This window comes from Lewinella sp. JB7 (assembly GCF_024297185.1).
Lineage (GTDB): Bacteria > Bacteroidota > Bacteroidia > Chitinophagales > Saprospiraceae > Neolewinella.
Genome location: NZ_JANCTD010000012.1, coordinates 1 through 56,875, shown reverse-complemented (window position 1 = coordinate 56,875; position 56,875 = coordinate 1). Strand labels below are relative to the sequence as shown.

Sequence of the window (56,875 nt, the reverse complement as noted above, 5' to 3'; positions counted from 1 at the left end):
GATTACTTCCGGTACCTGCGGTCGACTCCCCGGTTCTTGCCCGACCACCTGGCCCGGCTGCGGCGCAGTGCGGCGGAACTGAATCTGGAAGTCCCGCTCGCGGACGAAGCGATCACGGAAATCGTGGCAGGTCTCATCGAGCGAAACGGCGGTGGAGAGGGCGGTATCCGGCTCATCGTCACCGGTGGCTACGCGGCGGACGGCTACACGCCCCGCAACCCCAACTTTCTCGCGTTGCCGAATGCCCATACGGCTCCGCCCGCGGATAAGTACGTACACGGCTGCGCGGTAATGCTGCATTCTTTCGAACGGCAACTGCCCCGCGCTAAGACCATTGACTATCTTGAAGGCATCCGGATACTGCCCCTGCTGCGGCAGGCCGGTGCCGACTATCCGGTTTACGTGGACCGGGAGGATAACGTGCGGGAGAGCGACCGGTCCAACGTCATGATCGTCCGCGGGGGAACGCTGATCACTCCGGTAGACAACATTTTGCTCGGGATTACCCGTAAGCACTTACTGGCGCTAGCGGGAGAAATCGGTATCCCGTGCGAGGAACGCCCCGTCGCGGCGGAGGAATTCCGCGCGGCGGAGGAAGCGCTGATCTGCAGCACCGTTAAGGGACCGATGCCCATCGGGCGGATTGATGGGTTGGCGAAGCCCGTAGGCCCGGTCACGCGTCGGCTCATCGAAGCCTGGCGAACCTACGAATAAAACGTAAAGCGCCCCGATCGTAGTTACGACCGGGGCGCCCAGGGGAAGAATTGATCGTCGGGGGGTCCTAGACCTCCTTATCGATGTTGCCGGTAGCGGCCTCGTCTTCTCCTTCGTTAGCGGACTGGAGGGCATCTCCGGCGGCTTCCGCGGCATCGGCTTCAGCAACGGCCTCACCGACTACCTCGGCGGCAGCTTCGGGATTAGTCTCGGCGCGGGCGGCGTCAAGTTCCGCGGTAGCGGAGGGCTCGGCCTGGGGTTCCTCGGCGGCGACTTCCGGCTCGGGCTCGGGTTCCGGCTCGGGGGGCGGCGGGGGCGTACCGGAGACGGCAGCCCGGAATTCAGCTTCCTTCTTTTCCTGAGCAGCACGACGCTCGGCGGTGGTACCTTCCTTTTCGGTGATCCACTCCTCGAACTTCTGGTCGGCTTCCTCCTGGCTGAGGGCGCCCTTGGCTACACCGCGCATCAGGTGCTTGCGGTAGAGTACGCCCTTGAAGCGCAGGATGGCCCGCACCGTATCGGTGGGCTGGGCACCCTTCATGAGCCATTCGTAGGCGGAGGTACGGTCCAGCTCGATCGTCGCGGGGACGGTCATGGGGTTGTAGGTACCGATTTTTTCGATGAACTTACCGTCGCGGGGCGCGCGGGCGTCCGCGATGACGATGTGGTAGAACGGGCGCTTACGGCGACCCTTACGCTGAAGGCGAATTTTAACTGGCATGGTGACAACTTGTCGTTTGTTATTGAAGACCGACCTACTCCCGCCAGGGGGCAGCCGGTTTTGCCGGGGCGCAAAGGTAAATAAAAAGCTAAATATAGGCACGCGATCTCCGGCAATTATTAACAGTGGTCTACTATGAACCATGAGTAGCAGGATCGGTGGGGGCTATCCGTCAACACTGCTGTAACTTGGGGGGAGAAATTATTGTGAATTTATGCCAAGCTTACTGCTCACGGATTTTGCCCTGTTTTTCGGGAGGTTTCACCCGCTCATCGTTCACCTTCCCATCGGATTTCTGTTGCTCGCGGTGTTGCTGGAGATGTGGCCGGGGGATCGGGTACGCCCGGCTATCCGGGTGGCCTGGGTACTCGGAGCAGCCTCCGCGGTCGGTGCGGCCGTGGCGGGATGGCTGCTTGCTTCCGGCGGTGGCTACGGGGGCGACGTACTGTTCTGGCACCGCTGGGCCGGGGTGGCCGTAGCCGCGCTGGCCGTCGGCGGTTGCTTCGTACAGCAGCGCGGCGGTCGCACGGCCAAGGTGTACGGCATACTCACCGCCGGCGCGCTGACGCTGGCCGGCCACCAGGGGGGAAATCTGACCCACGGAGAGACCTACCTCTTCGAACACGCCCCCCCCGTAGTGCAGCGCCTGGCGGGGCACGCCGTGGACACCTCGGCGCGCTACGATTGGTCAACCGTCGACATCGACAGTCTCAACCTATACCGTACGTTCATCCAACCCATCGTCAAGGACAAATGTGTTCGCTGCCACAACGCGGATAAGCAGAACGGCGGCCTGCGCATGGATTCGGCGCACCACCTCTACGCGGGAGGAGACTCCGGCCCCCTCTTCGTGGCCGGCAAGGCCATTGACAGCCGGTGGGTCAACCGCATCACCCTGCCCGCCGGCAACGCCAAGGCCATGCCCCCCCAGGGGCAGCGGCTGACGCACGCCGAAATTCTCCTGATTGAGCACTGGATCGATCAGGGAGCCGATACGCTGAGCCGCCTCGTGACGGACGATCTCGGCGACAACCTAAAGGCATTGCTTTTGCGGGATTACGCGCTGGACCTGCGGCCCCGCCTGTTCGTGGAAACCGTAAGGGGAAAGGTGCTGGACGAGCAAACCCGGAAAGGACTGCAGTCGCGCAACTGGCTCCTCGCGGACCTGATGCCGGGTGGACCGGCCCTAGAAGCGAAACCCCAACCGGGGAAGACGATTGACGGCGAGGCACTTCGGGAACTGTCGGCGGCGGCCAGCGGGCAAATCGCCTATCTCTCGCTCGACGATCAGCAGCTCACGGACGAAGAACTGTCTGTGATCGCCAACTTCCCCAACCTCAACCGACTCCGGCTGAACGGTACGGGGGTGGGCAACCGCACGCTGGCCGCCCTCCGGGAACTGCGGCACCTCGAGTCGGTCAATCTTTACGGTACGAAGGTGGACGATTCGGCCTTTCCGTTCTTATCTTCCTTCCCCGCCCTGCGGCGACTTTACCTGTGGCAGTCTTCGGTCAGTGCGCGGGGGGCCTCCGACTTTGCGGAAAATCATCCCCATATTGTCGTCGATACCGGGTACCACCTTACTCCGACCGAACGCACTAAATGACATAGCCTTGCAGAAACGTAGAAGCTTCTTACGCCAGTCCGCCGCGCTGGGCCTTGCGGCCCTCGGTCCGGCGGCATCCGCTATGCCCTCCGCTACGGCGACGGGCGAAACGGTGGGCCACGGTGACTTTCGCTACCGGGTCGATCAAAAGTGGGGAGACCTCGATCCCCGTCGGCACAACGTACAGCACTGCCACGAAATGGTCATGGACAGCCGCGGTCGTCTGATTTGTTCCTCCGTCTCCCTGGGCCACGACGTGCTCGTATACAGTAAGGATGGAAAACTGCTGGATGCCTGGAAGCACGACCTCCCCGAACCCCACGGAATGACGCTGGCGGGCGAGGGCGAGGATCAGACCTTCTGGATCACCGACACCATCACCGGAGCGGTAGTAAATCTGGATCTCGCCGGGCGCGTAATCCGTCAACTCGACCCTCCGCCCAAGGACCTGCTAGCGGGCAAACCGTATAAACCCACGGAAACGACGGTCACTACCGACGGGGATATCTACGTGGCGGACGGGTACGGCAGCAACCTGATCTTTCGCTACGATAGTAAGGGTAGACTGCGCGACTCCTTCGGGGGCAGCGACCACTTCGACTGTTGCCACGGCATCGCGGTCGATTACCGGACCGACCAGCCTACCCTGCTCATCACCAGTCGCGCGGCGAACGCCTTTCAGCGCTGGACCCTCGACGGCCGCCACCTGATGACCTACAACCTGCCGGGGCTTTCCATCTGCCGGCCGGTGATCGACGGAGACCATACGTACTTCGCGGTGATCGTCACAAAAAGCTGGTACAACTACGACGGCATGCTGGCGGTTCTCGATAAGGATATGCGCGTGGTTTCCCTTCCGGGTGGTAGTGAGCCGCCGGCAAGTCAGCGGGACTTCCATACGGTAGAGTACGACAACCAGACCTTCCTCAACCCCCACGACGTGTGCCTGGACGAGGACAAGAATCTTTACGTACCCCAGTGGTTCAGCGGGCGCACGTATCCCATCCGATTGAAGCGCGTGTAGCAACTACCGGTCACCATACTTCGCAGAACCGACGAAACAACGGGTAGGTAGGTGCAGCAAAACAGGGACCGAATACAGAATCCCGGGACGTAATTAATCGACCATCAGCAAAAAACCGGGGAAACATCCCGGGGGGTGGTATGTTAGCGCCATAAACACAGTAAATAACCGACCATGAAGTTCTTTATCGATACCGCCAATCTAGACGACATTCGCGAAGCTGAATCCCTCGGCATCCTCGATGGGGTAACCACGAACCCCAGCCTCATGGCCAAGGAGAGCATCAGTGGTGACGACAACGTACGCGAGCACTACAAAAAAATCTGCGAGATCACCGACGGAGACGTCAGCGCCGAGGTCATCAGCACCGACCTGGAAGGCATGAAGCGCGAGGCCGGCGAGCTGGTCAAGATCGCCGACAATATCGTCGTCAAGATCCCCATGATCCGGGAGGGCGTCAAGGCCCTGGCCTGGTGCCGGGACAACGGCATCCGCACCAACTGCACCCTGGTATTCAGCGCCGGTCAGGCCATTCTCGCCGCGAAGGCCGGAGCTACCTACGTAAGCCCCTTCATCGGCCGCATCGACGACATCGGCTGGGAGGGCATGTCCCTGATCTCGGACATTGCCGAGATCTACGCTATTCAGGGATTCGAAACCGAAATCCTGGCGGCTTCCATCCGGAACGGTAAGCATATCGTCGAAGCCGCTAAGGCGGGCGCCGACGTCGTGACCTGCCCGCTCAGCAGTTTTGACAGCTTGTTCAAGCACCCCCTGACCGACATCGGTCTGGAGAAGTTCCTGGCCGATCACAAAAAGGCCCTGAGCGTCGTTTCTTAGCCAGCTAAGCCGGGTTCCACTCGCGGAACCCGGCTTATTTTCTTCCGATTATCCGAAAACACGCATTCCTACCCGCTTATGAGTAAGCCCCGCGTAATCAAGAATTATGATAAGCTCGACGATGAGCTGCTCGAACAGATCAAACTGAACTACCCGAACGGTTTCGAGCGTCATCTGATCCGCTTCACGGACGTGAACGGTAAGATCGCCAGTGCCCTCCCCTTCGAAACGACCGAGAAGTACTACCTGATCCGGATGACCAAGTCGGAAGCGCAGTTGATCATCGAGGACGACGACGACTACGATGACGACGGTATCCTGACCGATGAGGCCCGGGAGGAATACGGCGACAAGTACGATGACGAAATCGAAGAAGCAGACATCGATCTCGATGAACTGAGCGACGAGGACGTATCGGACGATGACGACTAGGGAAAACAGCGCAGCGCGTCCTATCCTTACCGTCTCCGGTTCTCCTCACCCCCGAAGTTCCAATTCCCGGCTGCTGGCCGGCTTATCCTTCCTTACCGATCATCCGGTAGTGGCGGCTACCGTCATTGCCGACCTACCCGTATTTCAACCGGAGCGCGACCGGGCGCCCTGGCCACATCCCGTGGTAGAATGGCGAACCGCCTGGCGGGAAGCTTCGGCCGTCGTAGTATCTACCCCGGCTTACCTGCACTCGGTTCCCGCCGTCCTGAAGAATGGTCTCGAATGGTTGACCACCTCGGGCGAAGCAGCGGGCAAACCCGTACTGACCCTCACCTTCACCCCCCATCCACCCCGCGGGGAGCGAGCCATGCAGTCCCTCATCTGGAGCCTGCAGGCCCTGGAAGCCCGCATCGTCGCGTCCCTTCCTCTGTACCAGAATGCCGTGGAATTCACCGCGACGGGCGATATTGCGGACGGCCCCGACCGTGAAATGCTCGTTGAAGCGCTATCCCTGCTGGCCTAAGCCTACCCCCCCTACGTGAATCACCGTCTGATCGCCATCCTGTTTTTCGTGGCCTACTTCATCGGGGGCTACGCAATCGTGGACGACTACGGCATCACCTACGACGAAGCGGTGCAACGGCGACACGGACACGTCACCGTAGCCTACGTCGCCGATCGACTCGGCTGGGAGCATCCGCCGCTCGATACCGAGGGAAAATCATTCAGCCAGTACGGCATGATCTACCAGATCGTGGCCACCCTGCTGGAAATTAAGCTTGACGCGCTCGACGACCCCTACCGGTACTACCGCATACGGCACGTCATGAACTACCTGCTTTTCGGCGTGGCCTTACTGTTTTTCTACCGCACGCTCCGCCTCCGCTGGCCCGACCGTAGGTGGTATCCCCTGATCGGGACGGCCGTCCTGTTACTTAGCCCCCGCATTTTCGCCCACGCCTTCTTTAATCCCAAGGACCATATTCTCCTGGTCTTTTACCTGATCGCCACGTACACTCTCCTGAGGTTTCTCCGTACACGTACCAACGGTGCCCTGGCGCTGCACATTCTCGCCTCGGCCCTGGCGCTGAACACCCGACTGCCGGCCATGATCATTCCGGCGGCCACTATGCTGTTGTTGTTGTGGGAACAGTTGGTTGAGCGCCCCCGGGGATACCGGCGACTGGTGCAGGCGGCGGTCTACCTTCCGGCCACCGTACTCCTGATGCTCCCCTTTTTTCCCTACCTCTGGGTAGATACGGGTAGCCGACTCACCGGGGCGATTTCCAGCATGTCGGACTACAGCTGGGACAGCTACGTGTTACTGTTCGGCAATTCACTGCACGCGATGGAACTGCCGGCTTACTACATTCCGGCCTGGATTGCCATCACCACGCCATTAACTTACTTGTTCTTCATGCTAGTTGGGATCGGCTACACTCTACGGTCGACGTTCAGCGGCCTGTGGCGGGGCAAGCCATGGTCGGATTACTACGATCAAATGGACGTTGTACAACTGGGCTTGTCCATCGGTCCCATTCTCGTCGTGATCGTTCTACACTCCACGCTCTACAACGGGTGGCGTCACTTGCATTTCGTGTATCCGGGCCTGGTCTTCCTCTTGTTGGTCGGTTTTGCGAGATTCGAGCGCCGCTACCGCCACTGGCCGCGAATCGTGCTGGCGCTCGGTATGCTGGTCACGGCCGTCAATATGGTGCGCATGCATCCCCAGCAGCAGGTGTACTTCAACTACCTGATCAGCGGTAATCCGGTATTGAAAAGGTTCGACATGGACTACTGGGGCGCCGGCTACCGGGAAGCCCTGCTGCAACTCGCCGACCAAATTCCCGCGGGGGAAACCCGTCGGGTCAAGTGCCAAAACTGGCCGTGCATAGATAACATCCGCGCCCTTCCCCCGGCGGCCCGGGCGAAGATCATCAACGAACCGCGGTGGCACCTGGCCGACTACGTAGCCACCAATTTCCTCTATCCCGAAGAGCGGGAGCAGATTGGCAAGCGGGCCGTTCATTTTTCGCGGCCCGTGGTTGAAATCGCCCCCCGTGGGGACATCAGCATCGGCATTTACGAAATAAACTATGAGTAAGCGTATCGGGCTTCTGTCGGACACCCACTCCTACCTCGACCCTTCCGTATTTAAACACTTTCGGAACTGCGACGAGATCTGGCACGCGGGCGACGTGGGTGACCCCGCCGTGCTGGACGCGCTGGAAGAATTCAGACCGCTCCGGGGCGTTTACGGAAACATCGACGACGCGACGGTACGTCAACGGCTTCCCCTCAATGATTTCTTTACCATCGAGGACGTACCCGTGCTCATCACCCACATCGGCGGTTATCCGGGGCGGTACACGACACGGGTGCGTAATCTCATCGAGGAGCTGCAACCCACGTTGTACATCTGCGGGCACAGCCACATCCTAAAGGTCATGATGGATAAACCCCGGGGCGTACTGCACATGAATCCCGGCGCCTGCGGGCGGCACGGCTTTCACCGCATGCGCACCCTGCTGCGTTTTGAAGTAGCCGGGGGGCGGGTAGAAAATCTGGAAGTGATCGAGCTTGGCCTGCGGGGCAGCCTCGACTAGTCCTGCATCGTTTCGGGCAGTTCGAGGCCCATCGATTTGGCCCGGGTGCGCCAGCGTTCGCGGGCAAGGCGCTGCATATCCTGGGTACTGTCCATCTCATCCATGATCTCTAGACCCAACAGGGTCTCCATCGCGTCCTCCATCGTGACCAGGCCTTCCATGCCGCCGAATTCGTCGACGACCATCGCGATGGGTTCCCGACGCTCGAGCATCAGATCGATGAGTTTGTGCAGGGAAGTATCCTGTACTACGGCGAGCATATCGCGCGCCAGTACCTTCACCGGCTCGTCGTCCCGCTTTTCGATGATGGCTTTGTACACCATGTCCTTGAGCACGTAGCCCAGCACCTGATCACGGGTTTCCCCGAAGATCGGGTAGCGGCTGAAGGGACTGTTGTCGAACTTCTCGTAGAACTCCCGGATGGTGAGCGTGGCCCAGGCGCCGACCACCACCGTGCGGGGGGTCATCACGTCGTGAACGGTAAGCGATTCGAAGTTGAGCAGGTTGCGTAAGATTCGCCCTTCTTCTTCCTTAAGCTGCCCTTCCTCCGTCTGGGCCTCCGCCATCATGGCGAATTCCACCCGGGTAAGCGCCGTCGAGTGGGCCTCTCCCCCACCCGTCATTCTATTGATGAGGTTCGAGAACTGTACGATGCCCAGCAGTTTGAAGATCTTGACCAGTACGTTGAGCGACTTTACCGTGAAGGGAGCAAGTTGTTTCCAGTAGGTTGCTCCCAGGTTCTTAGGGATGATCTCCGAAAAAATGAGGATGGCGAGCGTCATGACTACACTCACCACCACTTCGTACGAGAGTTCGTAGTCCACGAAGGGAAGCTCGAACCCACCCTCCCCGAAGGCCGCCCCGGTACTGGCTCCCACCAGAATGGCACCTACGGTGTGAGCGATGGTATTCAGCGAGAGGATTGCCGTCAGGGGCTCGTTCAGTTCCTGCTTGAAGCGTTGCAGCAGCATACCGGTCGTCCCGCCTTCCTTGACCTTGATCTGGACGTAGCTGGGGGTGATCGACAACAGTACCGCCTCGAAGATCGAGCACAGGAAGCTGAAGGCAATGGAAAAGAGGGCGAATAATAATAAGGGGACCATGTAAGCGGACTAGTTACCGCCTCTAGAAGGCGGGGTAAGGCCCATTAGTTTACGTACAGCTTCTGAAAGGGCACAATCACGTCCGCGGGGTCCAGGCCGTTGAGACGTCGGAGTTCCTCTACGCTGACGCTGTACTGCCGGGAGATCGAGTACAGGCTGTCCCCTTCCCGCACCTGGTGGGTGATCCGCATGTCCGGCTGGGAAGGAGACGATCCGTAGGTAGTGGGAGGGGTATCCGAACCGATGTTGATCCCCGCGCCGTAGGCGGGGGGCGTGTAGGCGGGGGAGGGTTCCGACACCGGATGCGCGGGGGGGACCACGACGTGAACGTTAGGCTGGGCGACCGGAACGGGCTGGGCGTAGCTTTCCGTATAGGGCTGCGGGGGGGCCGCGTAATCGTCGGCGGGGCGCGCGGGAGCCGGCGTCACGTAAGAGCTGGGCTGCGGGATTTCCTCTTCCACGACGGGCGCGGGGGTGGTGGGTGCGGCCGGCGGACAGTTACAATCGCTCGTACGGAGCCGTTGTCCTACCTGCGCAACCGTCTGATCCCCCAACTGATTGAACTCGCGAAAACGGGCCGTCGTGTAGCCAAACCGCAGGGCCAGACTGGCCAGGGTTTCCCCTGGCTGGACAATGTGAAACTTGCCGGAGGTGACGGATGCGGTCTCGGTATACGGCCGTTCGTACGGGACGGGGGCGGCCTGTTCTTCGGCGTATTCGTAACTGTTGTACACAGGCTCGGAGGGGGCGTCGGCAGCGTCGATCGTAAGCTGCTGGCCGACGTAGATCGTGTTGTCGCGCAGACCGTTACGCTGCCGGATAGCGTCAACTCCTACACCGTAGCGACGAGAAATTGCGTAGAGGGTTTCCCCACGTACCACCTGGTGAACCGTGACGGGGGCCGATGTTGGCTGGGCAGGTGGCATGGTCGCTTCCGGGACTTCGACGTAGGGTACGTCTTTTGCCTGTGCGGCGGCGGTTATGCGGGGAGTCTCGGGTTCCACGTACAGCGGGCGAAAGTTGCGCTGAGCGAACGAATAACTCGATTCGGTTGCGGAAGGCGCGCACAGGTCGGTCAGGTATTGTTCCAGCGATACTCCATTCACTTCACGCGCCGAAATTTCGGATTCCTTGCCGAATTTTCCGTCGCTGGACATATGTCGCTCGACGATGCCGAGCCGGGGGACGAGCTTGTACCGGATGACCGGATAAGCGCTGTGGGGATTTTGCTGGCGGAACAGGAAGGCGCCCGAACAGTCGTCGCCTTCCTTACCCTCGAAATACACCCGGGCCCCCTCGTTTCCGTTGTCGATATCGACGCCGATGACGGCATCCTCCCGGTTGAAACTGAAGGCGGCGAAGGGAGATCGATAGCGCAGATCGTCATCGCGCGATTCCAGGGTAGCCGCCATGACCACGGGCTGAACCTGGTACTGTTCTTCTCCAGCTCGCAGTACAACGAACAGGTGGGTTTGTCCCTGATTAATGCGATCGGCCAGTTCCGCCGTAAGGGTGTTGCTGGAACACTGTAGGTAGTCCGCCGGGGGGAGGGCCTGGTAAGTAGCTCCTTCTGCGTCCGTCTCGAAAATCAGCGTGGTGCCGTTGGACGCCGTCAGTCCGTAGGAATAGTAGTCCATGCGCGGCTGCCCGTCGATCATTCGCTCGTACCGGATGCGGTTCATGCAGTCTTCATCGAACAGCAGATATATTCGATCCGCCTTTACCCCGCCGGCCCAGGTGAGCAGGGCAACAATTACCAAAAGTGGTTTCATCTTCTAAGTGGTTTGGCAGCGTAAGTGGAACGGGGCAATAAACACGAGAACGGAACGATCCTCCCGACCTTGCCAACAATCGCAATTTTAAGGCACCCGCGACACGTACGTGACACGTTCGGCGGGATCCAACCGGCATTTACGGGCGAAGGTAAGGTAGGCAGAAAAGTCAATTTGGTATCCACAGTTAGGAAGCGTTAAAAATATTATTTGTTTACAAACATCTGCCCCCCCGGGAGCCTCTTAGGGTAAACCAACGCGCATGAAATTCCCGGCTACCCTGATTCTGTTATTCTGTTGTCTGGCGTGCGGACCCGGCGGTGAACGGCAGGAAATCGACCTGAGTGACTCGGTGGTTGAAAATCCGGTCGACGGGGTCGGTCATTACGTCTATGCCCTCAACCTGCCCGAGGTAATCTCGGCCGGTGAAAAATTCGAGGTGCAGATGGAATGGCGCACGGTCGGTAGCGTGGACCCCAATGCCCGCTATACCATGGACATCATCCTCGACGGACCCTCCACGAAAGTGTACTCCATCCCCGCGGGCGCCAATACCGTAGGCGAGTTGCACCTAGCCAATTGGCTAAGCTACACCTTTGACGTGCCGGAGGCATTTCCGGTCGGTAACTACACCGTCGGGGTCCGACTGCGCGATGCCAACCGCGACCTCCGTGAGGTGCCCCTGGGGTACAAGGAGTCCCTGGCCATGGACGACGGCTTTTACCGCCTCGGAGAAGTGGAATTGGTCCCCTAAACCTCTACGTAATAATCGTCCAGCTTGCGCTCCTTGGGATCGCCGAGTTTATCGACGGACTTCGCGACAAGCATGGCTACGGTGGCGTCGCCCGTGACGTTAGCCACCGTCCGGCACATGTCCAGCGGCCGGTCCACCGCAAAGATCAGGGCCAGTCCTACTTCGGGGATGCCCACCTGTCCGAGTACGATCACCAGCATAACCATGCCCGCGCCCGGCACCGCCGCCGAGCCGATACTGGCCGCCAGGGCCGTGGTAATAATGGTGAGCTGATCGCCCAGATCCAGCCCGATCCCGTATGCCTGAGCAATGAAGACCGCCGCGACGGCCTGATACAGGCTCGTACCGTCCATATTGATGGTGGCCCCGATGGGCAGTACGAAACTCGTCACTTCCTCGTCCACGCCCAGGTGCTCTTCCACCCGTTCCATCGTAACGGGCAGCGTGGCGGCGCTCGAACTGGTACTGAAGGCCAGCAGTTGCGCCGGACTGATGCCGCTCATGAAGTTCGCGTAGCTGGTCCCGGTGAACACCCGCACGAGGAGTGGGTAAATGATGAGGACCATGATCGCCAGTCCGCCCAGTACGCATGCGCTGTACTTTACCAGGGCGAAGAACAGGTCCTTGCTCGGGGCTTCCACCACCAGCGCCGCCAGCAGGGCGAAGACGCCGAAGGGCGCCGCCAGCATGATGAGATCGATCAGCTTCAGCACGACTTCGTTCACCCCGTCGAAAAAGTCCTTGACCGGCTGGGCCCGTTTCGGATCGATGAGGATGAGCCCGACGGCGAAGAAAATGACGAAAAAGATGACCTGCAGCATGTTGCCGTTGTTGCTCGCCGCTCCCACGATATTGTCCGGGACGAGGTCGACCAGCGCCTGAAGCGGACCGGTGTCCGCCTGTTCACTCGCGGCCGTAATCCTGGCTCCTGCGTCCTCCGCAAAATCATTAAGCAGATTATCCCGCGTGGTCTGGTCTAGTCCCCGACCGGGGCCGACCACATTGACGATGACGAGGCCGATCACGATGGCCACCACCGTGGTGGAAATGTACAACAGGATGGTACGTACGCCCATCGTGCTCAGTTTGCTGATGTCCTTCAGATCCGTGATCCCCTTGATGAGGGAAGCAACGATCAGCGGGATGGCGATCAGTTTGAGGCTGTTGATGAAGATGGTACCGAAGGGCTTGATCCAGTCACCGACAAAGTCACCCCAGTCCATGGCGGAGGCGAGTACGCCAAAGGCTACGCCCAGGGCCATACCGAGTAATATCTGCCAGTGCAGTGCAAGCTTCTTCATAATTTGGTCTGTTGGGGCCGAAAATAGGCCGCGGGATACCAGACCGCAAAACGACGGCGGGGGGCATAGGGCGCTCCGGTCCGGGTGGTGACCCTACCGCAACGGACCGAAGATCGTGCCGCGGGAAGTCTACCGCGTACTACTAGATCAGGTTGGGATACTCGTCTTCGGGCGGCTTCGGTACCGGCTTGATCATGGGCAGGTCGACCACCTTAGCTTCCTTCGGACCGATGGTAATGAAGCGCAGAAAGCCGCCGTGACATTCGGCAATGTGGCGGGCGAACGTCCGGAAGTTGTGGTAGTACAGATAGCCGTAGGGCTCGCGCAGTTTGGGTAGTATGTCGTTGAGTTTACTCAGCTCCGCGACGATATACCTTTCCCGTTCCTCGACGCCGTTTTGCATGCCGTTGTAGAGTTGTTGAATCCGCTCCGATAGTCCTTCGTCGATGATCTCGTAGTAGGCATTGAGTCGACCGCGATTATTGTAGCTGCGGATGTCGGCGAGCCGCTGTGCTTCGGAGAGTTCCACCTCATCGAGGACATTGTCCGCGGCCCCCACCAGGATCGTGATCAGCGGAATGGCGTCAAACATGAGCTGTTGCTCTTCCGGGGTCAGGGTGTTGAACTCTCTCAGCATTAGTTTCTACTTTGGGCCAACAAACATACAATGCACACCCGAAGCCCATGCAGCAATTTCTCCTTTTTTTGATGGCGGTGGTCGCGGGTGCCATGCTTGCCGTGCAGGCCGGGCTCAACAGCGGAATCGGAAAAGCGGTGAAGAGTCCGGTGTACGGCGCCCTCATTTCCTTCGTTACCGGAGGCATCGCCCTGCTCGCCTACTGCCTCGTAACCCGGGTGCCGCTGGGCAACGTGCGCCGGGCCTTCGAGCTTCCGTGGTACTACTGGATGGGGGGCGTGCTGGGCGGATTTTACGTCTTTGCCATCATCGTGCTGGCACCCCGGCTGGGCGTAGCCCTCACCATCGGACTCACCGTGGCCGGACAAATGATTTTCAGCCTGGTAATCGACCACTACGGACTGATGGGCATCCCCCAGCAGTCCGTGAACTGGCTGCGGGTGGCGGGAATCGCCCTCATCATCGGGGGCGTGGTAATGCTGCGAACGAACTGAACTTGTTTACCTTTACCGCCTCTAATCGCTTTACATGGGATGGTTTAAACGACTTAAGGACGGGATTCAGACGGCTACGCGCAACAAGAAGGAGGCACCCGAAGGGCTCTGGTACAAATGCCCCCGGTGTAGTGAGACCGTAACCCGGAAGGAGTTGCGGGAAAACGTTTACAAGTGCCCCAGTTGCAATTACCACGAGCGCATCGGTTCCCAGGAGTACTTCAATCTGCTCTTCGACGGCAACTTCGAGGAATACGAAGCGGACATGGAAGCCGTCGACGTGCTGCAATTCAAGGACCTGAAGTCCTATAAGGATCGCCTACGCTCGGCCAAGAAGAAGACCGGTCTTTCCGACGCGATCCGCGTAGCCCGCGGGAAGCTCAACCGGCGCCCCCTCATTGTCGCCGCCATGGACTTCAGCTTCATCGGCGGCAGTATGGGTAGTGTCGTCGGCGAGAAGATCGCCTTCGCCATCGACGAAGCCCGCAAGACCCGCACTCCCCTGCTCATCATCTCCAAGACCGGAGGCGCGCGGATGATGGAGGCCGCCTTCAGCCTGATGCAGATGGCGAAGACCAGCGTAAAACTGAGCCAGCTTGCCAAGGATGGTGTCCCCTACTTCAGCCTCATGACCGACCCCACGACCGGGGGGGTAACCGCCAGCTACGCGATGCTCGGCGACATCAACCTGGCCGAACCCGAGGCACTAATCGCCTTCGCCGGCCCGCGGGTCGTGAAGGAAACGATCAAGAAGGAACTTCCGGAAGGATTCCAGACTTCGGAGTTTCTGTTGGAGCACGGCTTTCTGGACTTTATTGTCGATCGCGCCGACCTGACGGAACGCCTCTCCGACCTACTCCACCTCTTCGAGTCGGCCCAGAAGCCCGCCTAGACGATTGCCCGGCCCCGGAACAGGACATCGGTCAACTGATCACGTACCCACCGGGCGATCAGTACCCCGAGCTGCACCCAGCCCACGGGTGCGGACAGGCTTCCCACCAGTCGCACGATACCGACCACGGAATCCAGAAAAAAGTCGACGCTCTCCCCCATCCGCTTGAGGTAAGCTACGTGGGTGCGTCGATCCTGTCCGGAAGAGGATTCGTCCAGGAAAGTCACCGCGTCCATATCGACCGCAAAGCGGGTCAGCAGTACGGGATGCTTTCCGTCGACCGCCTCGCCGAGGGTCACGAAAGGTCGGCCCAGTAAATAGTGGGCCAGGTATCTGAAGCCCTCCAGGAACATGCCGATGCCTTCCTGTATGCGTTTGACGACTGCCTTCACGAAATCGAACACCGCCCCCAGCACGGCCCGTACCGCCCCCGCGATCCAGCCGATGACCCGGCCGATGGCACGGAAAGCGCCCCGGATCAGCCCGCGGATGCCGTAGTAGACCCGCCGGTGGGGATGTTTGCGCAGGTCACCGTAGGGCAGCCGCAACTCATCCCGCCGCCGGTCGAGCTGATCGTCCAGCCGTTCGTCCAGCCCCTCCCGCCGGATACGTTCCCAGATCAGATCTTCCTCCCGCCGGGCCTCCGCTTCGGGGGGCGGCACGTACGCATCCAGGAGTATACCGGCCAACCGCAGATCCACGATCCACAACTGCTCCTCCTCCGCGCCGGCCGGCAGGCACACCCGGTCCAATTGTCGGGCCGTTAACCCTCCGCCGGCTTCCCGTTCTTGCTGAACAAGCGCCGTAAGGGCGTCATGACTCAGCTTTCCGAAAATGCCGTCGAGGGTGCCCGGGTAAACTCCGGCCCGCCATAATCCTATTTGCAGCAGCCGTACGCCCAGACGGTTGGTTCCGGTGTCCTGGTGAAGTTCCTCGCGTTCCAGTCGCCGCCCGGCCCGTTTGGAAAGTCGCTCCAGTCGCTTCGCATCGCGGTCGTCAAGTAGGGGTATGCCTGCCGGATCGTCCAGGTCGTACACCAGGAAGTACGGCCGGGGACTCTGGGGGAGGAAGCGATGCGTCTCCCTGAATTTGTCGAAGATCAGCTGGGCATCCAGCAGCAGGGCCTGGACGGTAAGGTGGATCAGACGATCTTCCTTCTGGGGAAGTACGGCGGATAATTCTCCCCCCAGGGAGTTGTCTAAACTGTGCAGGTAGGGTACGAGGTCGTCATCGAAGTACGTCTTCCGGGCGGTCGATTTACGGTCCAGGTAGTCGTGAAACAACACCCGCACCCGGTAGGCCAGACTCCTCCCGTACGCCGAATGCTCCCCGATGCGGTAATCCGCGCGGGGAGACATTTCCGCATCGAAGGACGTATAGGCCCCCGCCCGAAGCACGAGTACGGACAACATTTGCTCGGTCCAGTCAAGTTGGTCGCTCCTGGACGTGGAAGGGAAACCGCCCACCGCCCGGAACGGCGGGTAATCGTCCTCCGCCACGAATTTTCCGACCGCCGACAGGACGGCACCCAGGAGCAGCGGCGGGGGTTGCGGCGTCTTGGATTCCCGCCAGGCGTGCCACTCCCCGAATTGTCCGGGCGTGAGGTAGGCCAGATCCGTGAGGTGCTGCACCGCTTCGTGCCACTGCCCGCGCCGGTTCCGGCCGTCCGTGTGCATGTGCGGCGAGGGGTGACGCAGGCCGGCGTGCGTCGGCATGGCGTAGCGGTCGGGAAGGACGACCTCGGTAAGGGTTAAAGCCCGGTCGGCGACACCGGAGGAGAAGTCGAGCGCCGTGAGTTCGCGGCAGGTGGCGATGAAGGATTCGGCACCCACTTCCCGCTATTTTTTACTGCCCAGCAGTAACTTCGAGATGCCGTCGGCCATGGCCGCCCGGGCGATTCCGGCGGCCTTTACCGTATCGTTGTGGAAGGTGAGGTAAATGGCCTCATCGGCCGTCAGGTTCTCCTTCACGAAGGATATGGTGTCCTTGTCGAGGCTTACGTGGGTCGCGGCCAGGGCCGTGATTTTCGAATCCCGCTTCATGATGTTTCCCTCCAGTTCCCGCATTATGCGGCCGAAACGAAGGGGGCGACTGTCCGAATCCTTGCCGTTGGTGCCGGTAGCAACGTCCTTGACCAGCACGGTCAGATTGCCGGTCACGGTGACCACGTCAAGGGTGGTCATGTCCTGAATAAAGTCGCCGAAAGATTTGTTGTCTGCCATAAAAAGAAGGTGGTATTTAAGTTATCGTGGCGCGCAGGCGGCGTAGTCGTTCCTGCAGTTCGTCGTAAGGTATGCCGGGGACGCGGGAGCAAGCGTCTTCGGGAAGCAAGGTGTACCGGAAGATAGGCTTTATTCCGGGTTCTTGTTGCTTGGTATACACCAGCAGCAGGTCGCTGAGCAGCGTGTAAGCCCCCATGGTCAGGCGGGGTCCGCCGGCTACCCGACGACCTCCACGCTCGCGATCGTTACGGGCGGTAAAGGGGCCGCAGTCAATGAACTCGTCCCGGTCATTGAGATAAGAACTTCCGCTGATGACCTGGCATCCGGCGCTCCAGTTGCTGATCCCCAGACCACTCCAGTGCACGTTAAAGGTGGGATTTGGCACGGGATCGAATCCGTCCCTCCGGTTGCGGCTGGTGAGCGCGTTGTCGTCGTGGACATCCCGGATCACCATGACGCCGGCACCGGCCGGGCGCGCGGCCTTGTATATGCGCGTCCGCCGATTGGGGCTGATGTTATGCCAGTCGAAGCGATATAGATGCTGACCCTCCGTGAGGTAGCCCTCCCGACCCTGGCGGGGGTTGGCATCCACGGAACCCCAGAAGTAGAACGTTTTGCCCCGTAACAGCAGCACGAATAGGTCATCCACCGGTCGTGTTCTTCCCGCCGGAAGACCGGAGGTTGCACCGAACCGGAGTCCGACCAGATGAGGCTCGTCCGGGTCGAATTCCCAGGCGTCCGGAACCAGGGAATCCCCCCGTCGTGCCGCGCCGATCAGGTGCCGCATCGTTTCCGTGGGCGCTTGTCGGTAGTGGGCCTTACAGTCCTGCAACCAGCGAATCCACCGGTCGTGATCCGGGGAGCGTTCTTCGTCCGACCACCGGGTACGGCGATCCTCGCGCTCCCACCGCTTGAGGTGAAAAGTGGTATCGGCCCCTACGACGCCATCCGGCCAACTGGGAGGAAACTGACCGTCCGTGACCGCCGGCAGATCGGTCGTCCGGACATACTCCTGAAACAAGCGTACGGCTGCCTGGGTCACGTAGCCGAAGATGCCGTCGTGGGCGGCATGGGGCATAAAACCTGATTTTTGCAGGGATTGGGTCAGCATCCGGATGCGGTTTCCGGGTACCGCTTCCCAGTCGCGCCACTCGTTGCGGCTATCGTCCCGGAACCGGTGCTCGCCCTCCGGGAAACCGACGGGATGATGGTAGAGTGACAGGAACGACCGTTTCTCCGCATCGGTCAGCGACACCGGATCGTCCGTACGTCCGAGGCGGAGGAGTTTCATTTCTTTCCCTTTATGTTGGTGACGAGGGCCGGCCACTGCATGTTCAGCCGCTCCAGGGCATCGACGATGATTTCGGTCATGACGTAGTCCCGAAACCAGCGTTGGTCCACGCCTACGACGTGCCAGGGGATTTCGCTGCGGTTCAGGGCGTCTTCGTAGGCGGCCCGGTACTCGTCCCAGTGCTCGCGCTCCTTCCAGTCGCCATCGTTGTGTTTGTAAAATTTGTCGGGCTGCTCGAGGCGTTCCATCAGCTCCTCCCGTTGCTGCTCCTTGCTGATGTGCAGGTAGAATTTCAGGATCAGCGTATTATTGTCGTAGGCCAGCAGCCGCTCGAAGGCGTTGATGCTCTCCATGCGACGGTTGACTTGCTCCTCGGTGATCCAACCGTGCACGCGTTGAATGAGCACGTCTTCGTAGTGACTGCGGTTGAAGATCACCATTTCCCCCTTCGCCGGTACTTCCTTATGGATGCGCCAGAGGAAATCGTGGTCAAACTCCAGCTCCGTGGGTTTCTTCCAGGGTACCGCGCGTAGCCCGAAGGGCGAACACGCCCCGAATACGTTGCGCATGGCCCCGTCCTTCCCACTGGCATCCATTCCCTGCAGAATGATGAGGACGGCGTGCTGCCGCTCGGCCACCAGGAGTCGGTGCAGTTCGGCGATCCGCTCGGCCCGACGGCGGGTAATCTCCTTGGCCTCGTTCTTGTCGAGATCTTCCGGAGCGCGGGTGGGTATTTTACTTAGATCGATCGTATTCATGGAATGGATTGTAGGCGGTCACCGGTCCTCGCTACCAGAAGTAGCCAACCAGGATAAAGGTGAGGATTAGTAAGATCAAAGCCTGGTAGCGATAGTTCTTATACCATATCACGTCCGCAAGTTCACGGGTTTCCGCGGCGATAATACCGCTGTTCCAGGTGTAGTTGGCGACCTTTTCCGCGGGCGGGGGCTCCGTCAGAAGGCTCACCGCGATGTTGGTGAGCGCACAGGCCACGAACAGGTAAAAAGTCCGGTGCAAAAAGTGGATCTCCAGAAAGGCGTTCGATTCCATCGCGCCGCGGGCTACCATGACACTCATTATTACGTACACCACCGACACGATCGCTCCGAAGATCAGGCTGTAAAACGCTCCGTGACCGTTCGCGCGCCGGTAGAACATGCCCACGATGAAGGCCGCCGCTACCGGTGGGGCGATGAAGCTCAGCACGATCTGAAGGTACTCCCAGAGGGATTTCGCCTTCTCGATCTGGGGAGCCCATAGGCAGGCGAGAATCACGAGGGCCAGCGTCGAGATCTGTCCGATGCGGACCAGCTGCTTGCTCGTCAGGTCCGGCTTGAGCTTAACCGCGAAGTCCATCGTGATCAGTGTCGAGGCCGAGTTGAAGGTAGCGCTTACCGAAGACATCATGGCCGCCAGCAGGCCGGCCAGCACCAGGCCCAGTATCCCCTTGGGCAGCAGCGTAAAGAGCAACAGGGGATAGGTCGCATTGGGACAGTCCACCAGATTCTGACAGGTCCCTCCGTCGGGAAGCTCGTAGGCGAGACTGGCAATGTCGAAATCCTTGAACAGAATGATGGCCAGGGTACCCGGCAGCACCATAATGAACAGTACCGGGAGTTTGAGCAGGCCGGCGAAGAGGGCTCCCCAGCGACCGTGATCGAGGTTTTTGGCCCCGAGTACCCGCTGTACCATGAACTGGTTATTAGCCCAGAAGTAGAAGCCCAGGATGGGGGCTCCGAGCAGCAGACCCGTCCAGGGCATGAAGCGATCGTCGGCCGGTCGCACCAGGCTCAGTATTTCCTCCGCATTGCCGGGGGTATAGTAGGTCGTTTCGTACACCCGTTCGGACGGCGGAATCGTGGTGGTCGCTACCCCCTCGATGACCCCGGAAGCTTCCGGATTGATGTCGTTGATGTTGGGAAGTTCACCGGCGGCGCCCAGGGCGTTTAGCTGCGCGATCATTTCATTCCAGCCCCCTACCTCGTCGAAGGCGTAGTAGGTGATGAAACAACTGCCGATGATGAGCAAAATGGCCTGGATAACCTCCGTTTGAATCACCGAGTTCAACCCTCCCGGAACCGTATAGGCCGCCGCGGCAATAGCCAGGATAGATACGATGGTGAAGGTATTCAGTCCCGGAAATAACAGCTTGAGCACCACGGTACCCACGTATAGGCCGGCCGCCGTGTCGATCAAGACATTACCCACGATGGTCACGAAACTAAAGTAATAGCGGGAGCGCACGTCGTAGCGCCGTTCCAGGAACTCCGGCATCGTATACACCTTTGACCGTAGATAGAACGGGAGAAAAAAGATGGCGAAGAATACGAGCACTACCGAGGCCAGCCATTCGTAGTTAAATACTTGAGTATTGGTCTTTGCCGCATCTCCGGCCAGGCCCACCAGCGTCGAGCTCGATATATTCGCCGCGAACAGGGAAATACCGACGATCGGCCAGGTCATGTTGCGGCCGGCCAGAAAGTATTCTTCCGAAGACTGCGCCCGGGCGGAATACAGTCCGTACCCAATGATAAATATGGCATACACCCCCATGACCGTCAGATCGAGGGCGGTGAGTTCAAATGTTTCCATGCAAGGATCGCACTAGTAAAGATTGCCACGCGTGAGGTCACGTAAGTATAAGCAAAACCTAATTGGCCGGCTCCCGCGCCGCCCGCCCCCACTGCCCGTCCGTACGCATGGCTTTCCCAATTACTTCGGCTCCCGCGTTCCCGCCCGAAATTTTCCCTAATTTTGCGGCATGAGCAGACTCCTGCCCCTTCTGGTGTTAGTACTGAGTGTTGGCTGCCGGACGAAGGCGCTCCCGGAAACCCTTGAGCCCGCCCCCGCTTCCCTGCGTATCGAAGCCTTTGATGCCGCCGCCACCCGGGCTCTGTTCGGGGACGAACCCGTGATTGAGGTCCTCTTCGGGGGCATGGACTGGTCCGAAGGCCCGCTGGTACTACCGAACGGTGAGGTTATTTGCTCCGACGTACCGCGTAACCATATTGTACAGTGGACCGGCGATACCAGCCGCGTGTGGCTATCCGCCTCGGGAACCACCGATAACGCCTACAGCCGGGAACCCGGCAGCAACGGACTGGCCCTGAACGCCGCCGGTCAATTGCTCCTCTGTCAGCACGGAAACCGGCGCGTGGCCCTGATGGAAGCGCCCCTGGACGATCCCCGGCCCCGTTTCCGTAGCCTGGCCGACCGCTACGAGGGCAAGCGCTTTAATTCCCCCAACGATCTGGTAGTAGCCGCCGACGGCAGCATCCTCTTCACCGATCCCCCCTACGGACTGCCCGACGATGCCGAACGCGAACTGGATTACTGCGGCGTATTTCGCATCGATCCCCGCGGGCGGGTGACCCTGCTCACCAAAGCGTACAGCCGGCCGAACGGTATCGGACTGAGCCCGGACGGTAATACACTTTACATCGGCAATTCCGACGGTCAGCGGGCAGTGGTGACGGCTACGCCCATCCTGGACGCTGACTTCACGCTCGGGGAAGCCCGTACGCTCATCGACGCGACCGAACTGGCGGGTACGGTCCCCGGATCCCCGGATGGCCTGGCCGTTGCGCGGGATGGCCGTATCTATGCCACCAGTCCGGGTGGTGTATGGGTGATTCGCCCGGACGGCACGTTGCTCAGTAAGGTGCGCAGCGACCGGCCCGTTTCGAACGTCGAACTCTCCCCGGGGGAGGATTGGCTTTACCTCACCAACGATGACCGGCTCGTACGTGTAAAATTGAATAATTTATGATCCAACTGAACGATCACGATATTAACGAAGCGGCTACCGCCATACGCCGGGGCATGGAAGTGTACGTCCACCGCGAACACGGCCGGATGCTCATCGCCGACGACCCGGAACGCAACGTCCGGGCCGATCCCGAAGTCTTCGAAGCGGTGATGCAGGACGTCAGTATCGACCCCGACGCCTACATCCACATCGAGCGTATGACGGCTCCGGAAGCCATTAAGGTCATGGCCGCCTTCACCGACCGGGTACGCAACCAAGAACTGTGGCAGGCACTCAGTTACGCCCTCAAGCGGCCGAATCCCTTCCAGAATTTTAAGGCGGAACTCGGGCGCTTCCCTAAAAACTACGAGCGGTGGCGGCAGTTCCGTCAGCAACGGTACTCCGAGTACGTACGCGGCAGGTTGCAGGAGGAAGCCCAGTAAGCCTTGCCGCCGCCCGTACGCCTTCTGCGGCGCGACCGCATAGACAACCTCCGCTGGGACCACACCGTCACCAACGACGCCCGCCCCCTACCTTACGCGCTGAGCTGGTGGCTCGACACGGTAACCGACGGGTGCTGGGACGGCCTGGTCTATGGTGATTACCTCGCCGTGCTTCCCCTGCCCCGTCTGCACCGGTTTGGATTCCTGCCGGCCATCCTGCGCCCTGCCTACACTCAGCAGCTTGGTCCCTTCGGCTCCGGGGATCCGGATATCGTCCGTGCCCTACTGGATGCCATTCCCCGCTCCTTTCAACTAGCGCTCCCGCTGCGGCCCGACCTGCCCGAACGTGCCATCCCGGAGCGATTCTCCCGACGGCGGCGGGTCAACTACGTACTCGGACTCGAGCGGCCGTTCACCGAATTGGCAAATGCTTTTCCCAGAAAGCTCCAGGCGTACTTGCGGAAGTGCGAAAGCGACAGACTCGTACCCATTACTCCGGCAGACTTGGTCGCGGTGTCCCGCCGGGAACTGGCCGGCCGGGATGGCCTACGGTCCGCTCACTTTACCGTGTTGGAGAAGTTGATCGCTACCGCAACGGACCGGGGATATGGTTCCTCCTACGCGCTTTACGAGAATCAAGAGTTGCTCGCCGTAGGTTTTTATCCGGAACTCGGGGGGCGTACCATCAATTTGGCGGCCGCCTCTACTCCTCTGGGGCGCAAGCGGCGGGGTATGAGTCGTCTGCTGGCTCTCGTGATGCGGGAGCGGGCGGGGACCGCGGGAGCCGTATTTGACTTCGAAGGATCCGAGCTTCCCGGAGTAGGCGCTTTTTTCGCCAAGTTCGGTGCCTACAACGAGGGTTACTGGATCATCGAAGAGCGGTTGTTTGGTCTGCGCTAAGTCGCAACCCGCCGGCCTTCCCGCCGTTGTGCCCCCTAAAGCGCTGGAAGAATGCCCGAGTTACCGGAAGTCCACAATTTCAAACTTTACTTCGACGCCGCGGCGACGGGACAGACGATCGCGGACGTGCGCGTGCACGACGACTACATCATCCGCAACCTGTCCGGCCCCGCCTTCACCGATGCACTTACCGGACGGCGGATCACGGGCAGCCTACGCAGGGGAAAGTACCTCTTCGCCGATCTTGACAACGGCCATGCGCTGCTCCTTCACTTCGGCATGACGGGCGACCTTCACCTGTACCAGGACGCCGTGGATCGTCATAAGTACGAACGGTTCGCCCTGCACTTTGCCGACGGAAATATTCTGGGATTCGACGATCCGCGTAAGTTTGCCCGCATTCTCTACCTCCATGATCGGGACGCCTACATCCGGGAGATAAAACTCGGCCCCGATGCGCTCGACATCACCCGGGAAACCTGGCTTGACTCCGTAAGGGGACGAAAAACCAGCGTCAAGGGGGTCTTGCTCAACCAATCAATCCTTGCCGGCGTCGGCAATCTCTACGCGGATGAAATTTGCTACCGCACGCGCATTCACCCCGCATCCCGCATCAGCGCCCTATCGGACGATCAACTGTTAACCCTGCACGCCGAAACCGTGGCGGTAATGACCTACGGGACGGAGAACGCGCCGTACTACAAGAACTATCCCGAAAACTGGTTCTGGCACGTGTGGCGGGAGGAAGGAAAACCGGGACCGGAGGGCGTCGGAGTGGTCAAGATCACCAAAGTGGCCGGGCGGACGACGTACTACGTGGAGGGGTGGCAGGAGGAGGTGGGTTAGTCTGTTAGTCTATTAGTCTGTTAGTCCGCTCGCGGGGCTCGCTGGTAGGTGGTTTAGCTTGTTTTTGGTAGTGTGGTAGTGTGGTAGTGTGGTAGTGTGGTAGTGTGGTAGTTTGGTTACCGGCTATCGGACTAGCTGCTGTCCCGGTCCGATTCACGTTGACCGACTCGCCGTTGCCAGGTTCGAAGTACTGCTCGGAGACGAGGGAAAATTCCGCACGGGTTGATCTGCTTCTCAATTTTTTCGGTCAGCGTACCCAAAGTGCCTCTTTCCTTTAGGGCTTCGCTCGCCACATTTATCACTTAGGCAGAAGTGACTACAGCAAGCAGCAGGACAGCTAATCTTCTGCTTGATCGCTGCATAGTGCAAGTGAAAGTTGTCGACTCAGCTCGGGGTCTAATCTTGCCAAAGAACTAGCTAGCACACTACCCGGCTCGGAGAACGTTCCAATTCAGCACCTTCTTCCAGCCTAAATGACTATCCGCCAGATACTACCAGCCCTCGCCCTACTTACTACCAGCTACCGACTACTACATTACTGACTGGCTACCCGCAACCTGCTATGAATCCGCGCCCGCTCAGGACCAAGTACCACATTACCGACTACCACATCACCTGCTCACAGCCAATACGACTATCCACCAAATACTACCAGCCCTCGCTCTACTTACTACCAGCTACCGACTACCATATTACTGACTGGCTACCCGCAACCTGCTATGAATCCGCGCCCGCTCAGGACCAAGTACCACATTACCAACTACCCCCTAAATGACTAACAGCCTAAACGACTACCCCCACATTCTACCAGCCCCCGCCCTGCTTACTACCACGTACCAAACTACCAACTACCACACTACCAACTACCCCCTAAATGACTAACAGCCAAACGACTACCCCCCACATTCTACCAGCCCCCGCCCGCTAACTACCATGTACCAAATTACCGACTACCACACTACCAACTACCCTCTAAACGACTAACAGCCTAAACAACTACCCCCCACATTCTACCAGCCCCCGCCCGCTTACTACCACGTACCAAATTACCGACTACCACATTACCAACTACCCCCTAAACGACTAACAGCCTAACCGCCTAATACCCCCTCCCCTACATCCTCTCCGGCATCTCAATGCCCAGAATATTCATTCCCGACTTCAGCACGTTGCCAACGGCGCGGCAGAGACTGAGCCGGAAGGCGATGGCGGCCTCGGAGTCCGCATTCAGGATGCTGACGTCGTGCCAGAATTTGTGGAGGTGCTTGGCGAGTTCGTAGCAGTACATAGCTACCACGGAAGGGTCGTACTGCTGGGCGGCGTCGCGCAGGAGCGTAGGATATGCGTAAAGATGACTGATCAGTTCCCGCTCGGCGGGTTCGAGTTGGGTGTATTCGGCGGCTGCGGAAAGGTCACGGTCACCGGCCTTACGCCACACGGCCCGGGTACGCACGTAGGCGTTTTGCACGTACGGTCCGGTCTGTCCCTGGAGGTCCACGCTTTCCTTCGGGTCGAAGGTCATACGCTTCTGGGGGCCCACCTTGATGATCTGAAACTTCAGCGCGGCCATTCCGACTTTGCGAATGATTTCCCGGCGCTCTTCTTCACTGAGCTCGCTGGTGGCCTCGCGTTCCAGGCTGGACTGGTAGGCCTCCTGAATGACCTCATCCATCAGGTCGTCGGCATCGACTACCGTCCCTTCGCGGCTCTTCATGCGTCCCGTCGGTAAGTCCACCATGCCATAGCTAAGGTGGAATAGTCCGTCCGCGTAGGGCTCTTCCAGTCGCTTCAGGAGTTCGAACAGGACCTGAAAGTGGTAATTCTGCTCATCGGCTACGGTATAGACCATTCGCTTCGCCCCGAAATCATCGTAGCGAAGGCGGGCGGTGCCCAGGTCCTGGGTGATGTACAGGCTGGTACCATCGCTGCGGAGGATGGCTTTCTGATCCAGTTTGGCATCGGAGAGATCGGCGAATACCGAACCATCTTCCTTGCGGTAGAAAGCTCCCTTTTCCAGTCCGGCCTCCACCATATCCTTACCGAGCAGGTAGGTTTGTGACTCGTAGTAAAGCTTATCGAAGCTTACCCCCAGCCGGCGGTACGTTTCCTCGAAACCTTCGTACACCCAGCCGTTCATTTTATTCCATAGCGCCACGGTCTCGGGGTCCCCGTCCTCCCACTTGAGAAGCATCTCCTTGGCGGCGGCGCCCAGTTCGCTGTGCGTATTGAAGTAGGTGTTCTTGTAGGATTTCCAAAACTCCTCCGCGTCGCGCTGCTTCGGATCGTTACTGCGTATGGCCGCGGCGGCGGGGGTTTGTTGCCAGGCGCGGTATTCCTCCTGAAAGCGTTGCTCGAACTGGACGTAGTATTCCCCGACGAAGTGATCGGGTTTGGTACCGGTCGACTGCGGCGTTGCCCCGTCACCGAAGCGTTGCCAGGCAAGCATCGACTTACAGATCGCGATCCCCCGGTCGTTGATGATCTGTACTTTCTTGACGTCAAAGCCGGCCGCCGTGAGCAACTGGGCCGTCGACCACCCCAGCAAAATATTGCGCACGTGACCGAGGTGCAGCGGCTTATTGGTATTCGGACTCGAGAATTCAACGACTACCCGTTCGTCCGTTTTTTCGGCGATCCCAAAGGTATCCGCGGCGGCGGTATTTAGGAGAAATTGGATCCAGAACCGGTCGGCGATCACCAGATTCAGGAATCCCTTGATTACATTATAGTCGCTTACTTCCGGCAAGGTTTCCTTCAGGTACTCGCCGAGTTCGGCTCCGATCTGCTCGGGCTTTTTGCGGGCCAGCCGGGTCAAGGGGAAGGTGACGACCGTGAACTCACCGTCGAATTCCCGGCGGGTAGACTGCAGGGTTACGTCTTTATCCTCGGCATTGATGCCGTAGAGGGTTTCCAGGCCGGCGAGCACACCGGAAGTTAATTTTTCGGGAAGCTGTTGCGTCATAAGACCGGCAAAGATAGGATGCTTTACGGGACGTTTCCTACCTCCGTGTCCGTTAGGGAAACCCGCAGGTGCTCGAGCGCCTCCTGTGCCACCGCCCTTACTTTAGGAGAGGTCGTCGGATCATCGACGTAGTGCGCCAGCACGGGAATGTACTGGGCGTCACCGAGCGTCGACATCAGACGCAGGGAAGCCAGTTTAAGTTGGTGATCGCGCCCGCGGAGGTTGCGCCGCAGCGACTTAAACTCCCGTCGCCGCAGGCTGCTAACGTTATCCGCCGGGGCCAGGAACTCCACCTGCTGCCCGCTGATCTGTCGCTGCCGGTGATCCAGCAGTGGAATGATGAGACGCTTCAGGGATAGTTCGAGCAGGTTGTCGAGAAACTCGATCCCGCTCACCTGGATCGAGGTGGTGTCGCTGTTCAGGGCCAGATGCACCGGGATGATGTCGGCCGGCGGATACCGCAGCCCCAGTAACCGAAACATGCGGTTAAAGGTGCCGTTCATGCGCTGCCGGAGCAGATTCGCGTAGGCTTCCCGGTAGGCCAGTTCGTCTTCTCCCCGGGTGTAGCGCAACAGCACGTACTGAACGTTGAGTTGTTGCTGCTGGGATTCGAACGTGCGGGCTTCGGCTACGATGAGTCGGTAGATCACCTTGGCGGGCATACCGCGCTTGGGAAAATCCCGGCGTACGGCGTTCAGGGCTCGCAGGACCTCCATGCGGAGCGGCAGGTCGTGCGGAAACCAACGCTCGATGAAGGAAAAGAGAATGTCCACCGTTTGCTGCCGGTCGATCTTTTCCAGGACCGAAGGTAGACGGCGGACTTCCTCCAGCGAGAGTTCCTTGGATGCAATAAGACCGGGCACCACCGATAACAGCCCCCCCTGATACTGCACCAGCGCATTGATCACCAACGGACGCATGGTTGGCACCGTAATGAGGTGCAGCAGGGGTACGATCAAATTTTCGTGCAGACTTTCCCCGGCCGCCAGAATGGCGTAGCGCAGAATCGTTTCATCCTCCTCCAGCAGAGCCCGCTGAATGAAGGCCCGTCCGGTAGCCGTATTGGACCGTCCGGACGCCTTGAGCAGGTAATGGTACCATTTGGTGCGCTCCTCTTCCGGGTAGTTGGGTAGGCGGCGTATATGGCGGCGCAGGCGCTGACTCACTTTCCACTGTCGCTGCCCGTAGTCGTTACCCGCCATCTCGGTCGCCAGGCTGACCAGGGCGGCACCCGCAATATCGGGGTCGGGATCCTCCAGATGAGCGACGAGGGTTTCGGTACCCACCTCCTTCGGCCGGGAGAACAGGTAGTCGAAGGCCGCCGAGCGAACCAGCCTGTCGGGATCACGCAGCAGCGGCAGCACCTCGTCGATCAGTTCGATGCCGGGCTGCAGATACAGGCTCCGCAGAGCGCGGGAGCGGACGTTTGCCGACGGGTGAGACAGCAGTCTCCGCACGGGCTCCCGGAACGATTCGCTGCTCAGGTCATCCGTCCGCTCCAGTACGTACAGAAGCTGTTTTTCGTGGGTGCTCATCTGCCCCTCCTCCAGCACCTGCAGGAAGCCCGCCATCACTTTCCGGTGGTGACTCTTCAGGCGGCTACGGTGCTCCTTCGGCTTGAGGTGGGACAACTGGGCGCGGAAGGCCTCGATGTATTCTTCCCGGATCATAATCACGCTCACCATCCAACCCGCCACCAGCAGGAGCACGAACCAGCTAATTGCCGGAGCGGATACGCCAAGCATCTGCGTGAGTGCGATCAGCAGTAATCCACCGAGTCCACCCGCCAAACTGTCGACAAACACGTCGATGTAAGTCTTGACCTTTTTCTTCGTTTCCTCGTCGAGGGGAAGGAACAGCATCTCCACGCTCGCCCGGCTTAGACTCTGCTTCAGGCTACCGTCCACCGAACGACTGATGATGGCGGCATTCAGTCCGGGCATGAACAGCATGACCGCGGCGCCCAGCCCCAGTCCCACCGGGTGCAGCAGCAGTGCCCCGCTCACCCCCAGGCCCTGGACCACTCGATGCGTTAGCACCAATTGTATGCCTAGCGCCACGATGTTGAAAGTGGAATACCAGAAACCGAAGAAGGCGGCCAGACGGTCCTGATCCCCGTAGCGCTCCGCGGCCAGTACGCTGAACTGATAATCCACCAGCTTGGCGACCGTTACGCTCAGGGCCACGATTCCGCACAGCAATAACAGGTGGCGGCTGCCCAAAATCAGGCGGTGGGGCGGCTTGTTGTCCGTATTTGATTTTCGCTTCCGGCTGATGACGCTCTTACGCTTCGCGACGTAGCGCCGCCACACGAAGGCTGTCAACATGAGACACGGGACCAGCAGGGAGGCGGCCAAAAAGATCAGGTTCCGCGCACCGATCTCCCGGGCCAACAGCGTGGTGATGTAGCCCCCGGTGATCCCGCCCGCGATAGCCCCGGCTCCGATAAGACCGAAGAGTCGTTTTGCCTGTCGTACGTCAAATACGAAACTGGCCATCATCCAGAATTGGGAAGCGGCCAGGACCCCGAAGATCGCGGTCCAGAGGTACAGGATGATCGCCACCGTCGGCCGGGCCGGCGGCAAGCGCATAAACGCGGCACAGCCCAGCAAAATAAACAAACAAACCACCAGAGATACCACACTGACTTGCAGCAAATTATACCGCCTGAGCGCGGCGGAATATCCGGTGCTGACGACCGCCGCCAACAGGGCCGTGGCCAGGAAGATATACGGGAGTCCTACCGCTCCGTACTCCGACAGGAACAGCGCGCTGGCCGTGGGTTTTACGATCAGCAGCGTGCAGATGATGATGAAAACCAGCAGTTGGAGCAAGAGCACGGCCCCCCACTCCCCCGGGCGGGCACGAAATAGCTTGCTCAGAACCTGCTGCATAGGTAGGTGTTAACGTCTACACTTATAATACCTAAACCAATACTTATGTCAACCTCCCCCCAATTCGGCGAAGTGGTCACTCAGGTGAATAACACCCCCCGCAAAGAAACCATTATTCTCGGTGGCGGATGCTTCTGGTGCGTGGAAGCCGTCTTTCTCGACATCGAGGGCGTCGAAAGCGTCGTCAGTGGATACGCGGGCGGAACGGCGGAAACGGCCAATTACGAAGCCGTCTGCACCAAACGAACCGACCACGTCGAGGTGATCCTGCTTGAATTCGACCCGGAAGTCATCGACCGGAAGGAAATACTGGAAATATTCTTTGCCGCCCACGACCCCACTACCCCCAATCGCCAGGGCAATGACGTCGGGCCCCAGTACCGCAGCGCCGTCTTTTACACCAGCGACGAGCAAAAAGACGCCGCCCAGGAACTGATGGACGAGCTCGTGCCCGACCTATACGGTAAGGCCGCCGTCACCGAACTCATACCCTTTCAGTCCTTCTATCCGGCGGAAGCTTACCACCAGGACTACTACAACAAGGTAGGTGACCGCAACAGCTACTGCAGCTTCGTCATCACCCCCAAGGTCAGCAAGATCCGCAAGAAGTACAGTCACCGCCTTAAATCCCGCGCATGAAACTGTTAGCGAGCTTGCTTGTATTACTCCTTTTTAACGCCGCGGCCGCGGCGCAAAATTCATCCATCATGGATACCACCAGTTACAGTCTCGGCATCGTGCTGAGCCAGAACCTGAAGCAGCAGGGTTTCGACAGCGTCGATGCCTCCAGCCTGGCGAAGGGTTTTGAAGAGGGTCTGAACGGTACGGCGAAAGTCACCCCGGAACAAGCTAATCAGTACATCCAGCAGCATCTGCAAAAAGCGGCGGCGAGCGCAGGAGCCGAGGCTCGCAAGGAGGGCGAAGCTTTCCTGGCAGAAAACGCCAAGCGTCCGGAGGTTCAGGTCACGGATTCCGGCCTGCAGTACGAAGTTCTGAAGGAGGGTTCGGGCGCCAGCCCCACGGCCACCGAAACGGTACGCGTACACTACCACGGTACGCTGATCGACGGAAAAGTATTTGATAGCTCCGTCGAGCGTGGGGAAACCATCGAGTTTCCGCTGAACCGGGTCATACCCGGCTGGACCGAGGGCGTACAATTGATGAAGGAGGGTGCGAAGTACCGCTTCTACATTCCCTACGATCTGGCCTACGGCCCCCAGGGGTCGCCCCCCACGATCCCGCCATACGCCGCACTGATCTTCGACGTCGAATTATTCGAGGTCAAGTAAACGTGCCAACGTACGGCAGTCGAGCAGGCCTTCCGGATCCCCGGAGGGCCTGCTCCATTTTTAGGCTACGGGTTCGACCGGCGGTGCCGTCGAGATCATCTGCTGGAAAAACTCGGCGAGTTCCTGCGTGGCCCCCATCCCGTAGGCGGCGGCGCTTAACATGGTTACCGTGACGACAAACGTTACGACTCTAGCCTGCCGGCGACGCTTGCGATCATTCTTAATGGTGATATAGCTCATATTCGGTGCGAAATTAAGGTCTTGCTGATTTAACGCTTAATATACTGAAGATCATATGCGTTACCGCGCTCGTCACCGCAAATTGGTGATACCCCGGGACGTCGGATTACGGTGCGGGGGCGGTTTTCGAGAAAGCGGTACGAATGGGGCGGGGATGAACTTTTTGCCACTCCCCCGGCTTGCTTAGAAAATTTAACACATGTCCCTGAGCGATACCTACGTTACCCTGAGTCGGGAAATCGCGGCTTCCGGCGCGCGCCTGGTGGCCGTCACCAAGACCCACCCCGTCGAGCGGATCCGCGAACTATACGATCTCGGTCACCGGGATTTCGGCGAGAATCGCGTGTCCGAACTGGTCGAGAAGCAGGCCGCTCTGCCGCAGGACATCAACTGGCACTTCATCGGTCACCTGCAGAGTAAAAAGGCTAAAACGGTGGCTCCGATCGCCCACCTCATTCACTCCGGCGACAGTCTCAAATTATTGCGGGAACTCGACAAACGGGCCGCCGGCAACAGTGTTGACGTTCTGCTGCAGTACCACATCGCACGCGAAGAAAGCAAGTACGGCCTTACGCCGGAAAGCGGGCGGGATCTACTCAACGACGTAGCCCGGGAGCCGCTGCGCAACGTCCGCATCCTGGGCGTCATGGGTATGGCCACCTACACCGACGATCAGGATCAGGTTGCCGAAGAATTCCGCACCCTGCACGAGATCTTCTCGGACCTCAAAGACCGGTACTTCGAGGACGACCCGAAGTTTTCGGAAATCAGTATGGGCATGTCGGGCGATTACCGCCTGGCGCTCGATCAGGGCAGCACGCTGATCCGGATCGGCAGTCTACTGCTCGGCGAACGTCAGTAGCGCCAGGCCAGCAGGCGCGACCGCTTATTGCCCTGCGCCAGCGGCAGCGTCTTCCATTCCCTCGCCCCCACGCGTGCGAGATGACCGACAGCCGGTTTCAGGTAGCCGCCTTTCGACACCAGCGTCGTAAACCACCCAACCCGACCGGCGAAGTCGACACTCTCCTCGACCATAGTTCGCAGGAACCGGGGTTCGCCTCCGGGAGTCCAGAGTTCTTCGTCCGCACCACCGAAACTCAGCCCTCCATCCGCTCGATCCAGCTTTGCCCACTTCTTACCGGCGGCTTTGCGGGCCTCCTGCCGGTTGGTAAAGAAGGGCGGATTACACATGGTGACGTCAAAGCGCTCTTCATCTCCGATCACTCCGGCGAATACGCGCCCGGGATCCGACTGCTCACGCACCTCCACCTTTTTCAGAACCGGATTAAACTTGATCAGTGCCCGCGCGACCTTCACGCTGCGGGCGCTGATGTCCGTCCCCACGAACGACCACCCGTACTCCCCCACCCCCAAAATCGGATAGATCAGGCTCGCGCCCGTCCCGATGTCAAGAACCCGGTTAGTTACCGGATGCAGTTCGTGGAGCGCGTGGATGTAATCCAGTCTGCCGGGGATCGGCGGAGTCAGATTTTCTTGGGGAATATCCCAGTGTTTAAGTCCGTAGTCGCGGAGCAATAATGTACGGTTAAGCAGATACACGGCTCGTGGCTGACTGAAGTCGAGCGACGTGCGCCCGTCGGGGGTCGTGATGAAGTAGGAGTCCAGCTCGGGTTCGAGGGCGCGGAGGGCCACGAAATCATGGGGTTCCCGATAGCGGTTCTTGGGGTGCATAGCAGCGCAAATGTAACCACCGGGTAGTCGCGCGGGACGGCACGAGCCTGCCATACGGCGAACATGACTATTTTGGCGCGCATGGATACCCTCCCCCTATCGCAACTCGCGGCCTTCATCCGGCGCGTTTTCGCCCTCAATCTTCCGGAGGCGGTATGGGTGTCCGCCGAACTGGCTCAGGTGAGTGAATCGCGGGGGCACGTCTGGCTCACCCTGGTCGAGAAAGCGGAAGCATCGGAAGAGATTGCCGCCCAAGTCGACGCCGTCCTGTGGGCGGGCGTGCTTAAAAAGGTGCGGAAGGAACACTCCGCACGCATCATTAACGGTCTGCTGCAAACGGGAATGTCCGTTCGCCTCCGGGTCACGGCATCCTTCCACGAGCGGTTCGGACTGAAACTGGTTGTCGAGGACATCGACCCGGCGCACACCGTCGGTAGTCTGGAGCGCCGTCGGCAGGCCACGCTGGAATCCCTGCACCGCGACGGGCTCCTCGGCCGCAACGCCGACCGGCCCATCCCGGATCTCCCCCTCCGCCTGGCCGTCATCAGCGCCGACACGGCCGCCGGGTGGGCCGACTTCGACCGACAGCTCCGGCATAATCCTTACGGTTTCGTTTTTCGCACGGAGCTCTACTCATCCGCGATGCAGGGCCAACAAACCGTGGAGGAGGTGACCGCGCGGCTCCGCCAGATCGGTCGCCGGCGGGAGGAATACGACGCCATTGCCATCGTGCGGGGCGGGGGCGGTAAAACGGATCTGGCGGCCTTCGACGACGAGAGCCTTTGTCGGGCCGTAGCGGATGCCCCCCTGCCGGTCCTGGCCGGCATCGGACACGAGATCGACGATACCGTTCTCGACCGGGTCGTTCACCGCAGCCTGAAGACACCGACGGCCGTGGCCGTTTACCTCATCGAGCGGCTACTGTACACGGAAGCTCACCTGCTTCATCTGGGCCGGGCAATCACGACCGCTACCGAACATCGGATAAACCAGGAAGCAAATCGGGTGGACCGCCTACACGCCGGTCTTCACCAAACCACCACTGCCACACTGACGACCGCGCACCTGCGCCTCGCCGACTACGAACGAGAAACGCACGCCGCGGCCCGTAGGGCGATCACCGCCGCGGGGGTGCGCTTGACCCACCACGAAGCATTACTGGAAGCCCTGCGCCCGGAAACCACCCTGGCCCGGGGCTACGCGCTGGTGAGCCAGAACGGTCGACTCGTCCTTGACCCCGAAGATGTAAGTAAGGGGCCGGTGGAGGTGCGACTACCACGTGGTAAGCTTACGCTCAGGAAGGAAGATTAATTCCCGAATCCGATCGATTTCTTACCCACTTTGCTGTTGCGGTACAAATCGGCCATCCGGATCCCGGTCACGGCGGCCTCCACGCCCTTGTTTCCATGCTTGCCGCCCGCCCGGTCGAGAGCCTGTTGGTGGGTATTGGGCGTAAGCACGCCGAAAATGCAGGGCTTGCCGGTGGCGATGCTCAGGTTCACCAGTCCCTGACTCACAGCATTGTTGATGTACTCGTCGTGCTTGGTTTCTCCCTTGATCACGCAGCCCAGACAGATGATGGCGTCCAGCTTTTCGCGGCCGGCCAGGATGCGCGCCGCGGCCGGAAGCTCGAAGGTGCCCGGCACCTGGACGGTGTGGATGTTCGTTTCTTTAGCTCCGTGCTTAACGAGCGTTTCGTAACACCCCTCGTACAGGGCGTGGGTGATGTCTTCGTTCCAGTCCGCAACGATCACGCCGAACGTCATCGGCCCGGCATCCGGAAGAGTGCTGTCGTCGTAGGTACTTAGGTTTTTGCGGGCGGAGGCCATAGTTTGTACAGATTTGGGGTGAATACACCGATTCGGAGGAAAGGGTTTGCCGCCGGCTAAAAGGGAAGTTTGTCCACGTCGACGTTACCGCCGGTCAGAATAATTCCGACCTCCTTGTCCGCAAATACCTCCGGGTAGCGAAGCACCGCCGCCAGGGGAACCGCGCAACTGGGTTCTACAATGATTTTCATCCGCTCCCAGATCAGGCGCATGGCGGCCACGATCTCCCGTTCCGAGACGAGGTAAATACGGGGTACGTAGCGGTGAATGACGGCGAAGGTCCGTTCCCCCAGGTTGGTCCGCAGCCCGTCGGCCACCGTTATGTTCGTTTCGTTCAGTTCGATCCGCCCGCTCCGCAGACTTCTCGCGGCATCGTCGACGGCTTCCGGCTCCGTGCCGAATACTTCCGCCTTTACGCTGAAGTAACGCGCCGCCAGGGCCGTTCCCGCCAGCAGTCCGCCTCCCCCGACCGGCGTGAGAATGTAATCCAGCACCGCGCTCGTATCCTCGATAAGCTCCATGGCGGCGGTGGCCTGTCCGGCGATCACTCCGTAGTCATCGAAAGGATGAATGAAGGCCGCTCCGGTGCGCTCCACGACGGAGTCCAGGGCCTGCTGGCGTTCGCGGGGGGTGTTGTTGCAGTAGAATATAGTGGCACCGTAGCCCTCCACGGCCGCGATCTTGACCCGGGGCGCATCGTGGGGCATCACGATGTAGGCCGGCACCCCTAGTTCCTGTGCCGCGCGGGCAACGGCCTGGGCGTGGTTGCCGCTGCTGTGGGTCGCGAGTCCCCGTTCGCGCTGCGCCGGGGTGAATCGCAACGCGGCGCTGGCGCCTCCCCGCATCTTGAAGGCCCCGATCCGCTGAAAATTTTCGCACTTGAAGTACAGGCGTGCGCCGGTCATCGCGTCGATGCTCCGGTTAGTCAGGACCGGGGTGCGGTGCACGAAGGGGTGGATAGCTTCGTGGGTGGCCAGCAGGTCGGCCTGGTTAGGGACGACGTGGAGCGGAGGTAGTTGGAGCATGGTACGGGCTAAGTGAATTTACGGTTTGACGTATTTGCCGTCCGTAAGTTTGAGGACGTAGGCTCCGGTGAAGCCGGCCGCCAGAGCCTGCCGCTGTACCGATTCGGCCTGCGAAAGGGAAGTCAGGCCGTCGATGTAAAAGACGGTCAGGGCACCCCGCACTTCGGTGCGCAACTGCCCCAACGCCCCGGCCTTTTCCCGGTTGACGTTCTCGGGTTTTCCGAAGGCTCCCAGTTGCACGCGGAAGGGCGCGGCGGTGGTAGTGACGGTAGGCGCCGGCGCGGGTGCGGTCTCCGGATCGTCTGCCGGGAGCGGTCCCTGGGTTTCGGCTACTACGAAGCTACCCGGATACCCTAGCTCCCTGGCCCGCCCGGCGGCGGCGGTCGCCGCTTCGCGGGTGGCGAAGGTGCCGAGACGAACCTTATAGCGGCCGTCGGCCGTGACCGTATATACTCGTCCGACCGCGGCGAGCTTACCGAAGGTCGTCAGGTCGGGAGCGGCGGTGACGCTGGCCAACTGAACCGAAAAACCACTGGTTGCGGGGGCGGGGGCGGTTTCCCGGTCGTACGTCTGGGGTGCCGCGACTTCCCCGGCGCCGACCTCGGTCGGCGCAGATGGGGGGGCGGACTGCGCCGGAAGCAACAGAATATTACCGAATAAATCGGGGTTGTTACTGGCGGTCGTGGTAACGGGAAAGGTCATCGGTTCGTAGCCGGCGGCGGCTACGGCAACGTCATACACGGTATTGGGCTGAACGGCGAGGTAGTAGGCCCCTTCCGTATCGGTGCGAATATCGATCGCGGAGCCGTCCTTCCGACTGGTAACCGTGACGGCGGCATCCGCGACGGGTCGGCTGGTCTCGATGTCGGACACGTATCCCCGCACCCGACCGTAGGGCACCGGGGAATTGCGCACGACTCCCTCGGGAACGGTCGCGGTAGGTGCCGTCGTCGTCGTAGTGGCGGCCGCGGGGGCGGGGCCGATCATTTCGAGCTGCACGGCGTAAATGTCCTCTTCGGTGTCGGCGTTTCGGTTGGAAACGACGTAACCGCGCCCGGTCGTGGGTTCGTAGACGAAGCCCATATCGTCGCGCGGACTATTGACCGCGCCCCCGAGGTGAAAGAGGGAGCCGGGGCGACCGCTTTCCATCCCCGCGCGGAATACGTCGTAGGCGCCGAGCCCCTGGTGCCAGTTGCTGGAGAAATACAGGCTGGTCCCGTCGAAGTAGGGGGTAATTTCGTGACCGCGGGTGTTCACCGTGGCGCCGAGATTTTCCGGCGTCGTTTCCCAGTTGTTGTCCACGCGGCGGATACGGTAGAGGTCGTAGCCTCCCCACCCGCCCGGGCGGTCGCTGGCGAAGTAGATCGTGTTGCCGTCGGCGCCGAAACTGCCGAAGCCGGAATTAAAATCGTTGCCGTTCACGGGCAGGGGGCGTACGTTCGTCCACGCGCCGGCTTCGTTCACGTCGGCGATCATCAGGCTGAGGGTGATGCCCGCCTCGGGCACCATCCGCGTACCGGGCGTGAAGTTGTTGCGGCTAAATACGACCTGGGTTGCATCGGGACTGTAGCTCACCGGTCCTACGCTGCCCCCCTCCACTCGGTAGCGGAATACCACGGGGACGGGTGCGGACAAGCTGCCGCCGGCCGCCACCTCCGCCACGTACGGACGGTTGACCGCCACGCCGCTGAAGTCTTCATCGGGACGGGAAGAGTTAAAGACAAACTGACCGGGACGGGGAATCGTCGGGCCGAAGTCGGACGCCGCACTGTTGATACCCAGCGGACGGACGGTGAAGCCCGCGGCTTCGTTCCGTTGCAGAATGGCGAAATCGCAACTGCGGGCGTAGTGATTACCAACGGTGGCATCCGCCTCCCGGGCGTAGGCCAGATAGAGGGGTTGGGCGCGTTCGTATTCTCCGAGTGCCTTGAGGGTGTGGGCGTACGCCAGCAGTGTAGCGGGTTCTACTCTTCGATTGTTCGTGGCTCGTTCGTAGTACAGCCGGGCCGAGTCCAGCTTGTTCAGCATCCGGTACGCATCGCCGAGCCGCGACAAGGTCTCCAGATCGTCGTCGCGGTAGGACAGTGCCCGCTGATAGCTACGGATCGCGAGGTTGTAGGCGTGCAGTTCGAATTCCTTGTCGGCCGTGCGTTTTTCCGTCCGGAATTGAGCGGAAAGCGGCAGGGCGAGACCGCAGGTCAGCAGGACGGCAAGGAGGCGCGGGCAGTACTTCATGATTGCAAAATAGGTCGCCGTAAACATAGCGATTTTATACGCGCTTCCGGGGGGCGGGGACGCGGGAGCCGGGCAAACGAACCAGAGCGTTGCCGATCCGGTAACAACCGTATGCCCCACCCCCTGCCGCCACCGCCGCAACGTGCCATGATCGTTACGCTGCTCGTCCATCCGGAGGACCTCGCTCCCTTCGACGCTCTCCGCCGTCGGTTCTTCCCCGCCCAGCGGAACCACCTATCGGCTCACGTGACCCTCTTTCACCACATTCCACCGGAGCAGCGCGATTCATTCATCCAATTTGCCGAACGGCGATTTACGGACCAACCGCCATTCTCCGTAGAGGTCGGCCAGCCTATATCGCTCGGCGGCGGGGTGGCGTACCCCCTCGATCTGCCGCCCCTCGCCGCCCTGCGAGCGCCGCTCCGCGAGCGATTTGCCGAAGTGCTCACGCCCCAGGACCGACGCCCCTGGCGCCGCCCCCACATAACCGTGCAGAATAAAGTGGACAAAGCAACGGCCGACCGTCTGCTTCGTCATCTCCGACGCCGGTTCCGGCCGCGCCGGATACGGATAACGGGACTGGAATTTCATCGCTACGACGGGGGCCCCTGGACGGGTCTGCACCAGATCCGCTTTGCTCCTTTGCCATAGCCGGCTCCCGCGCTCCGCCGCCCGGCAAACCTTCCGCACGAAACGTCGTTTGAGCGGGTATGGCAGCGAAGAAGGACGAGCGGGCATTCGTGAACCCCATCGACGGCGACAAGGTAGCTTCCGACCCTCACCGGTTGACGTACGGCCACGAACGCGGAGGCGCACCGATTCGGCCCAGCGACCGCGGAAAGGCCACGGGACTGGCGATGCGCGCGATGTACGAACAGACCGATCGCCAGCTCGACCAAATCCGCGCCCAGATTGAGTTGCTCGCCCGTCAGGCTTCCGAGATCAAAAACCGCATGACGGTATCGGAACGCATCTACGCGGCGGAGATGAATATCGACCCCATCGTCTCGCGCACCTACTACCTGTACGAGCGTGACAACGGGACTCACGTGCTGAGTATGGTCAGTCCGGCCGAGTGGGGACCCCGCCCGCCATACCACTACGTCGCTACCGTTCGCCTGCTCGGCGATCATACCTGGGAGGTGATTGAGCGGCGGGAACCGTAGCTTTGTCGAAAACCGACGGCATGAATGTGGACGAAGGCCTAGTATTGCGCCTAGCTGATCTGGCAAAGCTGGCCCTACCGCCCGAACGGGTGGAACGGCTGCGCACCGACCTGGTAAATATCCTCGGCATGGTGGAAAAGCTCAACGAACTCGACCTCGACGACGTAGAGCCCCTCCGCTACGTGACCGAGGTCGAACAGGTCCTGCGGGCCGACCGGGTGGGAGACCACCTCGACCGCGCCACCGCCCTGGCCAACGCGCCCGACAGCGACGGAGAATTTTTTCGGGTTCCCCGGGTCATTTAATGCCGTAAACCTCACCCCCGCCCATGGCTGCCGTTATCGATATCAAATCCCTCACCAAGACCTACATTATGGGTCAGACCCAGGTCCGGGCCCTCCGCGGTATCGACCTGACGATTCAGACCAATGAGTACGTCGCGCTGATGGGCCCATCGGGGTCGGGCAAATCCACCCTCATGAACCTGCTGGGGTGCCTCGATACGCCCACCTCCGGCACTTATCACTTGGACGGACGTGACGTGAGCCAAATGGACGACACCGAGCTGGCCAACATCCGGAATGAAAAGATCGGCTTCGTCTTCCAGACCTTCAACCTGCTGCCTCGGCAGACGACCCTCGAGAACGTGGCCCTTCCACTGGTGTACGCGGGCCTGGGTCGCCGGGAGCGACAGCAGCGCGCCGCCGAAGTACTGGAATCCGTCGGGCTAGGCGACCGCCTCGATCACCGGCCCAACGAACTGAGTGGCGGACAGCGACAGCGGGTGGCCATTGCCCGGGCGCTCGTCAACCGGCCCGCCATCATCCTGGCCGACGAGCCGACGGGCAACCTGGACACGAAAACCTCAATCGAGATCATGGAGATCTTCGAGGAAATCCAGCAGCGGGGGAACACGGTCATCATCGTTACCCACGAGCCGGACATCGCCGATCACGCCCACCGGATCGTGCGTTTGCGCGACGGGGAGACCGAAAGCGACGAGCTCAATCCGCACATCATCCGGGCCAGTGATCCGACCCACCGGTACAATCAGGCCTGACGTACTATCTTTGCCGCCCAGAAAAGTGGGATAGTATATATGAATCAACGTACCATTGCCGGCACCGCCTCCATAAGTGGAGTGGGCCTGCACACCGGTCAGCAAGTAAACCTGACCTTCAAACCCGCCCCCACCGGGCACGGGGTCAAGTTTCAAAGAACCGATCTGGAGGATCAGCCCCTGATGAACGTGGACGTCAACCGGGTCGTGAGCACCGAGCGATCCACCACGCTGGGTGGAGGGTCGGCCACCGTTTCCACCATCGAGCACCTGCTCAGTGCGCTGTGCGGACTGCAGATCGACAACGTGCTCATCGAGATCGACGGCGGCGAGGTCCCCATACTGGATGGTAGCGCCAGCCCCTACGTCGAGGAACTGCAGAAAATCGGGTTCGAAGAGCAGGATACGCCCCGCGACTACTTCATCGTGGAGGAGCCCATCACGTTCCGCGACGAATCCACCGGTTCGGAGATCGTGGCCCTACCCTACGACGGCTTCGAGGTGGTGAGCATGATCGATTTTGACAGCCCGGTCCTCGGGCAACAGTACGCGACCCTACGCGGCTACGAGGACTACGCCGAAGAGATCGCTCCCTGCCGCACCTTCGTATTTCTCCACGAACTGGAGGCCCTCTTCGAGCACGACCTGATCCGGGGGGGCGACCTTACCAACGCGATCGTCATTGCCGACCGCCACGTACCCCAGCCCCGCCTGGACGCGCTGGCCAAAAAGATGGGTAAGGACACCGTAGAGGTGACCGAGCAGGGCATCCTGAACACGCTCGACCTGAAGTTCCACAACGAACCCGCCCGGCACAAACTGCTCGACGTGATCGGGGACATTAGCCTGCTGGGCGTTCCGATCCGCGGACGGATCCTCGCCACCAAGCCCGGCCACCGGGTGAACGTAGCCTTCACTAAGTTACTTAAAAAGGCTTACCTGGATCAGCGCCGGCTGAAGGGGCGTCCGCAGTACAACCCCAACGATGAACCGGTCTACAACGTGGAGCAGATCCTGCAGATCATGCCCCACCGCTACCCCTTCCTGCTCATCGACAAGATCATCGAAAAGGGAGAAAACCACATTGTAGGACTGAAAAACCTGTCCTTCAACGAAGCCTTCTTTCAGGGCCACTTTCCCGGAAATCACGTCATGCCCGGGGTCCTGCAGATCGAGGCCATGGCCCAAACCGGTGGATTGCTGGTCCTTACCCAGCAGGAAGATCCGGGCAACTGGGATACATACTTTCTGAAGATCGAGAACGCCAAGTTCAAAAACTTCGTTGTACCGGGAGATACCGTGCTGTTCAAAATGGAGTTGATCGCGCCCGTTCGTCGGGGCATCTGTCAAATGCGTGGTACGGCCTACGTCGGGAACAAGGTGGTGTCCGAGGCCGACCTGGTCGCCCAGATCGTTCGCCGCAGCTAAACCGAATACGGCCCCCCTTCCTTCAATCTATTTAAACCAATCCATGTCCATTCATTCCCTGAGCGTCGTTCATCCCAACGCGAAAATAGGAGCCGGTGTAAGCATTGGACCCTTCACTACCGTCGAGGAAGACGTCGAAATCGGGGAAGGCAGTGAGATCGGACCGAACGTAACGATCTACGGCGGGGCCCGCATCGGTAAGAACGTCCGGATATTCCCCGGTGCCGTGATTGCCGCAATTCCGCAGGACCTGAAGTTCCGGGGAGAATACACCACGGCCGAGATCGGTGACGGCACCACCATACGGGAATACGTGACCATCAACCGGGGCACGGCGGCGGCCGGCACGACCCGGGTGGGCAGCAACTGCCTGCTGATGGCCTACGCCCACGTCGCCCACGACTGCATTTTGGGAGACTCGATCGTCATCGCCAATAACGTCAATCTGGCCGGTCACGTCGTGCTCGAGGACTACGTCATTATCGAGGGCCAGGTCGGCGTACAGCAGTTCGTACGCATCGGTCGTCACAGTTTCATCGCGGGCGGCAGCCTGGTACGCAAGAGCGTACCTCCCTACATCCGGGCCGCGCGCGAGCCCCTGAGTTACATCGGCGTCAACCGCATCGGACTACAACGCCGGGGTTTTACGATCGACCAGATTAATGCGATTCACGAGATTTACCGCATCCTGTACGTAAAGGGACTTAACATCACCAATGCCGTAACGGAGATCGAAGCTTCCGTGCCGGTTTCCGACGAGCGCGACGAGGTCATCAGCTTCATCGGGGCTACGGAGAAAACGGGCATCGTCCGTAGTTTTCAGGCACTGGACAATGGCAACTGAGGCTACCGATTTACGCATTGAGCTGCGGGAAGTTTCCAAAAAATTCGGGCGGGAGTGGGTCCTCCGGAAGATCAACGCTACCTATACTTCCGGTACGGTTTACGGTGTCCGGGGCCGCAATGGTTCCGGCAAGTCGACGCTTTTACGTCTGCTCGCCGGGCAACTCAGTCCGAGCCGCGGCGCGGTGGTACACACGCTGGCCGGCGAGCCGGTTTCCACGGCCGACGTTTACCGTTACGTCAGCTGGACGGGTCCCTACCTGGAAATGGTAGAAGAGCTCACGATCATCGAGTTGCTTCGCTTCCACTTCACCCTTAAATCCGCGGTTGACGGACTGCGTCCCCGCGACATTTGTCGACGCATCGAACTCGACAAATTTCGCGACCGGCCGCTATCGGACTGTTCGTCGGGGATGCGACAGCGCGTGATGTTAGCTACCGGCCTGTACGCGGACACTCCCCTACTCCTGCTGGATGAGCCTACCGTGACCCTCGACCGCCCCGCCGCCGATTGGTTTTTTGGTGAGCTTGCGCGCTTCGGCCCGAACCGACTGACCATCATTGCCAGCAACGATCCCCGGGATCTGGTGTCGTGCGCGACCGTTACCGACCTGTAGGGGCCGCACGTCCCCGAACAAATTCGGATATTACCACTGCCTTACCGGTGAAACCTTCACATGCTGTTCAGCTACGCCGAAAAGAATACACCCTTCATCCTGAGCCCGGAGACCCTGGACTGGCACCTTGCGCGTGGCTGGTACCGTATGGGGTCCACCATATTCACCACCCACTTTCTCTTCTTTAAAAATCGTCCCTACTCCGCGCTGTGGGTACGGATCGACCTGCGCGGATTCACCTTCTCCCGTAGCCAGCGAAAGTTACTGCGTAAGAACCGCCAGCTCTTCGACGCTAAGGTGGGTCCCCGCGTTATCGATGAGGAGCACGAGGATCTCTATGACCTGTACGCCGAGGATTTTGACGGGCGGCTCTCCCCCACCATCGCGGACAGCCTGGAGGATTACGACGGTGACGTGGTCTTCAACACCTGGGAAGTATCGGTCCGTGAGCGGGTCAGCGGCAAACTGGTGGCCAGCAGTTACTTCGACCTCGGCAACGAATCCGCGGCCAGTATCCTGGGCATCTTCGATCCAAAGTTGCGATCGTTCAGCCTGGGGTACTATACCATGCTGCTGGAAATGGAATACTGCCTGAGCCGGGGTATTCGCTACTACTACCCGGGATACGTGGTCCCCGGATACGCGCGCTTCGACTACAAGTTGCGACTAGGGCCGGCGCAGTACTTCGACATTCGAACCGATAACTGGCTTCCCTACCGCGATCTCGACCCTCTGCTGGAGGGGCCGGTGGAAGCCCAGGTGCACGCGCTACGGACTTTCGTGGACGTATTTAACCGCCGGGGCAACAAGGTGGAGCTGAAAGTCTACCCCCTGTTCGAAGCCGGGCTGTACGACATCTGGAACGACGATTACTTCCCCTACCCCTACCTGGTGCCGCTGACCGGTTTCATCGAGAAGGAAATTTTCGTGGTGGCGTATGATCCCAAGGACCGTAACTACTTCGTCCTCGAGTGCCGTCACATGGTGCAAACGCAGTTGCTGTTCAACGCGGAGTACCTCAAGACCTTCCGGGCCGAGGGATTCATCACGGAACTGCTGGCGGTGCGTCGACTGATGTTACGCTCCGCGTCGGCGGAATACGTCGCGGAAGCCTGCGCCGTTCTGCGGCAGGCACGATGATTTCCTGACGGTTACACCTTAGGCATTTCCGGCATCTGACACTCCTCGTCGGGCGATTTGCCGCAGACGTCGCATTTGCCGATCTTGTTTTTCAGCATGGGATTGTTGCTGGCGCAAGTGCCCCGAAACTCACTGCCGGTAACGATGTGCCGGATATTGATGAGCAGGAAGCTCAGTCCAAAGACGGCGAAGATGACGGCAAAGAGGGTGAGAAAGCTCATGGGGTCGTATTTGTAGGGTCAAAGGTAAAACGACGCGGCCACTCCCTTGGTTGTACACGAAAAGAGGGTCCGAACTTTCGATCAGACCCTCCGGAAAAACACCTAAAACCCATATTCAGATTGAGAGACCCGTGATATCTTGGTGGCGGTCCTGCGACCCACGCGTCTTTGTGACGTGTTCCACCCGATAAGGTCACCTCATATTATTCGTTTGATTAGTCGGAGAATCATTACTCGTTCGACCGTGCACTGCAGAACGAATACATACGTATTCATCCGTCAGTAGCGATTTGACAACCGGGCAATAATTCCCTATCACAATAGAATTATTGGTTATGTCACGTAAGATAAAGGCAGCGAACCTTTGGAAGCAAGCCTGGAATCTGATTTTTGCTGGTCTTAACACTCCCGGTCATCCCTTCGGAACACCGAGCGTAGCCACCTGCGGATCCGACGGGGTTCCGAGGCAACGTACCCTCGTACTACGTAACGCCGACCGGGCTTCCGGTAGTCTACGCGCCTATACCGATAACAGATCGATCAAAATGACTCACCTCGCACACGCCCCCCGGGTAGCGAGTTGGCTCTTCTGGGATCCGGAATCGCGGATCCAGTTGACCGCATCCGGCCCTACGCTGGCGGTGCCCCGTACGGAGGAGCAGGCTATCTTCCAGTCCCTTCCGAAACACTCCCGCCGGGCCTACGCCACCGAGCTTCCCCCCGGAACTCCGACTTCGCAAGCGCAATGCGGTCTGCCGGCCACCTGGGATGCGCTTAGTCTGGAGGAGACCGATTACGGTGAGGCCAATTTCCGCGTACTGGAAACCCGGATCCACCGGGCCGAGGTACTGCAACTGGACCGAGACGGAAACGTCCGCCTCGTCGCACACCGGTCGCGCGACGACTGGGCCCTCCAGTGGGTCGTTCCCTAGTGGGTCATCCGGCGGCAGCGGGCGTGCCAGTCCTGTCCCGCCAGTTCCTCGACGGGAGGCATTGCCCCCAGCGTCATGAGTTCGTTCACGGCGGCCACGTCCGCATCGCGCTTTACGCCCAGACAGGCCTGAACGTGGCGGTCCTTGATGTAAAAAGCTAAGAAAGGCCCTTCCCCGGGCGTACCGTCGAATATGATGCGATCGAAGTCGTTGCCGTGGCCGACGTAGCGGAAGTTCGTCCCCTGCTGGTTCGTCCAGAAGAAGGGGACCATATGGTAGGGTTCGGGCTTGCCGGCCATGTTTCTGCCGGCGATTCTACCCTGCTGAGCGGCCACCTTCCAGTGTTCGATGCGCACCATGCCCTCTCGATCGGGATAGGTAGCCAGATCGCCGGCCGCCCAGGCGTTTTTTCCGTGCAGCGCCAGGTGACCGTCGACCTCCAGGCTGCCGTCTTTACGGAAGGCGATACCCTGAAGGTAGTCGGTAGCCGGCTTGACTCCGATGCCGACCACTACCACGTCCGCGTCCAATATTGTCCCGTTGTCCAGTACTACCGCCGACACCTTGCCGTTCCCCCGAAGGGCGTGCACTTCGCTCTTCATGCGGAACTTCACGCCGGCCTCCTCGTGTAACCGGCGAATGTACCGCCCCACCGCCGCGCCGAATATGCGTTCGAAGAGGATTCCTACCCGGGTCACGACGGTAACCTGCCCACCTCGCTTACCGAGGCTCATGGCCGTCTCCAGTCCGATAAAGCTTCCACCGACGACCACTACCCTACTCCCTTTCGTCGTGGCGTTCCGGGCACGCAGGGCATCGTCGGCCTTGCGCAGGGTAAATACGCCATCCAGGGTACTCCCCGGCACGTTCAGGGTGCGCGGGGTACCGCCCGTAGCGAGTAGCACGCGCTCGTAGTTCAGGGTACGGCCGTCGGACAGGCCCACTTGCCTGGCTTTCAGGTCAAGTCGTTGCACCCGCGTCCCCGCCAGAAAAGTAACACCGAGGTCCCGGTAAAATTCCGCGGAACGCAGGGGGAGTTTTTCGGCCGGCATATCCTGTTCAAGGAAGGCCTTGCTCACTTTTGTGCGGTCGTAAGGCGGTAATTCCTCGGCGCTGACCAGCAGCAGGCTGCCGTCGGGGTCTTCGGCGCGGATGGCTTCCACGGCGTACGCTCCGGCGGCCCCGCCACCCACGACCAGATAGTCGACCAATTGTCCGTCAGCTAGCTCCGGCCATTCGTGAGACGCCCGGGGAGAAGACTCGTTCGTGATCACCGGCGCTTCGCTGACCAGGATCTGATCCCCGTCAAGGTCGACGGCGAAGCGGGCAATCCCGTCCATGCCAGGCGCTTCGATCTGTTCGCCGGTCCGCAGATCGAAACAGGCATGATGCCAGGGGCAGCGTACGCGGTGCGCGCACAACGCTCCATCCGTAAGGGGTGCTCCGTAGTGACTGCACTTGTTCTCGACGGCGAACACCTCACCGTCCACGTTGGCGAGCAGCACGTCGTACTCCCCCACCTTCACCTGATGCATGTGACCCCGGGGGAGTTGGGAAAGGGAGAATACCGGGGTCATAGGCGCGTATTTTGCTATTAAAACCGTGCCCCCGGTATTGGTTCACACGACCTCTACGAGCGGTCCGTCGCCACCGTCGGCCATGACTCCAAAGCTGTGCACGGGATGATCCAGACCGGCACACAGCTTGCGAAACTCATCCGCGGCTTCCGGAGCCAAGGCAACCAGTAGTCCTCCGCTGGTTTGCGGATCGGCCAGGAGCCACTTTTGCCGATCATCCGTAAGCGCGATCCGGTCGCCGTAGCTGGCGAAGTTCCGTTTCGTGCCGCCGGGAATGCAGCCCTCCGCGAGGTAATGGTCGAGGATGCCGGTGTCGATGAGGGGTACATCCGCCATACGCACGCGGGCGGTGGTGGAACTGGCGGTGCACATCTCGCTGAGGTGTCCGAGCAGGCCGAAGCCCGTCACGTCCGTCATCGCGTGAACGTAGTCGTGGACCGCCAGGTGGGGGCCGATCTTATTGAGGCGCACCATCTGTTCGGTAGCGAGGTGAGCGTCGGTGGGTCGCAGCAGCTTCTTTTTCTGGGCGGTGGAAAGGATTCCGACGCCGAGGGGCTTGGTCAGGAAGAGCAGATCACCCGGTTGGGCGCCGCCGTTATTCTTGAGGTGACGGATATCTACCCGACCGTTGACGGCCAGTCCGAAGATCGGCTCGGGGCTGTCGATGCTGTGACCGCCCGCCAGGGGGATGCCCGCCTCCGCGCAGGCCTGCCGACCGCCCTCCACGACCAGTCCGGCTACCTCGGGGGGTAATTTGTCGACCGGCCAACCCAGGATCGCGATGGCCATCATGGGGGTGCCGCCCATCGCGTAGACATCACTGATGGCATTCGTGGCGGCGATGCGCCCAAAGGTGAGCGGATCGTCGACGATGGGCATAAAAAAGTCGGTGGTACTGATGACGGCGGTGCCGTCTCCCAGATCGTACACGGCCGCGTCGTCGCGTTCGGCGTTGCCGACCAGTAAGCGGGGAAAGGACTCCCCCGGTGCCGTCTGTGCCAGGATGCGATCCAGGACGGCGGGCGCGATCTTGCAACCGCAACCCGCCCCGTGGGAAAATTCGGTCAGACGCACCATCTAAAACAGCATCAGGCTGGGATCCCGTTTGCCGGCACGACGGTTCTTGCCCTTGGTGCGCTCGGCCAGTTTAACGGCGGTATAGGCGTTGGCCAGACCACCGGTCGCGGAAAGCTCCGAGAACTTTACCCGCTCATCGTCCGAACCGGGCTTGATCACCTCGAGGTTGACCGGCAGGGCGCTCTCCTCAATGATCTCCTTAACCTGCTTGGCCTTCAGATCGGGAAAGTAACTCCGGACCAGGGCGGCGATACCGGCGACCATCGGCGCGGCCATGGAGGTACCGTCGAACTTGGCGTACTGGTCGTCGGGGATGGTGGAGTATATCTGCGCGCCGGGCGCGAATACGTCGACGTACTTCTTGTTGTAGTTCGAGAATCCGGCGGCCAGTCCTTCGCCGTACTCGCTGCTGGCGGCGCCGACTTCGATCCAGGTCTTACCGCTCTTTTTCTTACCCTGGTAGGTGTCGTTGGGGAAGTTGTTGCTCAGCGTCAGGAGCTTACCGTCGTTGCCGGCGGCGTGCACCATCAGCACGTCGTGCTTTTCGGCGTACTTCATGGCGGCGTCGACTTCCTTCTTGTAGGGACTGATGCCCTTACCGAAGCTCATATTGATCACTTTGGCGCCATTATCCACCGCGTAGCGGATGGCATTGGCTACGTCCTTGTCCCGCTCGTCGCCGTTGGGTACGGTACGTACGCTCATGATGCGCACGTGATCGCCGCCGACGCCGTTGACGCCCAGTTGATTACCGCGTACCCCGGCAATGATGCCCGCCACGTGGGTACCGTGGGCGGCATCGGGTCCTTCCACGTCGTTGTTCCCGTAGTAGCGCTGGTCGAGGTTGTCGGGATTATCGCCGACGATGTCGCGGGCGTCGAACTCCTTATTGTAGTTATACTTCAGTTGGCTGTCGAAGTAGTCGGTAGCTCCTTCAAGCTGGTCGTAGAGCTCGGCGAAGGTGCCTCCGTTAGCGGTAGCGTTGGCTACAATATTCTTGACGATGAGGGCGGTCTGATCGTCGCTTTTGTAGTCCGCGATGTCACGGGCGGTCACCTCATTGGCGGATTTGCCCATTTCGTTGAGCATCTGATCCACGGCATCCTTGATCATGGCGTACTGCTGGGCGGAGGGCCCGAGTTCGGCTTCCTTGGCTTCAATTTCCTCCTTATACTCCACGTAGCGGTCGTACTCGGCGCGTTCCTTTTTATCCAGGCCGTCCCGGTTGCGGTTGTTGTACTTGGCGTGCAGCTTGTTGTACATCCGCACGACCTCGAGATTTTCGTAATTGACGTTGCGTCCGTCAGCGCCGCCGATAAAGTTCCAGCCGTGGATGTCATCGACGTAGCCGTTGCGGTCGTCGTCGATGCCGTTGCCGGGGATTTCGCCGGGATTGGTCCAGATGACGTCCTTCAGGTCCTCGTGCTCGATGTCTACGCCGGAATCGATGACGGCTACGATGACGGGCTTCGCTTGCTTGCCTTCCAGATAGTTGTGCGCCTTGGCGGCGCTTACGCCGGGAAAGGAATTCTCCGTACGGTCCAATTCCCACCAGTTGTCGGGGGCGGCGGTTCCCTGGGCACCGAGTCCGAGGGAGCACACGAGGGCAAGTAAAACGAAAAGCTGTTTCATCATTTGGTTATTTTGGCGCAAGGTAAACACTCCGTCCCCGTCCGATGGTTTTTGGCAGCGGCGCGCGGGAGCCGGCGTTACCCGAAATGCCAAGCTAACGGGTGAGCCGCGGCTGTGGTGGTTAGGGGAAGGTTAAAGTGGGGGTGGGTGACCAGTGCTCCCAAAGCCTTAAGAATTCGACGGTTGGTCGAGGCGAAAGAGCAACTGCCTATAACCTAGTCCGTAGATAGACATAGAAATTATCGCAACAGAGATCCTTACTTCTAAGCGTAGAAGTCTGTACCAACATGAGCTACAGAGCTATCCATTAGATCACTCACCAATCGCAGTTTTCAAAATGATTAGACTTTCGGCATTCACTGGGCTGCTTCTACTTAAGGGAACCGCGCGACTTGCGTATGCCTTCCATTGGACTGAATTTCAGAAAGTTCGTATGTTGCGGCGTGCCACAAGAATTTAGACATCAAGTCCTGGCCGTGCAGCACAAAATATTTCGCAACACCAAACGTTTGCCGGGGGGAGGTTCGACCGTTCTGGATCCTCACCACCCGGTGATAAGAATCTGGTGTCGGCGTAGTTTTATAGAATGGCAATTAGGGTCTAAGTTTTCTCGGTACGGATACTTAACTCCTATTTTTCGAAGGGTTTCTATGGGTTCTATGCTTATCCGGACAATTTCAGTTGGATGATGGTAACAAGTTGCGGGGTTCCGACTCTTATTAGATTTGAGCGTATTCCATCTAATCATTGCCATAATCTCCCACTTGTTCACGGCCAATCCAAAGGTTTCTTCGCTAAGGGTCCAATAGTGAGCGAAGCGGAGGCTTCGATAAGCGGAATGCCTCTAAGGGTTCCGTATCGACTTCAGCTACTTGCATGCATTCTCACTCATGCATTGGACGCTGCACTGGCAATGAAGAACAACCGACAGTGGTAGAATTATCCTCGTGAACGTCTACCTTGCATCGATTCAAAGGGTCCGGTTCGCAATTCGACCCACTCTAATTACAACCAACAAATGAATAAATTTACTTCCCTCTATACATGCTCAACCGTAGACGGTGATCTAGTAAGAATGAATCTTAAAGCATCCGACTTTGAATAATTCCCTTAAAAACTTCATCTTCTTTAACTCTTCTCGGCACCGGTTACGCCAGGAGAACATGGACTTTGCGGCATCCATACCCAATGGGGCGTTAGTACTCGATGCGGGAGCTGGAAGTCAACCGTACCGGGATTTACTTGGTCATACAAAGTATGAGTCTGCAGACTTTGAAGCGGTTGACAAGAATTATGTCCGTTCTACTTACATCTGTGATTTGAAAGACATACCGGTGGAAGACGAACGTTTCGACTATATCTTATTTAATCAGGTTATGGAGCATTTGCCGGAGCCAGGTCGTGTTCTCAGGGAACTTAACCGCGTTATCAAGCCTGGTGGAAAGATCATTTATACCGGCCCGCTCTTTTACGAAGAGCACGAGATCCCGTATGACTTTTTTCGATATACTCAATTTGGATTAAGGAAGCTGTTCACCGAGGAGGGGTTCGAGATCGACCGATTAGACTGGCTGGAGGGTTATTTTGGTACGAGCGCCTACCAATTAAATCGGATGGCCCTATACCTACCTGTGAAGCCTAGCAACATCGCCAGGGGAATCAAAGGCTACATATTAGCACCGATCTTATTATTGGTGAAAGTTTTCGGAATGATATTCTCCATCTTTTTTCACCGCTTGGAACTAGAATTAAAATATACTCAAAAGGGATATCCAAAAAACTACGTCGCTATCCTGGTAAAAAAGAAGTAGTTCGAACTTTTAAATCTATTTGAGAAGGGCCTGGGATTGAGAGCGTGTCTAAATTTCAGGGATTAAATCCAGCCGTTGCCGAAAGAACCATCTGTATGTTGGCTACGAGAACGAAGCCAGCGGAATTTTCTACCGTTCGCTCGTAATCCTTGACGACTCTGCGGTACCAAATCCACCAGGCGAAGGTCCTTTCGACTACTCAACGTTGAGCTTCGACTACAAAACGCCACTGGGCAGTATCACGTATCGGACACTCAAAAAACTCGGTCTAATCGGGTCATGGTTTGAGCAAACTGCCCGGTATAGGCACTATTGGCCAGTCGCTTGCTTACGCGCGGCAATTGTCCGGTAAAGTCCGGGTAGATTAAGTCCAGCCCCGCCACCCCATTACGCACATTGGCGGCATGCACCTTTCCGCGTCAGATCCTGCCCCGGGTGTCGGTCAGGATGCTCCGCTTACGTCCATTGACCCATTTGCCTCCATCGGTGCCCCGGTCTTGACCGATTTGGGGTAAGAACCGAATACTCTGTGCATCAACCAGTATCAGGCTGGAAGTGGATTCCCGCTCTGGCAAAATATATGACCTCGGCAAAATTGGACCACGAGCAAAGTTGAAAACTTACCTTGAAACATGAAGTGATCGAGAAGAAAATTTACCCCTGCCTTCAAGGCAAAAGTGGCGATTGAAGCCTTGAAAGAAAGAAAAACGCTTGCCGAGCTGGCGGAGAAATTCGAGCTGCACCCCAACCAGATCAGTTAGTGGAAACAGTAGTTCATCGCCGGTTCCGAGCAGGTCTTCGAGACCGGTAAGGGCAAGACGGCTTCCGGATCTGATGCGGTCTCCGGCAACGAAGCCGAGCTGCAACAGCTCTACGCCAAGATTGGTCAGCTGCAGATTGAACGCGACTTTCTAAAAAAACTTAGCCAGATGGGATCACCTGAAGTAAGGCGATCCGGGCTGGAGGCCCAGGCTAGCCTGTCTATCCGCCGGCAGTGCGACTTGCTTTCAGTAAGCCGCGGCAGCGTCTACTATAAGCCTAAGGGTGAGAACGAGCAAACCTGGCGATAATGCGGCTGATGGACGCCCACATTCTGGAGGAACCCACGGCGGGCGTACTGACCATGCAGTCGATGCTCGGGGATTGAGGGTACCACGCGGGCTCCGTCGAACGGGTGCGCATATTAATGCGAAAGGCCTGTATTCGCGCCATTTACCCACGCAGGCACCTAACGGTACTGGGGCAGACAAAGTACGTTCACCCTTACCTGCTACATGACGTGGAGATCCACCGACCGGGGCAGGTATGGGCGATCGACATCACCTATGTCCCGATACAGAAAGGCTTCTGAGTACCTCACGGCGATCATCGACGTGTACTCCCGCTACATCGTAGGCTGGGGCCTAGCCAATACCCTGGCGGCGGAAGCCAGCCTAGGAGTGGTTCGCCAGGCGGTGACCGAGCACGGTGCGCCCGAAATCCTGAACTGCGGCGACCAGGGTTGCCAGTTTACCTGCTCGGAGTACGTAACCTATCTTCGTGAGCAGGGCATAGCGATCAGCATGGACGGTAAGGGCAGGGCCCTAGACAACATCTACATCGAGCGCTTCTGGCGCACGATTAATTATCAGCACATCTTCCTGAACCCAGCTAACGACGGCCGGCAGTTGTACCGGGGAATCGAGAAATGGCTGCATCGCTACCACCACCGGGATCACCTGGGAATCGACCGAATAAAACCTATCCAGCGGTACCGAAAGGCCGCCTAACTTTCACCTAACTAACTGGGCTTCGTGGTCTGAAAACCCGAGGTATTATAGAGTGCGCCCACGGAATCGGGGCATGCTTCATTCGAAGGTACTGACTTTAACTACACCGATGAGGGGGCGGCGCGGCGGCATGGACCGAAACCGACCAACGGGAGCTTTCGATTCAGTGGCGACGGGACGCTCCCGGGCATCCATAGTACCCGCCAACCGCGCCACGCACCCGGCCCCGGTTGACGCTGGGTGCGGTGTTGGGCGAATTCTTCTTTTCACTTACTTGATCGAGTAGTTTACCCCTGCTCCACGTCCAAATTTTTCCAGGATGTCTCGAGATACCATGTCCGCAATAATCCTCTTTGCCGTTGGCTTAGGTATCGATAAATCCTTTGACACTTGCCCCGATTTACAGCCAGGATTAATCGCAATGTACGTGTATACTTGTTTCTCTTTCGGAGACATTGAACCCTTCACGTCTGATCGTTCTAACTTGCGCGATAGTTTATCCTGCACATTAATTAGCGAAGTAAGAAAGTAGGATATCCATTCTGTAATGTCTTCTCCAGGTCGCTGCGCTTGACAATGCCTTAAACTCCGATAGTAAGCGTTCTTCGATTCCTCTATTTCATGCTCAAAGCTTACATATTGTATCCAGCTATAGCCGTGACTCAGCAGACTCAATGTCGTTAGTAATCGGCTGAGTCTCCCGTTTCCGTCTTGAAATGGGTGGATGCTCAAAAATTCATAAGCCAGTACGGCTGATTTCACCAATGCATGTACCTCAGTATCCTGATTGTACCAGCTGATCAGGGATCGCATTTGATCTTCAGTTGGGTAGCCAGGGGGAGTAGTCTCAAAAATAATTTGTCGACTCCCGTCCGGGAAATTAGCCTCCACGGCATTACTGTGTTGTTTGTAGTTACCGCGGTGCCAAACATCTTTTGGGTTGTACTTCATCAACACATTGTGCAAACTCTTTATACTCGATTCAGAAATTCTAAGTTCATTCCAACCGTCTATAATTATGTCCAGGCTAGCAAAATAACCAGCCACCTCCTGCTTGTCGCGGTCTTCTAATTTAGAGACATCGAGCTCCTTTAAAAAATCCTGTACTTCGGCATCACTCATTTTTGACCCCTCGATCCTAGTGGACGCACCAACACTCTTGATCGTGGCCATCGTTCTCAACTGCGCTAGACTAGCCCCTTCTCTTTTTTCAATGGTTGACCAAGAGGCGTCGAATCGATCAATTTGACTGATGATTCTAATCAACTCCCAACCGAGAGAAACTGAAAAATTGTAAACTGTCGTTTTCATGAGGCAAACATAGCAAACCAAAGACAAATGATCCGGTTTGATCCAGTTATGGCCACTTTTGATCCGGTTTTACCTCCCCGGTCGTTAAGTAGCCTATCTACTAATGTATGGTAAGGCTGACCGTGGCATGTGTCATTCTCTAGCGTTGTCATGCTAATCTGCCTGCTGTGTGGGCATGTGTGTACCGCAGACAGTGGTAACACTTCTCCATAGAGATATGGTAACACTTTCTATTTATTCAAAAGTAACCAATTTTATCCTGTCCCCGCTGTGCTCCCCGCGCCCCGGAGGCCGTAGGCCGGAAGGGCGCGGGGAGCACAGCGGCCTATTTTCTCTTGCGGGCCTCCCAGTCCCGATACTTCTCCGGCATGTCCCGGGACGAGATCAGCCGGTAGTAGTTTTCCTTGATTACCTCTTCCCCCTCCCGAAAAAATCCCAGACATACCTCCCGATAATAGAATTCGTGGCATCGCTCCCCTATCGGTTTGTGGGCGATGTACTTACCCGCTAATGCTCGCGTAATCGTCACCCATTCGTAGCTACCCCACCGGATGCAGCCCGTAGCGTAGACTTTACGCACTTTCATCTCGCGGGGATAATCATAGGGGCGGACCCGCTCTTCGTAGACCGTACCAGAACGCTCATACACCGAACTCGGGGTGCGCAAATCCAGTCCTTCGTGTGGTCGTACCGTATTGTAGTCAGACCGGAACTGACCGAAGCGCCGACTCTGTACCCGCAAATCAATTGCCGCGGGACTGAAACACTCCCTTTCCAGTTCCCGGTGCATCCGCTCGTGTTTCCCGTTCTGGGTCGGACAGCCTGGATCGCTCAGCAGATGATGAATCCCGTGGTCGATCAGAAAGTAGGAGAATCTACCGTGACCGCACGGACTCTGAGCACTGCTGAAAACACTACCGTTATCCGTTAGCACATGCTCCGGCTGGCCATACTCCCGAAACAAGGCGCGAAAGGCGGCGATCACGTCTTGTTGACTCTCTCGGTAAGCGGCCGCTATCTTCATGATGTGGCGGCTATAGTTATCACAGATCGTGAGTGGATAGCACTTGCGGCCATTGCCCAGCAGGCGATAACCTTTATAGTCGGCCGACCAGATCTCGTTACTGCGATCGGTCTCGAAGCGGGGACGGGAGGGCTCCAGCGGACGGGGCCTTTTCTTTCGGGCAACGATCAACCCCTCACGACGTAAAATCTTGTGGATCGTCGTTTCGCACGGTACCCGACTGGCGGAAAAATCCCAGAGTAACTTTGCCCATATCTTGCGAGCGCCCCACTTCTTTTGCTGCAGGCTATCTCCTCCCTGTCTCCAGTAGCGAATCCGAGCAATAACTTCCTCATCCGTGGAGCCCGGACTGTGGTGCGGACGCTTCGACCGGGGTAGGTGAAAAGTGACCGGATCTTCCTCCCATCTCTGTCTCAGGGCATAGCCTGTTTTACGACTGATCCCATACTTACCGCAAAGCTCCGTCATGCTGAAGTCTCCGGTCACTAGCTCATTGATGAAGGCAATTTTCTCATTCATTTCCGTGGTAGTTTTCCATCCCATGGCTTCGGTTTTTTAAAGCCAATTTCGGGAGTGAAAAATGTTACCCATCTCTATGCAGAACTGTTACCTATGTCTATGGACCGTACAAGTTGTGTACCAAAGACCTGGGTAACAGAAGTCAACCCACCTGGGTAACACTTTTTAAAATTACGATTATTATCCTTGTTTTTCCTTTCCTGCGCCCGGGGCCTGGCTTCCTGGAGGCCGTAGGC

Annotated in this window: 55 protein-coding genes (1 of these 55 cut by a window edge); 31 read left to right on the top strand and 24 right to left on the bottom strand. The window is 59.0% G+C overall.

What is annotated here, in order from left to right:
• Positions 1–714 carry the 3' portion of an aminotransferase class IV gene (locus tag NMA52_RS17635; RefSeq protein ID WP_254829029.1) on the top strand. It extends 99 nt beyond the left edge of the window, so only the last 714 of its 813 coding nucleotides appear in the window; its start codon lies off the left edge, out of view; it ends in the stop codon at positions 712–714.
• Between the two features lie 67 nt (positions 715–781).
• Here the strand turns inward: NMA52_RS17635 and rpsP are convergent, their stop codons facing one another.
• Positions 782–1,435: a 30S ribosomal protein S16 gene (gene rpsP, locus NMA52_RS19005; protein ID WP_305884750.1), complete on the bottom strand. Its 654-nt coding sequence runs from the start codon at positions 1,433–1,435 to the stop codon at positions 782–784.
• A 214-nt stretch (positions 1,436–1,649) separates the two neighbouring features.
• Between rpsP and NMA52_RS17625 the strand changes: the two genes are divergently transcribed.
• The 7 genes from NMA52_RS17625 to NMA52_RS17595 all read left to right on the top strand — a co-directional run bounded on the left by NMA52_RS17625 (position 1,650) and on the right by NMA52_RS17595 (position 7,943).
• Positions 1,650–3,041, top strand: a complete 1,392-nt coding sequence (locus NMA52_RS17625) for a c-type cytochrome domain-containing protein (RefSeq protein WP_254829028.1) — start codon at positions 1,650–1,652, stop codon at positions 3,039–3,041.
• A 7-nt stretch (positions 3,042–3,048) separates the two neighbouring features.
• Complete coding sequence (locus NMA52_RS17620; RefSeq protein WP_254829027.1) at positions 3,049–4,065, top strand: 6-bladed beta-propeller; 1,017 nt, start codon at positions 3,049–3,051, stop codon at positions 4,063–4,065.
• A gap of 174 nt (positions 4,066–4,239) precedes the next feature.
• Entirely contained in the window at positions 4,240–4,905 is a 666-nt protein-coding gene (gene fsa, locus NMA52_RS17615) for a fructose-6-phosphate aldolase (RefSeq protein ID WP_254829026.1), read from the top strand.
• 78 nt (positions 4,906–4,983) lie between these two features.
• Complete coding sequence (locus tag NMA52_RS17610) at positions 4,984–5,337, top strand: hypothetical protein (protein WP_254829025.1); 354 nt, start codon at positions 4,984–4,986, stop codon at positions 5,335–5,337.
• Positions 5,327–5,860, top strand: coding sequence for an NADPH-dependent FMN reductase (locus NMA52_RS17605; RefSeq protein ID WP_254829024.1), 534 nt, complete (start codon positions 5,327–5,329; stop codon positions 5,858–5,860). The genes NMA52_RS17610 and NMA52_RS17605 overlap by 11 nt, the downstream gene beginning before the upstream one ends.
• A gap of 15 nt (positions 5,861–5,875) precedes the next feature.
• Positions 5,876–7,441, top strand: coding sequence for a glycosyltransferase family 39 protein (locus NMA52_RS17600; protein WP_254829023.1), 1,566 nt, complete (start codon positions 5,876–5,878; stop codon positions 7,439–7,441).
• Positions 7,434–7,943, top strand: a complete 510-nt coding sequence (locus NMA52_RS17595) for a metallophosphoesterase (RefSeq protein ID WP_254829022.1) — start codon at positions 7,434–7,436, stop codon at positions 7,941–7,943. Before NMA52_RS17600 ends, NMA52_RS17595 begins: the two co-directional genes overlap by 8 nt.
• On the opposite strand, the gene NMA52_RS17590 is transcribed toward NMA52_RS17595, so the two are convergent.
• Both NMA52_RS17590 and NMA52_RS17585 read right to left on the bottom strand, forming a co-directional pair.
• On the bottom strand, positions 7,940–9,046 hold the full coding sequence (locus tag NMA52_RS17590; RefSeq protein ID WP_254829021.1) for a CNNM domain-containing protein: 1,107 nt from the start codon (positions 9,044–9,046) through the stop codon (positions 7,940–7,942). The two genes, NMA52_RS17595 and NMA52_RS17590, sit on opposite strands and share 4 nt — an antisense overlap.
• Before the next feature lie 44 nt (positions 9,047–9,090).
• On the bottom strand, positions 9,091–10,818 hold the full coding sequence (locus NMA52_RS17585; RefSeq protein WP_254829020.1) for a LysM peptidoglycan-binding domain-containing protein: 1,728 nt from the start codon (positions 10,816–10,818) through the stop codon (positions 9,091–9,093).
• A 262-nt stretch (positions 10,819–11,080) separates the two neighbouring features.
• On the opposite strand from NMA52_RS17585, the gene NMA52_RS17580 reads away from it, so the two are divergent.
• Entirely contained in the window at positions 11,081–11,572 is a 492-nt protein-coding gene (locus NMA52_RS17580) for a hypothetical protein (protein ID WP_254829019.1), read from the top strand.
• On the opposite strand, the gene NMA52_RS17575 is transcribed toward NMA52_RS17580, so the two are convergent.
• Together NMA52_RS17575 and NMA52_RS17570 are read right to left on the bottom strand one after the other, a co-directional pair.
• Entirely contained in the window at positions 11,569–12,873 is a 1,305-nt protein-coding gene (locus tag NMA52_RS17575; RefSeq protein WP_254829018.1) for a dicarboxylate/amino acid:cation symporter, read from the bottom strand. The two genes, NMA52_RS17580 and NMA52_RS17575, sit on opposite strands and share 4 nt — an antisense overlap.
• A gap of 142 nt (positions 12,874–13,015) precedes the next feature.
• Positions 13,016–13,510, bottom strand: coding sequence for a hypothetical protein (locus NMA52_RS17570; RefSeq protein WP_254829017.1), 495 nt, complete (start codon positions 13,508–13,510; stop codon positions 13,016–13,018).
• Between the two features lie 47 nt (positions 13,511–13,557).
• On the opposite strand from NMA52_RS17570, the gene NMA52_RS17565 reads away from it, so the two are divergent.
• Together NMA52_RS17565 and accD are read left to right on the top strand one after the other, a co-directional pair.
• Complete coding sequence (locus NMA52_RS17565; protein ID WP_254829016.1) at positions 13,558–14,004, top strand: DMT family transporter; 447 nt, start codon at positions 13,558–13,560, stop codon at positions 14,002–14,004.
• A gap of 34 nt (positions 14,005–14,038) precedes the next feature.
• Entirely contained in the window at positions 14,039–14,896 is an 858-nt protein-coding gene (gene accD / locus NMA52_RS17560; RefSeq protein ID WP_254829015.1) for an acetyl-CoA carboxylase, carboxyltransferase subunit beta, read from the top strand.
• Here accD and NMA52_RS17555 read toward each other — a convergent pair.
• Genes NMA52_RS17555 through NMA52_RS17535 form a run of 5 tightly spaced genes read right to left on the bottom strand, consistent with a single transcriptional unit; the run spans position 14,893 to position 21,001 of the window.
• The gene (locus NMA52_RS17555) at positions 14,893–16,728 is read right to left on the bottom strand and encodes a hypothetical protein (protein WP_254829014.1); all 1,836 of its coding nucleotides are present in this window, start codon (positions 16,726–16,728) and stop codon (positions 14,893–14,895) included. The two genes, accD and NMA52_RS17555, sit on opposite strands and share 4 nt — an antisense overlap.
• Positions 16,729–16,734: 6 nt before the next feature.
• On the bottom strand, positions 16,735–17,118 hold the full coding sequence (locus NMA52_RS17550) for a hypothetical protein (protein ID WP_254829013.1): 384 nt from the start codon (positions 17,116–17,118) through the stop codon (positions 16,735–16,737).
• 16 nt (positions 17,119–17,134) lie between these two features.
• A complete protein-coding gene (locus NMA52_RS17545) occupies positions 17,135–18,409 on the bottom strand; it encodes a peptidoglycan-binding protein (protein ID WP_254829012.1) in 1,275 nt (424 codons plus the stop codon).
• Positions 18,406–19,167: a PPK2 family polyphosphate kinase gene (locus tag NMA52_RS17540; RefSeq protein ID WP_254829011.1), complete on the bottom strand. Its 762-nt coding sequence runs from the start codon at positions 19,165–19,167 to the stop codon at positions 18,406–18,408. Before NMA52_RS17540 ends, NMA52_RS17545 begins: the two co-directional genes overlap by 4 nt.
• Before the next feature lie 31 nt (positions 19,168–19,198).
• Positions 19,199–21,001, bottom strand: a complete 1,803-nt coding sequence (locus NMA52_RS17535; RefSeq protein ID WP_254829010.1) for a sodium:solute symporter — start codon at positions 20,999–21,001, stop codon at positions 19,199–19,201.
• Positions 21,002–21,170: 169 nt separating this feature from the next.
• On the opposite strand from NMA52_RS17535, the gene NMA52_RS17530 reads away from it, so the two are divergent.
• From NMA52_RS17530 to NMA52_RS17515, 4 genes are read left to right on the top strand one after another with little or no spacing between them, the layout of a single operon-like run.
• Positions 21,171–22,178, top strand: a complete 1,008-nt coding sequence (locus NMA52_RS17530; RefSeq protein WP_254829009.1) for an SMP-30/gluconolactonase/LRE family protein — start codon at positions 21,171–21,173, stop codon at positions 22,176–22,178.
• Positions 22,175–22,600 carry a UPF0158 family protein gene (locus NMA52_RS17525; protein ID WP_254829008.1) on the top strand — a complete coding sequence of 142 codons (426 nt, stop codon included), beginning with the start codon at positions 22,175–22,177 and terminating at the stop codon, positions 22,598–22,600. The genes NMA52_RS17530 and NMA52_RS17525 overlap by 4 nt, the downstream gene beginning before the upstream one ends.
• 3 nt (positions 22,601–22,603) lie before the next feature.
• Positions 22,604–23,500, top strand: a complete 897-nt coding sequence (locus NMA52_RS17520; RefSeq protein ID WP_254829007.1) for a hypothetical protein — start codon at positions 22,604–22,606, stop codon at positions 23,498–23,500.
• Between the two features lie 51 nt (positions 23,501–23,551).
• On the top strand, positions 23,552–24,346 hold the full coding sequence (locus NMA52_RS17515) for an Fpg/Nei family DNA glycosylase (RefSeq protein ID WP_254829006.1): 795 nt from the start codon (positions 23,552–23,554) through the stop codon (positions 24,344–24,346).
• 1,114 nt (positions 24,347–25,460) lie between these two features.
• On the opposite strand, the gene argS is transcribed toward NMA52_RS17515, so the two are convergent.
• Entirely contained in the window at positions 25,461–27,308 is a 1,848-nt protein-coding gene (argS, locus tag NMA52_RS17510; protein WP_254829005.1) for an arginine--tRNA ligase, read from the bottom strand.
• A gap of 23 nt (positions 27,309–27,331) precedes the next feature.
• Complete coding sequence (locus NMA52_RS17505) at positions 27,332–30,202, bottom strand: Npt1/Npt2 family nucleotide transporter (RefSeq protein ID WP_254829004.1); 2,871 nt, start codon at positions 30,200–30,202, stop codon at positions 27,332–27,334.
• 45 nt (positions 30,203–30,247) lie between these two features.
• On the opposite strand from NMA52_RS17505, the gene msrA reads away from it, so the two are divergent.
• Positions 30,248–30,841, top strand: coding sequence for a peptide-methionine (S)-S-oxide reductase MsrA (gene msrA / locus NMA52_RS17500; RefSeq protein WP_254829003.1), 594 nt, complete (start codon positions 30,248–30,250; stop codon positions 30,839–30,841).
• A gap of 68 nt (positions 30,842–30,909) precedes the next feature.
• Complete coding sequence (locus NMA52_RS17495; RefSeq protein WP_254829002.1) at positions 30,910–31,491, top strand: FKBP-type peptidyl-prolyl cis-trans isomerase; 582 nt, start codon at positions 30,910–30,912, stop codon at positions 31,489–31,491.
• Between the two features lie 60 nt (positions 31,492–31,551).
• On the opposite strand, the gene NMA52_RS17490 is transcribed toward NMA52_RS17495, so the two are convergent.
• The gene (locus tag NMA52_RS17490; RefSeq protein WP_254829001.1) at positions 31,552–31,731 is read right to left on the bottom strand and encodes a hypothetical protein; all 180 of its coding nucleotides are present in this window, start codon (positions 31,729–31,731) and stop codon (positions 31,552–31,554) included.
• A 199-nt stretch (positions 31,732–31,930) separates the two neighbouring features.
• Between NMA52_RS17490 and NMA52_RS17485 the strand changes: the two genes are divergently transcribed.
• Entirely contained in the window at positions 31,931–32,593 is a 663-nt protein-coding gene (locus NMA52_RS17485) for a YggS family pyridoxal phosphate-dependent enzyme (protein ID WP_254829000.1), read from the top strand.
• Here the strand turns inward: NMA52_RS17485 and rlmF are convergent.
• A complete protein-coding gene (rlmF, locus tag NMA52_RS17480; protein ID WP_254828999.1) occupies positions 32,587–33,423 on the bottom strand; it encodes a 23S rRNA (adenine(1618)-N(6))-methyltransferase RlmF in 837 nt (278 codons plus the stop codon). The two genes, NMA52_RS17485 and rlmF, sit on opposite strands and share 7 nt — an antisense overlap.
• An 81-nt stretch (positions 33,424–33,504) precedes the next feature.
• Between rlmF and xseA the strand changes: the two genes are divergently transcribed.
• The gene (gene xseA, locus NMA52_RS17475) at positions 33,505–34,734 is read left to right on the top strand and encodes an exodeoxyribonuclease VII large subunit (RefSeq protein WP_254828998.1); all 1,230 of its coding nucleotides are present in this window, start codon (positions 33,505–33,507) and stop codon (positions 34,732–34,734) included.
• Here the strand turns inward: xseA and ribH are convergent.
• The 3 genes from ribH to NMA52_RS17460 are packed head-to-tail and all read right to left on the bottom strand — an operon-like array spanning position 34,731 to position 38,512.
• Positions 34,731–35,252 (bottom strand): 6,7-dimethyl-8-ribityllumazine synthase, encoded by a 522-nt coding sequence (ribH, locus tag NMA52_RS17470; protein ID WP_254828997.1) that lies wholly within the window; start codon positions 35,250–35,252, stop codon positions 34,731–34,733. The genes xseA and ribH overlap by 4 nt on opposite strands.
• Before the next feature lie 56 nt (positions 35,253–35,308).
• Positions 35,309–36,277, bottom strand: coding sequence for a threonine/serine dehydratase (locus NMA52_RS17465; RefSeq protein WP_254828996.1), 969 nt, complete (start codon positions 36,275–36,277; stop codon positions 35,309–35,311).
• Positions 36,278–36,295: 18 nt separating this feature from the next.
• Entirely contained in the window at positions 36,296–38,512 is a 2,217-nt protein-coding gene (locus NMA52_RS17460; protein ID WP_254828995.1) for an SPOR domain-containing protein, read from the bottom strand.
• 111 nt (positions 38,513–38,623) lie between these two features.
• Between NMA52_RS17460 and NMA52_RS17455 the strand changes: the two genes are divergently transcribed.
• From NMA52_RS17455 to NMA52_RS17420, 8 genes are read left to right on the top strand one after another with little or no spacing between them, the layout of a single operon-like run.
• Positions 38,624–39,163 (top strand): 2'-5' RNA ligase family protein, encoded by a 540-nt coding sequence (locus tag NMA52_RS17455; RefSeq protein WP_254828994.1) that lies wholly within the window; start codon positions 38,624–38,626, stop codon positions 39,161–39,163.
• 59 nt (positions 39,164–39,222) lie between these two features.
• Positions 39,223–39,678, top strand: a complete 456-nt coding sequence (locus NMA52_RS17450) for a DUF2452 domain-containing protein (RefSeq protein WP_254828993.1) — start codon at positions 39,223–39,225, stop codon at positions 39,676–39,678.
• A gap of 20 nt (positions 39,679–39,698) precedes the next feature.
• Positions 39,699–39,983: an Asp-tRNA(Asn)/Glu-tRNA(Gln) amidotransferase subunit GatC gene (gene gatC, locus NMA52_RS17445; RefSeq protein WP_254828992.1), complete on the top strand. Its 285-nt coding sequence runs from the start codon at positions 39,699–39,701 to the stop codon at positions 39,981–39,983.
• A 23-nt stretch (positions 39,984–40,006) separates the two neighbouring features.
• The gene (locus tag NMA52_RS17440; protein ID WP_254828991.1) at positions 40,007–40,738 is read left to right on the top strand and encodes an ABC transporter ATP-binding protein; all 732 of its coding nucleotides are present in this window, start codon (positions 40,007–40,009) and stop codon (positions 40,736–40,738) included.
• A 39-nt stretch (positions 40,739–40,777) separates the two neighbouring features.
• Positions 40,778–42,166: a bifunctional UDP-3-O-[3-hydroxymyristoyl] N-acetylglucosamine deacetylase/3-hydroxyacyl-ACP dehydratase gene (locus NMA52_RS17435; protein ID WP_254828990.1), complete on the top strand. Its 1,389-nt coding sequence runs from the start codon at positions 40,778–40,780 to the stop codon at positions 42,164–42,166.
• Positions 42,167–42,209: 43 nt separating this feature from the next.
• Entirely contained in the window at positions 42,210–43,010 is an 801-nt protein-coding gene (gene lpxA / locus NMA52_RS17430; protein WP_254828989.1) for an acyl-ACP--UDP-N-acetylglucosamine O-acyltransferase, read from the top strand.
• Complete coding sequence (locus tag NMA52_RS17425) at positions 43,000–43,626, top strand: ATP-binding cassette domain-containing protein (RefSeq protein ID WP_254828988.1); 627 nt, start codon at positions 43,000–43,002, stop codon at positions 43,624–43,626. Before lpxA ends, NMA52_RS17425 begins: the two co-directional genes overlap by 11 nt.
• 60 nt (positions 43,627–43,686) lie before the next feature.
• On the top strand, positions 43,687–44,766 hold the full coding sequence (locus tag NMA52_RS17420; protein WP_254828987.1) for a GNAT family N-acetyltransferase: 1,080 nt from the start codon (positions 43,687–43,689) through the stop codon (positions 44,764–44,766).
• Positions 44,767–44,777: 11 nt separating this feature from the next.
• On the opposite strand, the gene NMA52_RS17415 is transcribed toward NMA52_RS17420, so the two are convergent.
• Positions 44,778–44,987, bottom strand: a complete 210-nt coding sequence (locus NMA52_RS17415; RefSeq protein WP_254828986.1) for a hypothetical protein — start codon at positions 44,985–44,987, stop codon at positions 44,778–44,780.
• Between the two features lie 335 nt (positions 44,988–45,322).
• Here NMA52_RS17415 and NMA52_RS17410 point away from each other — a divergent pair, with 335 nt between their 5' ends.
• Positions 45,323–45,919: a pyridoxamine 5'-phosphate oxidase family protein gene (locus NMA52_RS17410; protein WP_254828985.1), complete on the top strand. Its 597-nt coding sequence runs from the start codon at positions 45,323–45,325 to the stop codon at positions 45,917–45,919.
• On the opposite strand, the gene NMA52_RS17405 is transcribed toward NMA52_RS17410, so the two are convergent.
• Genes NMA52_RS17405 through NMA52_RS17395 form a run of 3 tightly spaced genes read right to left on the bottom strand, consistent with a single transcriptional unit; the run spans position 45,916 to position 50,208 of the window.
• Complete coding sequence (locus tag NMA52_RS17405) at positions 45,916–47,496, bottom strand: apoptosis inducing factor family protein (RefSeq protein ID WP_254828984.1); 1,581 nt, start codon at positions 47,494–47,496, stop codon at positions 45,916–45,918. The genes NMA52_RS17410 and NMA52_RS17405 overlap by 4 nt on opposite strands.
• A gap of 42 nt (positions 47,497–47,538) precedes the next feature.
• The gene (gene selD, locus NMA52_RS17400; RefSeq protein ID WP_254828983.1) at positions 47,539–48,573 is read right to left on the bottom strand and encodes a selenide, water dikinase SelD; all 1,035 of its coding nucleotides are present in this window, start codon (positions 48,571–48,573) and stop codon (positions 47,539–47,541) included.
• Positions 48,574–50,208 carry a S8 family peptidase gene (locus NMA52_RS17395; protein ID WP_254828982.1) on the bottom strand — a complete coding sequence of 545 codons (1,635 nt, stop codon included), beginning with the start codon at positions 50,206–50,208 and terminating at the stop codon, positions 48,574–48,576. It lies immediately after the preceding gene.
• Positions 50,209–51,302: 1,094 nt separating this feature from the next.
• Here NMA52_RS17395 and NMA52_RS17390 point away from each other — a divergent pair.
• On the top strand, positions 51,303–52,016 hold the full coding sequence (locus NMA52_RS17390; protein ID WP_254828981.1) for a bifunctional 2-polyprenyl-6-hydroxyphenol methylase/3-demethylubiquinol 3-O-methyltransferase UbiG: 714 nt from the start codon (positions 51,303–51,305) through the stop codon (positions 52,014–52,016).
• A gap of 419 nt (positions 52,017–52,435) precedes the next feature.
• Here the strand turns inward: NMA52_RS17390 and NMA52_RS19280 are convergent, their stop codons facing one another.
• A complete protein-coding gene (locus NMA52_RS19280; RefSeq protein ID WP_371930986.1) occupies positions 52,436–52,591 on the bottom strand; it encodes a transposase in 156 nt (51 codons plus the stop codon).
• Positions 52,592–52,693: 102 nt separating this feature from the next.
• Here NMA52_RS19280 and NMA52_RS19275 point away from each other — a divergent pair, with 102 nt between their 5' ends.
• Together NMA52_RS19275 and NMA52_RS17380 are read left to right on the top strand one after the other, a co-directional pair.
• Positions 52,694–52,777, top strand: a complete 84-nt coding sequence (locus NMA52_RS19275) for a hypothetical protein (protein WP_371930987.1) — start codon at positions 52,694–52,696, stop codon at positions 52,775–52,777.
• A gap of 564 nt (positions 52,778–53,341) precedes the next feature.
• Positions 53,342–53,785 carry a DDE-type integrase/transposase/recombinase gene (locus NMA52_RS17380; RefSeq protein WP_254828979.1) on the top strand — a complete coding sequence of 148 codons (444 nt, stop codon included), beginning with the start codon at positions 53,342–53,344 and terminating at the stop codon, positions 53,783–53,785.
• Positions 53,786–54,055: 270 nt separating this feature from the next.
• On the opposite strand, the gene NMA52_RS17375 is transcribed toward NMA52_RS17380, so the two are convergent.
• Both NMA52_RS17375 and NMA52_RS17370 read right to left on the bottom strand, forming a co-directional pair.
• A complete protein-coding gene (locus NMA52_RS17375) occupies positions 54,056–55,096 on the bottom strand; it encodes a Fic family protein (protein ID WP_254828978.1) in 1,041 nt (346 codons plus the stop codon).
• 325 nt (positions 55,097–55,421) lie between these two features.
• A complete protein-coding gene (locus NMA52_RS17370) occupies positions 55,422–56,639 on the bottom strand; it encodes a DDE-type integrase/transposase/recombinase (RefSeq protein ID WP_254828977.1) in 1,218 nt (405 codons plus the stop codon).
• Positions 56,640–56,875 lie beyond the last annotated feature (236 nt).

Bases quoted from the DNA above. Each gene is read 5' to 3' on its own strand.
- NMA52_RS17495 (WP_254829002.1), top strand. From the start codon at position 30,910: ATGGATACCACCAGTTACAGTCTCGGCATCGTGCTGAGCCAGAACCTG.
- NMA52_RS17580 (WP_254829019.1), top strand. From the start codon at position 11,081: ATGAAATTCCCGGCTACCCTGATTCTGTTATTCTGTTGTCTGGCGTGC.
- NMA52_RS17490 (WP_254829001.1), bottom strand. From the start codon at position 31,731: ATGAGCTATATCACCATTAAGAATGATCGCAAGCGTCGCCGGCAGGCT.
- NMA52_RS17425 (WP_254828988.1), top strand. From the start codon at position 43,000: ATGGCAACTGAGGCTACCGATTTACGCATTGAGCTGCGGGAAGTTTCC.
- accD (WP_254829015.1), top strand. From the start codon at position 14,039: ATGGGATGGTTTAAACGACTTAAGGACGGGATTCAGACGGCTACGCGC.
- msrA (WP_254829003.1), top strand. From the start codon at position 30,248: ATGTCAACCTCCCCCCAATTCGGCGAAGTGGTCACTCAGGTGAATAAC.
- NMA52_RS17570 (WP_254829017.1), bottom strand. From the start codon at position 13,510: ATGCTGAGAGAGTTCAACACCCTGACCCCGGAAGAGCAACAGCTCATG.
- NMA52_RS17465 (WP_254828996.1), bottom strand. From the start codon at position 36,277: ATGCTCCAACTACCTCCGCTCCACGTCGTCCCTAACCAGGCCGACCTG.
- NMA52_RS17420 (WP_254828987.1), top strand. From the start codon at position 43,687: ATGCTGTTCAGCTACGCCGAAAAGAATACACCCTTCATCCTGAGCCCG.
- NMA52_RS17625 (WP_254829028.1), top strand. From the start codon at position 1,650: ATGCCAAGCTTACTGCTCACGGATTTTGCCCTGTTTTTCGGGAGGTTT.
- NMA52_RS17550 (WP_254829013.1), bottom strand. From the start codon at position 17,118: ATGGCAGACAACAAATCTTTCGGCGACTTTATTCAGGACATGACCACC.
- NMA52_RS17605 (WP_254829024.1), top strand. From the start codon at position 5,327: ATGACGACTAGGGAAAACAGCGCAGCGCGTCCTATCCTTACCGTCTCC.
- NMA52_RS17455 (WP_254828994.1), top strand. From the start codon at position 38,624: ATGCCCCACCCCCTGCCGCCACCGCCGCAACGTGCCATGATCGTTACG.
- gatC (WP_254828992.1), top strand. From the start codon at position 39,699: ATGAATGTGGACGAAGGCCTAGTATTGCGCCTAGCTGATCTGGCAAAG.
- NMA52_RS17540 (WP_254829011.1), bottom strand. From the start codon at position 19,167: ATGAATACGATCGATCTAAGTAAAATACCCACCCGCGCTCCGGAAGAT.
- NMA52_RS17410 (WP_254828985.1), top strand. From the start codon at position 45,323: ATGTCACGTAAGATAAAGGCAGCGAACCTTTGGAAGCAAGCCTGGAAT.
- NMA52_RS17575 (WP_254829018.1), bottom strand. From the start codon at position 12,873: ATGAAGAAGCTTGCACTGCACTGGCAGATATTACTCGGTATGGCCCTG.
- NMA52_RS17370 (WP_254828977.1), bottom strand. From the start codon at position 56,639: ATGAATGAGAAAATTGCCTTCATCAATGAGCTAGTGACCGGAGACTTC.
- NMA52_RS17585 (WP_254829020.1), bottom strand. From the start codon at position 10,818: ATGAAACCACTTTTGGTAATTGTTGCCCTGCTCACCTGGGCCGGCGGG.
- xseA (WP_254828998.1), top strand. From the start codon at position 33,505: ATGGATACCCTCCCCCTATCGCAACTCGCGGCCTTCATCCGGCGCGTT.
- NMA52_RS17405 (WP_254828984.1), bottom strand. From the start codon at position 47,496: ATGACCCCGGTATTCTCCCTTTCCCAACTCCCCCGGGGTCACATGCAT.
- NMA52_RS17545 (WP_254829012.1), bottom strand. From the start codon at position 18,409: ATGAAACTCCTCCGCCTCGGACGTACGGACGATCCGGTGTCGCTGACC.
- fsa (WP_254829026.1), top strand. From the start codon at position 4,240: ATGAAGTTCTTTATCGATACCGCCAATCTAGACGACATTCGCGAAGCT.
- NMA52_RS17505 (WP_254829004.1), bottom strand. From the start codon at position 30,202: ATGCAGCAGGTTCTGAGCAAGCTATTTCGTGCCCGCCCGGGGGAGTGG.
- NMA52_RS17460 (WP_254828995.1), bottom strand. From the start codon at position 38,512: ATGAAGTACTGCCCGCGCCTCCTTGCCGTCCTGCTGACCTGCGGTCTC.
- ribH (WP_254828997.1), bottom strand. From the start codon at position 35,252: ATGGCCTCCGCCCGCAAAAACCTAAGTACCTACGACGACAGCACTCTT.
- NMA52_RS17525 (WP_254829008.1), top strand. From the start codon at position 22,175: ATGATCCAACTGAACGATCACGATATTAACGAAGCGGCTACCGCCATA.
- NMA52_RS17435 (WP_254828990.1), top strand. From the start codon at position 40,778: ATGAATCAACGTACCATTGCCGGCACCGCCTCCATAAGTGGAGTGGGC.
- NMA52_RS17380 (WP_254828979.1), top strand. From the start codon at position 53,342: ATGTCCCGATACAGAAAGGCTTCTGAGTACCTCACGGCGATCATCGAC.
- selD (WP_254828983.1), bottom strand. From the start codon at position 48,573: ATGGTGCGTCTGACCGAATTTTCCCACGGGGCGGGTTGCGGTTGCAAG.
- NMA52_RS17415 (WP_254828986.1), bottom strand. From the start codon at position 44,987: ATGAGCTTTCTCACCCTCTTTGCCGTCATCTTCGCCGTCTTTGGACTG.
- argS (WP_254829005.1), bottom strand. From the start codon at position 27,308: ATGACGCAACAGCTTCCCGAAAAATTAACTTCCGGTGTGCTCGCCGGC.
- rpsP (WP_305884750.1), bottom strand. From the start codon at position 1,435: ATGCCAGTTAAAATTCGCCTTCAGCGTAAGGGTCGCCGTAAGCGCCCG.
- NMA52_RS17595 (WP_254829022.1), top strand. From the start codon at position 7,434: ATGAGTAAGCGTATCGGGCTTCTGTCGGACACCCACTCCTACCTCGAC.
- NMA52_RS17515 (WP_254829006.1), top strand. From the start codon at position 23,552: ATGCCCGAGTTACCGGAAGTCCACAATTTCAAACTTTACTTCGACGCC.
- NMA52_RS17395 (WP_254828982.1), bottom strand. From the start codon at position 50,208: ATGATGAAACAGCTTTTCGTTTTACTTGCCCTCGTGTGCTCCCTCGGA.
- NMA52_RS17440 (WP_254828991.1), top strand. From the start codon at position 40,007: ATGGCTGCCGTTATCGATATCAAATCCCTCACCAAGACCTACATTATG.
- NMA52_RS17450 (WP_254828993.1), top strand. From the start codon at position 39,223: ATGGCAGCGAAGAAGGACGAGCGGGCATTCGTGAACCCCATCGACGGC.
- NMA52_RS17375 (WP_254828978.1), bottom strand. From the start codon at position 55,096: ATGAAAACGACAGTTTACAATTTTTCAGTTTCTCTCGGTTGGGAGTTG.
- NMA52_RS17565 (WP_254829016.1), top strand. From the start codon at position 13,558: ATGCAGCAATTTCTCCTTTTTTTGATGGCGGTGGTCGCGGGTGCCATG.
- NMA52_RS17590 (WP_254829021.1), bottom strand. From the start codon at position 9,046: ATGGTCCCCTTATTATTATTCGCCCTCTTTTCCATTGCCTTCAGCTTC.
- NMA52_RS17610 (WP_254829025.1), top strand. From the start codon at position 4,984: ATGAGTAAGCCCCGCGTAATCAAGAATTATGATAAGCTCGACGATGAG.
- rlmF (WP_254828999.1), bottom strand. From the start codon at position 33,423: ATGCACCCCAAGAACCGCTATCGGGAACCCCATGATTTCGTGGCCCTC.
- NMA52_RS17535 (WP_254829010.1), bottom strand. From the start codon at position 21,001: ATGGAAACATTTGAACTCACCGCCCTCGATCTGACGGTCATGGGGGTG.
- lpxA (WP_254828989.1), top strand. From the start codon at position 42,210: ATGTCCATTCATTCCCTGAGCGTCGTTCATCCCAACGCGAAAATAGGA.
- NMA52_RS17485 (WP_254829000.1), top strand. From the start codon at position 31,931: ATGTCCCTGAGCGATACCTACGTTACCCTGAGTCGGGAAATCGCGGCT.
- NMA52_RS17530 (WP_254829009.1), top strand. From the start codon at position 21,171: ATGAGCAGACTCCTGCCCCTTCTGGTGTTAGTACTGAGTGTTGGCTGC.